Origin of the sequence: Pleomorphomonas sp. PLEO, from assembly GCF_041320595.1 — a bacterium.
Classification (GTDB): Bacteria; Pseudomonadota; Alphaproteobacteria; order Rhizobiales; family Pleomorphomonadaceae; genus Pleomorphomonas.
Genome location: NZ_CP166625.1, coordinates 722,501 through 779,014, shown reverse-complemented (window position 1 = coordinate 779,014; position 56,514 = coordinate 722,501). Strand labels below are relative to the sequence as shown.

At 63.2% G+C, this 56,514-nt stretch carries 48 protein-coding genes, 3 tRNA genes, 2 rRNA genes and 2 pseudogenes (1 of these 55 running past the window's edge); 21 read left to right on the top strand and 34 right to left on the bottom strand.

All coding sequences use genetic code 11. The features are described from left to right. Nucleotides 1-103: the beginning of a substrate-binding domain-containing protein gene (locus AB6N07_RS03390; RefSeq protein WP_370676402.1), read on the bottom strand. Its footprint begins 830 nt before the window's first position; the window shows 103 of its 933 coding nt (coding positions 1-103); its start codon is at nt 101-103; its stop codon lies beyond the left edge, outside the window. Nucleotides 104-363: 260 nt separating this feature from the next. On the opposite strand from AB6N07_RS03390, the gene AB6N07_RS03385 reads away from it, so the two are divergent. Then, nucleotides 364-1,080, top strand: a complete 717-nt coding sequence (locus tag AB6N07_RS03385; protein WP_370676401.1) for an FGGY-family carbohydrate kinase — start codon at nt 364-366, stop codon at nt 1,078-1,080. Then, nucleotides 1,059-1,835, top strand: a complete 777-nt coding sequence (locus AB6N07_RS03380) for an FGGY-family carbohydrate kinase (protein ID WP_370676400.1) — start codon at nt 1,059-1,061, stop codon at nt 1,833-1,835. The genes AB6N07_RS03385 and AB6N07_RS03380 overlap by 22 nt, the downstream gene beginning before the upstream one ends. Before the next feature lie 44 nt (nt 1,836-1,879). Here the strand turns inward: AB6N07_RS03380 and AB6N07_RS03375 are convergent, their stop codons facing one another. Further along, nucleotides 1,880-2,893, bottom strand: coding sequence for a carbohydrate kinase family protein (locus tag AB6N07_RS03375; RefSeq protein ID WP_370676399.1), 1,014 nt, complete (start codon nt 2,891-2,893; stop codon nt 1,880-1,882). 2 nt (nt 2,894-2,895) lie between these two features. Continuing rightward, the gene (locus tag AB6N07_RS03370; protein WP_370676398.1) at nt 2,896-3,924 is read right to left on the bottom strand and encodes a hypothetical protein; all 1,029 of its coding nucleotides are present in this window, start codon (nt 3,922-3,924) and stop codon (nt 2,896-2,898) included. Nucleotides 3,925-4,273: 349 nt separating this feature from the next. Between AB6N07_RS03370 and AB6N07_RS03365 the strand changes: the two genes are divergently transcribed. Further along, nucleotides 4,274-5,485: an NAD(P)/FAD-dependent oxidoreductase gene (locus AB6N07_RS03365; protein ID WP_370676397.1), complete on the top strand. Its 1,212-nt coding sequence runs from the start codon at nt 4,274-4,276 to the stop codon at nt 5,483-5,485. A 382-nt stretch (nt 5,486-5,867) separates the two neighbouring features. On the opposite strand, the gene AB6N07_RS03360 is transcribed toward AB6N07_RS03365, so the two are convergent. Both AB6N07_RS03360 and tsaD read right to left on the bottom strand, forming a co-directional pair. Then, the gene (locus AB6N07_RS03360) at nt 5,868-6,851 is read right to left on the bottom strand and encodes an NAD(P)H-dependent glycerol-3-phosphate dehydrogenase (protein ID WP_370676396.1); all 984 of its coding nucleotides are present in this window, start codon (nt 6,849-6,851) and stop codon (nt 5,868-5,870) included. Beyond that, complete coding sequence (gene tsaD / locus AB6N07_RS03355; protein WP_370678185.1) at nt 6,848-7,927, bottom strand: tRNA (adenosine(37)-N6)-threonylcarbamoyltransferase complex transferase subunit TsaD; 1,080 nt, start codon at nt 7,925-7,927, stop codon at nt 6,848-6,850. Before tsaD ends, AB6N07_RS03360 begins: the two co-directional genes overlap by 4 nt. Before the next feature lie 211 nt (nt 7,928-8,138). Here tsaD and hemC point away from each other — a divergent pair, with 211 nt between their 5' ends. The 4 genes from hemC to AB6N07_RS03335 all read left to right on the top strand — a co-directional run bounded on the left by hemC (nt 8,139) and on the right by AB6N07_RS03335 (nt 13,116). After that, the gene (hemC, locus tag AB6N07_RS03350) at nt 8,139-9,059 is read left to right on the top strand and encodes a hydroxymethylbilane synthase (protein ID WP_370676395.1); all 921 of its coding nucleotides are present in this window, start codon (nt 8,139-8,141) and stop codon (nt 9,057-9,059) included. 3 nt (nt 9,060-9,062) lie between these two features. Further along, nucleotides 9,063-11,237: a uroporphyrinogen-III synthase gene (locus tag AB6N07_RS03345; RefSeq protein WP_370676394.1), complete on the top strand. Its 2,175-nt coding sequence runs from the start codon at nt 9,063-9,065 to the stop codon at nt 11,235-11,237. Nucleotides 11,238-11,268: 31 nt separating this feature from the next. Next, entirely contained in the window at nt 11,269-12,939 is a 1,671-nt protein-coding gene (locus AB6N07_RS03340; RefSeq protein WP_370676393.1) for a heme biosynthesis HemY N-terminal domain-containing protein, read from the top strand. A 101-nt stretch (nt 12,940-13,040) separates the two neighbouring features. After that, nucleotides 13,041-13,116: transfer RNA gene (locus tag AB6N07_RS03335), tRNA-Thr, on the top strand. Nucleotides 13,117-13,930: 814 nt separating this feature from the next. On the opposite strand, the gene AB6N07_RS03330 is transcribed toward AB6N07_RS03335, so the two are convergent. The 6 genes and pseudogenes from AB6N07_RS03330 to AB6N07_RS03305 form a co-directional block, all read right to left on the bottom strand. After that, entirely contained in the window at nt 13,931-14,929 is a 999-nt protein-coding gene (locus AB6N07_RS03330; protein WP_370676392.1) for a toll/interleukin-1 receptor domain-containing protein, read from the bottom strand. A 408-nt stretch (nt 14,930-15,337) separates the two neighbouring features. Beyond that, on the bottom strand, nt 15,338-16,852 hold the full coding sequence (locus tag AB6N07_RS03325; RefSeq protein WP_370678184.1) for a YfjI family protein: 1,515 nt from the start codon (nt 16,850-16,852) through the stop codon (nt 15,338-15,340). A gap of 150 nt (nt 16,853-17,002) precedes the next feature. Beyond that, a pseudogene (locus AB6N07_RS03320) lies at nt 17,003-17,314 on the bottom strand (DUF6371 domain-containing protein); the annotation flags it as partial. Between the two features lie 187 nt (nt 17,315-17,501). Further along, nucleotides 17,502-17,825, bottom strand: a complete 324-nt coding sequence (locus AB6N07_RS03315; protein ID WP_370676391.1) for a hypothetical protein — start codon at nt 17,823-17,825, stop codon at nt 17,502-17,504. Nucleotides 17,826-17,832: 7 nt separating this feature from the next. After that, nucleotides 17,833-18,042: a helix-turn-helix transcriptional regulator gene (locus AB6N07_RS03310; protein WP_370676390.1), complete on the bottom strand. Its 210-nt coding sequence runs from the start codon at nt 18,040-18,042 to the stop codon at nt 17,833-17,835. A 184-nt stretch (nt 18,043-18,226) separates the two neighbouring features. Then, nucleotides 18,227-18,460: pseudogene (locus AB6N07_RS03305) on the bottom strand (hypothetical protein); the annotation flags it as partial. Between the two features lie 220 nt (nt 18,461-18,680). Here AB6N07_RS03305 and AB6N07_RS03300 point away from each other — a divergent pair. Next, a complete protein-coding gene (locus AB6N07_RS03300) occupies nt 18,681-19,328 on the top strand; it encodes a recombinase family protein (RefSeq protein ID WP_370676389.1) in 648 nt (215 codons plus the stop codon). 80 nt (nt 19,329-19,408) lie between these two features. On the opposite strand, the gene AB6N07_RS03295 is transcribed toward AB6N07_RS03300, so the two are convergent. The 9 genes from AB6N07_RS03295 to AB6N07_RS03255 form a co-directional block, all read right to left on the bottom strand. Beyond that, nucleotides 19,409-19,912, bottom strand: a complete 504-nt coding sequence (locus AB6N07_RS03295) for a rubrerythrin family protein (RefSeq protein ID WP_370676388.1) — start codon at nt 19,910-19,912, stop codon at nt 19,409-19,411. 180 nt (nt 19,913-20,092) lie between these two features. Then, a complete protein-coding gene (gene secD, locus AB6N07_RS03290; RefSeq protein ID WP_370676387.1) occupies nt 20,093-22,627 on the bottom strand; it encodes a protein translocase subunit SecD in 2,535 nt (844 codons plus the stop codon). Nucleotides 22,628-22,706: 79 nt separating this feature from the next. After that, entirely contained in the window at nt 22,707-23,063 is a 357-nt protein-coding gene (locus tag AB6N07_RS03285; protein ID WP_370676386.1) for a hypothetical protein, read from the bottom strand. A gap of 38 nt (nt 23,064-23,101) precedes the next feature. Continuing rightward, nucleotides 23,102-24,940, bottom strand: a complete 1,839-nt coding sequence (ybaL, locus tag AB6N07_RS03280) for a YbaL family putative K(+) efflux transporter (RefSeq protein ID WP_370676385.1) — start codon at nt 24,938-24,940, stop codon at nt 23,102-23,104. A 134-nt stretch (nt 24,941-25,074) separates the two neighbouring features. Continuing rightward, the gene (locus AB6N07_RS03275) at nt 25,075-26,058 is read right to left on the bottom strand and encodes an ABC transporter permease (protein ID WP_370676384.1); all 984 of its coding nucleotides are present in this window, start codon (nt 26,056-26,058) and stop codon (nt 25,075-25,077) included. 102 nt (nt 26,059-26,160) lie between these two features. Continuing rightward, a complete protein-coding gene (locus tag AB6N07_RS03270) occupies nt 26,161-27,666 on the bottom strand; it encodes a sugar ABC transporter ATP-binding protein (RefSeq protein WP_370676383.1) in 1,506 nt (501 codons plus the stop codon). A 208-nt stretch (nt 27,667-27,874) separates the two neighbouring features. Continuing rightward, complete coding sequence (locus AB6N07_RS03265) at nt 27,875-28,825, bottom strand: substrate-binding domain-containing protein (protein ID WP_370676382.1); 951 nt, start codon at nt 28,823-28,825, stop codon at nt 27,875-27,877. A 239-nt stretch (nt 28,826-29,064) separates the two neighbouring features. Continuing rightward, a complete protein-coding gene (locus tag AB6N07_RS03260; RefSeq protein ID WP_370676381.1) occupies nt 29,065-30,147 on the bottom strand; it encodes a LacI family DNA-binding transcriptional regulator in 1,083 nt (360 codons plus the stop codon). A 310-nt stretch (nt 30,148-30,457) separates the two neighbouring features. Then, nucleotides 30,458-31,108 carry a phosphoribosylanthranilate isomerase gene (locus AB6N07_RS03255; protein WP_370676380.1) on the bottom strand — a complete coding sequence of 217 codons (651 nt, stop codon included), beginning with the start codon at nt 31,106-31,108 and terminating at the stop codon, nt 30,458-30,460. Nucleotides 31,109-31,254: 146 nt separating this feature from the next. Between AB6N07_RS03255 and AB6N07_RS03250 the strand changes: the two genes are divergently transcribed. After that, nucleotides 31,255-32,007 (top strand): GntR family transcriptional regulator, encoded by a 753-nt coding sequence (locus AB6N07_RS03250; protein ID WP_370676379.1) that lies wholly within the window; start codon nt 31,255-31,257, stop codon nt 32,005-32,007. Next, nucleotides 32,004-32,927 carry a carbohydrate kinase family protein gene (locus tag AB6N07_RS03245; RefSeq protein WP_370676378.1) on the top strand — a complete coding sequence of 308 codons (924 nt, stop codon included), beginning with the start codon at nt 32,004-32,006 and terminating at the stop codon, nt 32,925-32,927. The genes AB6N07_RS03250 and AB6N07_RS03245 overlap by 4 nt, the downstream gene beginning before the upstream one ends. A 3-nt stretch (nt 32,928-32,930) precedes the next feature. On the opposite strand, the gene AB6N07_RS03240 is transcribed toward AB6N07_RS03245, so the two are convergent. Genes AB6N07_RS03240 through AB6N07_RS03225 form a run of 4 tightly spaced genes read right to left on the bottom strand, consistent with a single transcriptional unit; the run spans nt 32,931 to nt 37,583 of the window. Beyond that, a complete protein-coding gene (locus AB6N07_RS03240; RefSeq protein WP_370676377.1) occupies nt 32,931-34,799 on the bottom strand; it encodes an adenine deaminase in 1,869 nt (622 codons plus the stop codon). Further along, complete coding sequence (locus tag AB6N07_RS03235; RefSeq protein WP_370676376.1) at nt 34,796-35,848, bottom strand: LacI family DNA-binding transcriptional regulator; 1,053 nt, start codon at nt 35,846-35,848, stop codon at nt 34,796-34,798. The genes AB6N07_RS03240 and AB6N07_RS03235 overlap by 4 nt, the downstream gene beginning before the upstream one ends. Before the next feature lie 38 nt (nt 35,849-35,886). Further along, complete coding sequence (locus tag AB6N07_RS03230; RefSeq protein WP_370676375.1) at nt 35,887-36,624, bottom strand: creatininase family protein; 738 nt, start codon at nt 36,622-36,624, stop codon at nt 35,887-35,889. Then, nucleotides 36,624-37,583, bottom strand: a complete 960-nt coding sequence (locus AB6N07_RS03225) for a hypothetical protein (RefSeq protein WP_370676374.1) — start codon at nt 37,581-37,583, stop codon at nt 36,624-36,626. The genes AB6N07_RS03230 and AB6N07_RS03225 overlap by 1 nt, the downstream gene beginning before the upstream one ends. 160 nt (nt 37,584-37,743) lie before the next feature. Here AB6N07_RS03225 and AB6N07_RS03220 point away from each other — a divergent pair, with 160 nt between their 5' ends. Genes AB6N07_RS03220 through guaD form a run of 7 tightly spaced genes read left to right on the top strand, consistent with a single transcriptional unit; the run spans nt 37,744 to nt 46,146 of the window. Further along, nucleotides 37,744-39,087, top strand: a complete 1,344-nt coding sequence (locus tag AB6N07_RS03220) for an amidohydrolase family protein (protein WP_370676373.1) — start codon at nt 37,744-37,746, stop codon at nt 39,085-39,087. 5 nt (nt 39,088-39,092) lie between these two features. Beyond that, complete coding sequence (locus AB6N07_RS03215) at nt 39,093-40,040, top strand: nucleoside hydrolase (protein ID WP_370676372.1); 948 nt, start codon at nt 39,093-39,095, stop codon at nt 40,038-40,040. A gap of 30 nt (nt 40,041-40,070) precedes the next feature. Further along, entirely contained in the window at nt 40,071-41,123 is a 1,053-nt protein-coding gene (locus AB6N07_RS03210) for a BMP family protein (RefSeq protein ID WP_370676371.1), read from the top strand. A gap of 60 nt (nt 41,124-41,183) precedes the next feature. Continuing rightward, nucleotides 41,184-42,728: an ABC transporter ATP-binding protein gene (locus AB6N07_RS03205; RefSeq protein ID WP_370676370.1), complete on the top strand. Its 1,545-nt coding sequence runs from the start codon at nt 41,184-41,186 to the stop codon at nt 42,726-42,728. Then, nucleotides 42,725-43,819 (top strand): ABC transporter permease, encoded by a 1,095-nt coding sequence (locus AB6N07_RS03200; RefSeq protein ID WP_370676369.1) that lies wholly within the window; start codon nt 42,725-42,727, stop codon nt 43,817-43,819. Before AB6N07_RS03205 ends, AB6N07_RS03200 begins: the two co-directional genes overlap by 4 nt. Further along, nucleotides 43,816-44,775, top strand: a complete 960-nt coding sequence (locus AB6N07_RS03195; protein WP_370676368.1) for an ABC transporter permease — start codon at nt 43,816-43,818, stop codon at nt 44,773-44,775. Before AB6N07_RS03200 ends, AB6N07_RS03195 begins: the two co-directional genes overlap by 4 nt. A gap of 12 nt (nt 44,776-44,787) precedes the next feature. Then, complete coding sequence (guaD, locus tag AB6N07_RS03190; RefSeq protein ID WP_370676367.1) at nt 44,788-46,146, top strand: guanine deaminase; 1,359 nt, start codon at nt 44,788-44,790, stop codon at nt 46,144-46,146. A 153-nt stretch (nt 46,147-46,299) separates the two neighbouring features. On the opposite strand, the gene AB6N07_RS03185 is transcribed toward guaD, so the two are convergent. Continuing rightward, nucleotides 46,300-46,375, bottom strand: a tRNA-Ala gene (locus AB6N07_RS03185). A gap of 310 nt (nt 46,376-46,685) precedes the next feature. Here AB6N07_RS03185 and AB6N07_RS03180 point away from each other — a divergent pair. After that, nucleotides 46,686-46,976, top strand: coding sequence for a YggT family protein (locus AB6N07_RS03180; protein ID WP_370676366.1), 291 nt, complete (start codon nt 46,686-46,688; stop codon nt 46,974-46,976). A gap of 4 nt (nt 46,977-46,980) precedes the next feature. Next, entirely contained in the window at nt 46,981-47,304 is a 324-nt protein-coding gene (locus AB6N07_RS03175; RefSeq protein WP_370676365.1) for a DUF167 family protein, read from the top strand. Nucleotides 47,305-47,328: 24 nt separating this feature from the next. Here AB6N07_RS03175 and AB6N07_RS03170 read toward each other — a convergent pair whose 3' ends face one another. The 4 genes from AB6N07_RS03170 to AB6N07_RS03155 form a co-directional block, all read right to left on the bottom strand. Then, nucleotides 47,329-47,535 (bottom strand): Trm112 family protein, encoded by a 207-nt coding sequence (locus tag AB6N07_RS03170; protein WP_101290374.1) that lies wholly within the window; start codon nt 47,533-47,535, stop codon nt 47,329-47,331. Nucleotides 47,536-47,545: 10 nt separating this feature from the next. After that, nucleotides 47,546-48,223 (bottom strand): LON peptidase substrate-binding domain-containing protein, encoded by a 678-nt coding sequence (locus AB6N07_RS03165; RefSeq protein WP_370676364.1) that lies wholly within the window; start codon nt 48,221-48,223, stop codon nt 47,546-47,548. An 18-nt stretch (nt 48,224-48,241) separates the two neighbouring features. Beyond that, on the bottom strand, nt 48,242-49,177 hold the full coding sequence (gene trxA / locus AB6N07_RS03160) for a thioredoxin (RefSeq protein WP_370676363.1): 936 nt from the start codon (nt 49,175-49,177) through the stop codon (nt 48,242-48,244). 108 nt (nt 49,178-49,285) lie between these two features. Continuing rightward, complete coding sequence (locus AB6N07_RS03155; RefSeq protein ID WP_370676362.1) at nt 49,286-49,789, bottom strand: prolyl-tRNA synthetase associated domain-containing protein; 504 nt, start codon at nt 49,787-49,789, stop codon at nt 49,286-49,288. On the opposite strand from AB6N07_RS03155, the gene AB6N07_RS03150 reads away from it, so the two are divergent. Both AB6N07_RS03150 and AB6N07_RS03145 read left to right on the top strand, forming a co-directional pair. Beyond that, the gene (locus tag AB6N07_RS03150; protein ID WP_370676361.1) at nt 49,788-50,015 is read left to right on the top strand and encodes a hypothetical protein; all 228 of its coding nucleotides are present in this window, start codon (nt 49,788-49,790) and stop codon (nt 50,013-50,015) included. The genes AB6N07_RS03155 and AB6N07_RS03150 overlap by 2 nt on opposite strands. Nucleotides 50,016-50,025: 10 nt before the next feature. Continuing rightward, nucleotides 50,026-50,100: transfer RNA gene (locus tag AB6N07_RS03145), tRNA-Gly, on the top strand. Nucleotides 50,101-50,214: 114 nt separating this feature from the next. Here AB6N07_RS03145 and AB6N07_RS03140 read toward each other — a convergent pair. The 5 genes from AB6N07_RS03140 to AB6N07_RS03120 all read right to left on the bottom strand — a co-directional run bounded on the left by AB6N07_RS03140 (nt 50,215) and on the right by AB6N07_RS03120 (nt 56,098). After that, nucleotides 50,215-50,682 carry a TspO/MBR family protein gene (locus AB6N07_RS03140; protein WP_370676360.1) on the bottom strand — a complete coding sequence of 156 codons (468 nt, stop codon included), beginning with the start codon at nt 50,680-50,682 and terminating at the stop codon, nt 50,215-50,217. 84 nt (nt 50,683-50,766) lie between these two features. Further along, the gene (gene amyA, locus AB6N07_RS03135; protein WP_370676359.1) at nt 50,767-52,254 is read right to left on the bottom strand and encodes an alpha-amylase; all 1,488 of its coding nucleotides are present in this window, start codon (nt 52,252-52,254) and stop codon (nt 50,767-50,769) included. Between the two features lie 109 nt (nt 52,255-52,363). Beyond that, nucleotides 52,364-52,555, bottom strand: a complete 192-nt coding sequence (locus AB6N07_RS03130; RefSeq protein WP_370676358.1) for a CsbD family protein — start codon at nt 52,553-52,555, stop codon at nt 52,364-52,366. A 457-nt stretch (nt 52,556-53,012) separates the two neighbouring features. Further along, nucleotides 53,013-53,128, bottom strand: a 5S ribosomal RNA gene (gene rrf, locus AB6N07_RS03125). 142 nt (nt 53,129-53,270) lie between these two features. Further along, a 23S ribosomal RNA gene (locus AB6N07_RS03120) occupies nt 53,271-56,098 on the bottom strand. Between the last annotated feature and the right edge of the window lie 416 nt (nt 56,099-56,514).

Sequence of the window (56,514 nt, the reverse complement as noted above, 5' to 3'; positions counted from 1 at the left end):
TGATCACCGCGATCTTGCCGGCTGCCACGGCGGTGCCGGCCGCCAACACGGCGGAAAGAAACAGCGCGGCGGCCGGAAGCCGCGTGCGGAGCGAAACTGTCATGTGTGCGTTCCCCATTTTCTCTGAGGCCGGTCGTCGTAGGCGCGCGCCCTCGTTCGTCTCGCCGGCCTGAAAACAGTTAGCAGTCAGAAGAGCCGCGTTCAACACGAAGCCGGATCATCGCAGCCGGTTCGCGAACGTGCCGGCGCGGCCAAGCACCTCTCCAGGTGGAGTTTTTTGCTCGACGGAAGACAAACCGCGATGGACAGATAGGACCCGGCGTGATGATCTCGGCAGCGCATTTCCGCCTCTCGGATTCCTCGATGAACACGCCCCTTCTCGTCGGCATCGACGTCGGCACCACCTCGGTCAAAGCCACCCTGTTCGACGAACGCGGCAAGGCACTGCGAACCTTTGCCGATCATCATCCGACGGCGCGACCGGCATCCGGGTTCGCCGAACAGAACCCTGACGACTGGACGAGCCGCGTCATCGCAGCCCTCGCCCACCTGTCCGACGGCTTGCCGAATGGCGCCGTCGCCGGGATCGGCTTGACCAGTCAGGTCAATACCCATGTCTTCCTGGACGGCGGCGGGGCGCCGCTGTTACAGGCGATCACCTGGCAGGACGGCCGCGCCGGCGCGGAAGCGGCCGAACTCGATGCGCGGATCTCCACCGAGGAACGCATCGGCTGGTGGGGTGCCCCGCTTCCCATCGACGCCAGCCATCCGCTCGCCCGCGCTCTCTGGCTACAGCGTCACCGCCCCGACCTCTGGGCACGGACGCGCTGGCTGATGGCGCCCAAGGACTATTGCATCTTCAAGCTGACCGGCGAGGCCACCGCCGACCCGATGACCGCCTTCGGTCTTATCGACCAGTCGCTCGCTTACGTTCCCCGCCTCGTCGACCTCGTCCCAGGGGTCGCCGATCGGCTGCCCCCCTCAGGGGCTTCACGCAAGCAGCCGGCACGATCCGGCCGGGACTGCCGCTCGCCGGCACGCCGATGGTCACCGGCGCCATGGATGCCTGGGCCGGGCTGATCGGGACCGGCGCCCTTGCCGACGGAGACTGCATGTATCTCTCCGGCACGTCGGAAATCGTCGGCCTGGTATCGAGCACGCGCCATCCCGCCGCCGGCGTCGTCGCCTTTCCAACCTGCGAGGGCATCACGCTGCATGCCGGACCGACGCAGGCCGGTGGCGCCTCGCTCGCCTGGCTGTCGAACCTCACGGGACGCGCGCCCTCCGAGCTATCCGCCCTCGTCGTCGCTGGCGATCCCCACCGCCCCACGCCCTTGTTCCTGCCGCATCTTCAGGGCGAGCGGGCACCGATCTGGGACATCGGCGCACGCGGCGCCTTCGTCGGCCTCGATGGCTCGATGGGACCAGCCGATCTGACGCGCGCCGTCTTCGAGGGCGTGGCATCATCGGTACGTTGGCTGCTGGAAGCGCTGGAATCATCGGCCGGACTGGCGGCAACGGGCTTTTCGATGGCCGGTGGCGGCGCCGCCTCGGATCCCTGGTGCCAGATTCGCGCCGACATGCTGGGTCGGCCGATCCGTCGGCTCAAGACGCTCGACGCTGGCGTTCTCGGAGCGGCAATCCTCGCCGGTGTTGGTGCCGGTTGCTTTTCGTCGATCGGCGAGGCGGCCGGCCGTCTGGTGGTCACCGATCGCCTGTTCGAGCCCGACCCGTCGCGGCGCCAGCGGATGGATTTCCTTTATGGCGAATATCGCACCCTCTACGCGGCGCTGAAACCGTTCAACGCGGCACGGGCAGCTTTTTCCGCTTGGTAGCCAATGCTCCCCCGGCAGATCACTCTGCCGAGGGTAGCCCTGTTTCAGGTCCGCCAACCCCACTGGTCGGCGAGCGCCAGCGTCTCTTGCCAGCCGACCACCGAGCCGGACGTCGTCACCGAACGCAGCGAACAGGCCGCCGTGGCGTGCGCGAGAGCCAGCGATTTTTCGAGCGGCCAACTCTCATGGATGCCGTAGATCATGCCAGCGGCGAAGGCGTCGCCGGCCCCGTTGGCACCGACCACCAGATCCGGCGGAATGGCCACCGATGCCTTAGTGGCAAGGGTGCCGTCGCGGGTGACGGCGATGGCGAGCTTGGGCCAGTGCACCACCACCAGCTCCATGGCGCCATCCTCAAGCACCTTGCGCGCCGCCGCTTCGCAGAGGCCCGCGTCGGTCACGCCATGGGAGACGGTGGGAAGACCGGCCAGCGCGCCGATCTCGGAATCGTTGACCACGACATAATCGAGGTGGCCGAGGCAGGGCATCACCGTGTCGGTGAGGACGCGTGACTCAAGGCTGGCCAACTCGATGTTGGTCTTGAGACCGAGGGCGCGCGCCTTCTTCAACACGCTCACCCAGCCGTTGTCACCATCCGCCCAGACGCCGTCGAGCTGCTTGTGAAAGCCCGGCAGCCCGAGATGCAGGATGCGTCCGGTCGTCGCCGAGAAGTCGAAGTGATCAGGCGTAAGCGCCGCCGCCACCGCCTTGGCGAACAGATGGGTACGACGGTGCGTGGTCGCTGAGGCGTAGGCGTCGGTGAACTGCGTCGACAGCGAACCGTCGACGTGCATCTGCCGATGATCGATGCCCGCCTCCTCGGCGATGTCGCGGAGGAAGCGTCCGCCCTCGTCGTCGCCGACGATAGCTATGGTCTCGACCGGCATCGCCGGATCGAGATGACGGATGTCGACGGCGAGATTACAGCCGGAACCACCGCCGGCTCGCTCCTGGGAGAGGATTTCGACAATGCCGTCCTCCTCCGGCCAGAAGCTGACCAAGCGATTGTTGTCGACGCACCAGGTGCCGCCGGTGATGATGCCGTGTCTTGCCGGCATGATCAGGCAAGCCCGGCCTTGAGCGGCTTCTCGGTCACCTCAAGGTCGGCGGTCAGCTCGCGGCTCGGCTTGATGCCGGCCTTGCCAAGATCGCCGTGATAGGACTTCACCGCTTCGGAAGGCGACAAATCGCCGCTCGCCACCGCCCGCATGTGCTTGACCATGCTGAGCGGGTCTTCGGCGAGATTGATCTTGCGGCCGAACAACGCGACGCGGGCACCGTATTTCTCGGACTGGAAGATCAATTCGTAGCAGTCGCGCGTCGTGCCGGCGCCACCGCCGAGTACGCCAACGATGACGCTCGGATCGTAGGACGCCAGCTCTTCCATGGCCTTCGGGCCATTATAGGCGATCTTCAGGAACTCCGGCCGGTCGGCACGGGTCACGCCGGCGAGGCAGCGGGCGATGCAATCGTTGACGTAATGCGGCACAAGATCGGCATCGATGCCGGTGTCGACGTTGGGATTGAACACCTCAAGAAAATACTTGAAGCCGTTCAGCGCCGCCTCATAGCGGAACTCGGCAAACGCTTCGAGCGAGGCGTAGTCGTGCTCGAGATCGTTGTTGAAGGTCATCGAATAGAGACCAAGGTCGGTACCGACCAGCGGCGCGCCGGGGGCGGCATCGAGGGTGCCGGTGGCGACCCGGGACAGCGACGCCGTGCGGAACGGCCGCGATGGCTTCTTGGGATAGATGCCGCCGCGCACGAACCAGATATCGGTGGTGTCGTTGGCGCGAATGGCCGGTTTGACCTTCGAATTCTTGTAGACGCCCTGCTCGTTGAGCAGTTCGAAACTGGAAGCCGACGTCAGCATGATGTCGACGACGTCCTGCTCAACGATGGCGCGAACGTTGTTGAGAAACTCCGGACGCGTCTGATAGCGACCGAGCGTTCCGTCCTTGGCTCTGAGCGGGCCGGCGCCGGGGATCGATGGTCCCATATCGGGATCCTTGGCATCGGCGATGATGAAATCGGCGCGCGTGTAGGCACCCGCCCGAATGCGGGCAAGCTTTTCGTCAAGACGGAACATCGGGTCACTCCAATCCGCCGGTGCCGGGCCCTCCCCGGCCGCGCGGCTCCACGTTTCCTCCGGTCATCCCACTTCGCAAGGCGGCAGGACGGCCCATTTTCTTATCTTCGGGTCGCGGCCACGATCGCGGACCGTACACCCACGCTTTGCATGTTGTGACGGTTCAAAGCAGGTAGCAAGCCCCGACCTTGCGGGAAAATGGTTTTGGAGCAGAGCTGTCCGGTCGATGCGACCAAAGACGGAAGACGGGGAGCGCGCGGCCGATGGCCACCGCTTCCGCGTGCCCTCCGATCCCGATATAGCTTGACCCCCGAGCCAGCCTGTAGGCCCGTCGAAGCGAGAGAAATCAATGAGCGATCCTATTGTCATCATTGGCGCCGGCCAGGCGGCCGCCGCCTTCGCCGGCAAGCTCCGCGCACTCGGCTCGGACCGGCCCGTGACGATCGTTGGCGACGAGCCGGTGCTGCCCTACCAGCGTCCGCCTCTTTCAAAGAAATACCTCGTCGGCGAGGCGACCTTCGACCGGCTGCTCCTGAAACCACCGGCCTGGTACGAGGCCAACGCCGTCACCGTTCTGACCGGCCGCCGCGCCCTCAAGATCGACAGGGCGAGGCGGATCGTCGGCCTTGAAGGCGGCGAAGAGCTTGCTTACGCCACGCTGGTACTGGCCACCGGCGCAACGCCCCGCCGCTTGCCGGCTGTGATCGGCGGCGATCTCCAGGGCGTCTTCACGCTGCGCGACAAAGCCGACGCCGACGCGTTGATGGCTGACTTCCAGCCCGGACGCCGTCTGGTGGTGATCGGTGGCGGCTACGTCGGCCTGGAGACGGCGGCCGTCGCCAAAACGCGTGGCCTCGACGTCACGGTCGTCGAACTGGCCGATCGCATTCTGAAGCGCGTCGCCGCGCCGGCAACGGCCGACCTCGTCCGCGACCTCCACCAAAGCCATGGTGTCGACATTCTGGAGAGCTCCGCCATCGTCCGCCTTGTCGGCGAAGATGGTCGTCTCACCGGCGCCGACCTGATGGACGGCAGGACGATTGCCGCCGATCTCGCCGTCGTCGGCATCGGTGTGGCGCCCAATGCCGGCTTGGCCGAGGCGGCGGGGCTTTCCGTCAACGATGGGATCTTAGTCGACCAGTTTGCCCGTAGCTCGGATCCCGACATCCTCGCCATCGGCGACTGTGCCCGCTTCCCCTATGACGATCGCCTGATTCGCCTTGAGTCGGTGCAAAATGCCTTCGACCAAGGTGAAGCCGCGGCGGCGGCTCTCATCGGCGAAGGCGGCGCTTACCTGCCGCAACCGTGGTTCTGGTCCGATCAATATGACGCCAAGCTGCAGATTGCCGGCCTGCACCACGGCTATGACGACACGCTGGCAACCGACGGGCCGCGCCCTGGCAGTCACGCCGTATGGTATTTCGCGAGAGGGACGATGATCGCCGTCGATGCCCTCAACTTCCCGGCCGCCTTCGTCACCGCCAAGAAGGTGTTGGAGGCCGGCAAGAACGTCTCCCGTCTCGATATCGAGACGAAGCCGCTCAAGGAACTCCTGGGATAATCAATATACCAATTCGCGAAGATGCTGACGCATCCGCTCATTGAGGCCATTGCTGATTTCTCTTTTGCATCAGCGGCATAAGAAATCAGCAAGTAGAATACCAAGAGTCATTTTCAATGCATCTTGGTATAAGATGGAGCTCGGGTCGCCCTAGACGCAAGAACAATACAAGGGCAGACCCGGTGTCCATTCGGACCGGCCGGCTACGCACGACCTGATGCCGACACTCAGCAGTTTCGTCGATCATGGTTGCGATTCGGTTTCCGGCCGTAATTTTGACAGCTTCAAAATATGGGGCTTAGCGCGGCTACGACACACTATATGTTGATCGCCTCGGCAGCACTCCCCAGCCGCCGTTGCAAAATGCAACAGTCACATGGCTTCAGATGACATTTTCCCGTTTGAGCGGACGCGCCATCAGACGGTCGACGGCGTCGTCGACGGAAAGATGACCGGCCAACACCTCGGCGACCGCCGTCATGATCGGCACCTCGACCCAAAACTCCGATGCCTTCTGAACGGCGATACCAACGGTGGCCGCCCCTTCGGCCAGCTTGCCGAAGCGCGCCGGCTGTTCTCCGCGACCGATGCCCAGGCCGAGAGAATAGTTGCGCGACTGGATGGATGAGCAGGTCAACATCAGGTCACCAAAGCCGGAGAGGCCCATCAGGGTCTCCGCTTCGGCGCCAAAGGCGGCGGCGAGCCGTCGCATCTCGACAAAGCCACGCGTGATGACGGCCGCCTGCGCCGAGGCGCCAAGCGCCCGTCCGGCGACGATGCCGGCGGCGATCGCCAACACGTTCTTCAGTGCGCCGCCCAGTTCGACGCCGGCGACGTCGGTGGCGGCATAGGGCCGGAAGGTGGGGCCGGCAAGCCGGCGAGCGATGGTGTCGGCGAGCGATGCATCTTGCGCGGCGATGGTCACCGCCGTCGGCAGGCCGCGCGCCACGTCGTCGGCAAATCCCGGACCTGACAAGACGCCGACGCGCCGGCCCGGCAGCGCCTCCGCGATCGCCACGGAGGGACGCGCTCCGGTCGACTGTTCGATGCCCTTGGCACAGGAAACGATCACCGTTTCCGGTCCGGTGATGCCGGAAAGCGCGGCCGCCGCTGACCGGCAGGCCTGGGCGGGTACGGCGAGCAGCAATAGGTCGACACCAGCAAGGGTCTTGGGGTCGGCGTGCGCCGTCACCATCGGCGGGAAAATGACGTTCTGAAGATGCGGGCTCCGCCGCGTGGCGTTGAGACTTTCCGCCTCCTCGGCCTTGCGGCCACACAGGATCACCTCGGCGCCGGCGCGCGCCGCGGTCAGGGCCAGCGCCGAGCCCCAGGCGCCGGCGCCATAGACACCGATGGTGTTGCTCATACCTTAGCTCCCAAACGGCCGTGGCCGATGAGCGGCGCGGCAACGTCATCGAGTGGCCAACGGGGACGCGCCGCCACGTCGAACCCGTCGGTATGCCCCAGCGCAAACCGCTCGGCACCAGCCCAGGCGATCATGGCGCCGTTGTCGGTACACAGGTTGCCGGGAGGCACGACGAGGCGGCCATTGAGATTGGTCATCACGGCATCGAGCCGGCTACGGATGGCCTTGTTGGCGGCAACGCCACCGGCCACCACCAGCACCGGCGGACGACCGTCGGCGAGCGTGCTGGCGAAACGCCTTACGGCAATACCGACGCGATCGGCCACCACATCGGACACCGCCGCCTGGAAAGATGCGCAGATGTCGGCCACGTCCTGCCGAGATAGCGGCGCCAAAGCCTCCGCTTCGTGGCGCACCGCCGTCTTGAGGCCGGAAAAGGAGAAATTCGGCTCGTCACGACCGATGAGCGGCCGGGGCAGCGCGACGCGGCGAGGATTGCCCTCAGCCGCCATTTTTTCCACGGCCGGCCCGCCGGGATAGCCGAGTTGCAACAGCTTGGCCGTCTTGTCGAAAGCCTCGCCGAGCGCGTCGTCGATCGTGGTGCCGATGCGCTGGTAGTGGCCGACGCCGTCGACCCTCAGGATCTGGCTATGCCCGCCGGAGACCAGCAGCAGCAGATAAGGGAATTCGACGCCATGGGTGAGCCGGGCGGTGAGCGCGTGCCCTTCGAGATGGTTGACGGCGACCAGCGGCTTCCTCGCCGCGTAGGCCAAGGCCTTGGCGGTGGTAAGGCCGATCAGCACGCCACCGATCAGGCCAGGTCCCGCCGTTGCCGCCACCGCGTCGACATCGGCGAGCGAAAGCCCGGCCTCGGCCAGCGCCGCCACGACAAGACCATCCATAACCTCGACGTGGGCGCGGGCGGCAATCTCCGGCACCACGCCACCGAAAGCCGCGTGTTCCTCGATCTGCGAGAAGACGACGTTGGAGAGAATCTCGCCCGATCCGTCGGCGCGTCGCCGCACCAGCGCGGCGGCGGTCTCGTCGCAGGAACTTTCGAGGCCGAGAACGACGATATCCCTGAGGTCGTCCATCCTGGTCAATCCATCTTTGCCGGGGGTCGGCCCGCCTGGAAAGGCCAGACCCAAGAACACGTTGCCTCGCGGCGCTCCATGGTCCAAGTGTTGCCATGGCAAGGCGAGACATTAGGGACGATTCGCCGCTGTTTCCGACCGTCGGCCGGCCGACGTCTTCGTTTCACGGCTCTATCACACGGGGAGCGAACCGGTGCAACCAAAACCCATCCGTCTCGGCACGCGCGGCAGTCCGCTCGCCCTTGCCCAGGCCCACGAGGTGCGCGACCGCTTGGTCGCCGCCTGGGGTGCGCGTGCGCCGGAGGTCGAGATCGTCCCGATCAGCACCGCCGGCGACCGCATTCAGGATCGGCCGTTGTCCGAGGTGGGCGGCAAGGGCCTGTTTACAGAGGAAATCGAGGCCGGCCTGCTGAGTGGCGCGCTCGATATCGCCGTTCATTCCTCCAAGGACATGCCGACGGCGCTGCCCGAAGGCTTGGTGCTCGGCCATTTTCTGGAACGCGAAGACGCCCGCGACGCCTTCGTCTCACTGAAATACCGCTCGCTGGCCGAACTGCCTGAAGGCGCCGTGGTCGGCACCGCCTCGCTGCGGCGCGCCGCGATCGTCCGCCGCCTCCGGCCCGACGTTGTCGTCGTGCCCTATCGCGGCAACGTCCAGACGCGGCTGCGCAAACTCGGTGAGGGCATCGCCGACGCGACGCTGCTCGCCGTCGCCGGTCTGAAGCGTCTCGGCATGCTCGAGGTCGCCACCGAGATCCTCGATATCGAATCCTTTCCCCCAGCCGTCGGCCAGGGCGCGATCTGCATCGAAAGCCGGGTGGACGACGCGCGGGTCGCCGATGTTCTGGCGCCCATTCATCATGGCCCGACCGCCGTCGCACTGGCTTGCGAGCGGGCCTATCTCGCCCGGCTCGACGGCTCCTGCCGCACGCCGATCGCCGGCTATGCCGTGGCAAGCGAAGGCGGGGTGGACCTCCACGGCCTGATCCTGACGCCGGACGGCCGCGTGGCCCACGAGGGACGGGAAAACGGCTCTGACCCCGAAGGCGTCGGCGATCGCCTCGGTGCCCGCCTCGCCGCGCTGGCCGGGCCCGGTTTCTTCAGCGGGAGCTAGGCGATGGTTCTCCTCGTCCTTCGTCCCGAACCGCAGGCGAGCGACATGGTGGCGGCCCTCGTCGCCCGCGGCGTCGCGGCGCTCGCCGAACCGATGCTGACCATCGAGCCGGCGGATGACCCGGCGGGCCTTGTGCGGGCAGCCGATCCCAACACCGAAGCGCTCATCCTCACCTCGCGCCAAACCGTCGCCATCTTGAAAGGCGCCGGTGGGCTCGATGCTCTCACCGGCTTGCCGGTGATCGCCGTTGGCGCCGGCACCGCCCACGACGCCCGCGCCGCCGGCTTTGCTGACGTCCGTTCGGCCGACGGCAACGCCGACGACCTCGTCGATCTCGTCGCCCGAAGCGGCTTTCATCGCCTCGTCCATGCCGGCGGCCGCGACAAGGCCGGCGACATCGCCGGCCGGCTGGCCGGGCTCGGCGTTACGGTGGCCGAGGCCGAACTCTATCGCGCCGAACCGCGACAGACCCTCGCCCCCGAGGTCACCGCCGCCTTCGCCGAGGGGCGCATCGATGGGCTGGTCGTCGCATCGAGGCGCTCCGCGCAAGCTTTCGTTGATTTGATGGACATAATGGACTGGGCGCCGCGTCTGTCTCGCCTCGGAGCGGCGGCGTTGTCACAGGCGGCGGCGGCGCCGCTGACCGGCCGGGTTGCCGAACTGATCGTCGCAGCGGAACCGACCGGTCCGGCACTGGTTGAAGCCAGCGTTGCGCTTGCTGTCCGGCTGCGCGAAACTGCCGGCGGCGAGCATGAAGCGGAGGGACTTGAAACCATGGTATCCGAAGACCACCGCAACGACGCAGCCAACCGGCGCAATCGCCCGAAAGCTCCCGTCATTGATCTCGATGCGACCGAGGTACAGGCTGCCCAGCCGCCAAAGCCGCCTCAGGAACCACCACGCGAACCGCCTGTTCCCGAACCGCCGGTTCCCACGCCGCCAGCTCCCACGCCCCCGGGACCGGGACCGGGAAAACCGGTGACCGAGCCGCCGGGACCGGATGTGCCGCCGATCCGGCCGCCGGAAGAACAGCCGCCGTTCGGCGACCCGCCGGCACCAGACATACCCCCGAACACACCGCCGGACGAACAACCGCCGTTTGGGGATCCACCGCTGGACAACCCCATGCTGGGGGCGGGAAAAGCTGAAACCGCCAAGGCGGAAGCCGCGACGGCGCCACGCACCGATCGTCCCAGCCAGATAAAAGCCTTCCTGCCCCTTCTGGGGGCAGGCGTTGCTGGCGGCTGTATTGCCGCCGTTGTCATCTTGGCCTTGATGCCACGCGCCAGCGAGCGTCCCGAGGCCGGCAGCATCGACCCGGCCATGTTGGAGGCGCGCCTTGGCGAAGTCGGCGACCGCTTGGCCGCCGGGCAAACCACGACCGAGACGCTCGCCGATCGGATTGCTTCGCTGGAGGGTAAAGAAATCCCCGCCATCGATCTCGCGCCGCTCGGCGCCCGCGTCGACGACCTTGCCGCCCGCCTGGACGCCGCCGAGAAAGCCGCCGCCGCCCAGCCGGTCATCGATCCCGCCGAGATAAGCGCCCTCCAAGGCCGGGCTGCCGAACTGGCCTCGACAACGGATGCGCTGAAAGCGGAGAACGCCAGCGCGGTGGCCCGGCTTGCCGCCATCGATGAGCGCCTCGCCAACGCACCCAAGGGTGGCGAAATCGCCGCCTTGTCTCTCGCCCTCACCTCGATGTCGGGCAAGATCGACGCCGGCCTGCCGTTTACGACCGATCTCGCCATGATTGCCGCCGTCGCTCCCGATCTTCCCGGCCTCGATAGCCTCAAAGCGTTTGCCGACAAGGGAGTGCCCACCCGCGATCGCCTGCTGGCGAGCCTGCCGGTCGACGCCATGCTGGCCCGACGCCCAGTGGAAGCTGGCAAAGGCTGGGTGGACGGCTTCTTTGACAGCGCCAAGTCCCTGGTCAATTATCGGGAAACCGGCCCGGCGACCACAGATCCGGCATCAGCGGCCGTTGAAGCAATCCGCGAGGCGCTGAAGCGCGGCGATTCCGCCGCTGCCACGGCCGCCAGCGAAACCCTGCCAGTTTGGGCGCGCCCTCCAGCGGAGACTTGGCTCGCCGATCTCGACGCCCGCGCGCGCGTCGACGCTGGCGTGAAGGCCCTCTCCGCTCGTATCGTCGACCGCCTGTCGGTCCCCGCCACCAACTGACACCCGCCTACCGCTTCGGAAAGGCCCCGAGATGATCCGCATTCTCCTGTCGGTCGCCGCGCTATTCCTCGCCGTCCTCGCCTTCGACTGGCTGGGTGGCGTGCCGATCGCCGTCTCGGTCAGCTGGCCGGGTGGCGCAGCGGCGCCACCGCTCCGCGTCGTCATCGTCGCGCTGCTGGTTTCCGCCGTCGTCCTGCTCGTCGTCTGGAAGCTCGTTTCCGGCCTTTGGCGGGCGCCGAGCGGCCTGCGCAGCTATTTTGCCGGCCGCCGTCGCGATCGCGGTTACAGCGCGCTGTCTCGCGGCATGATCGCTGTCGGCTCGGGCGACTATCGTCTCGCCCAGCGCGAAGCCGCTGAGGCCAAACGCTTTCTTGAAGGTGAGCCACTGGTGTTGCTGCTGGCGGCCCAATCGGCCCAGCTGGAGGGACGCAGCGACGCCGCCCGCCAAGCCTTCACCCGCATGCTGAAAGCGCCGGAAACGCGCCTCCTCGGGCTGCGCGGCCTCTACATCGAGGCAACGCGCGCCGGCGAGGCCGCCGCTGCCCGCCAGTTCGCCGCCGAGGCACAGAAGGAAAACCCCGCCCTGCCGTGGGCTGGCGCCGCGATGATGGACTACCTCTCCGCCGACCGGAACTGGGGCGAGGCGCTGTCGGTGCTCGACCAGAACGTCGCGGGACGGCTGGTCGGCAAGGGCGACGCCAACCGCCTCCGGGCGGTCCTGCTCACCGCCCGCGCCCTTGAAGTCGAAGATGGCGAGCCGGACAAAGCCCGCGCCTTCGCCCTTGAGGCCCACAAGATTGCCCCGGATTTCGTGCCGGCCGCCACCATCGGCGCCCGCACGCTGGCCCGCCAGCTCGATACGCGCCGGGCGGCGAAAGTGCTGGAAACCACCTGGAAGCTCACCCCGCATCCCGACCTTGCCACCGCCTACCTTCATCTCAGGTCCGGCGATTCGGCGCGCGATCGCCTGAAGCGGGCCCAGATGTTGGAGAACCTGAAGCCGGTCCATCCCGAGGGCGCGGTCACCGTTGCCCGCGCCGCTATCGATGCCCGCGAATTCGCGCTGGCCCGCGAGGCGCTGACCAAGGCGCTGCGGCAGACGCCAACCGAGCGTGTCTGCCTGATGATGGCCGAACTCGAAGAGAGCGAGAGCAATGACATCGGCCGCGTCCGCGAATGGCTCGGCCGTGCCGTGCGGGCACCACGCGATGCCGCCTGGACCGCCGATGGCCTGGTGCTCGATGCCTGGCAGCCTCTTTCCCCGCTATCCGGCCGGCTCGATGCCGTGGAATGGCGCGTGCCCGCAGAGCGCGAGGTCGGGGAAGCGATCGATGGCAATGACCTTGCCGTCATCGCGGCCAAGCCAAATCCGCCCGCCCCGCAACAGGCACTCTCCAGCGGTGAGCCGGAAGAATTGTCGACCGCCGAGCCTCACGTCATCGAACCGGAGACGGTGCCCCAGGCGCCGGTTGTCACCCCCAAGCAGGAGGCGGTTCCAGCTCCGCCAAAAGTCGAGACGATCAAGGCTCCCGTCAGCGATGGCGCGCCCATCAGGCCGGCCGCCAAGGTTGAGCCGCCGCTCGCGGCGAGCGGCCCCAGCATCGATCCGCTGGCTGTACTGCCTCCCCCGCCCGACGATCCGGGGCCGGCCAACGGCAAGGGACTTGCCCATAGCCTGGCACCACAGTCGCCCTTCTCTTGAGACGATCGGCGCCGGCTTCATTTTCTTCCGAAGCGGTGCTTGAAATTAGCCAGCGATGCCGGTATCAACGCCCCGTCCCGTGGGGGTAACTCCGCGCAGGCGCCGCACTAGCTCAGTTGGTAGAGCACGTCATTCGTAATGATGGGGTCGGCGGTTCGAATCCGTCGTGCGGCACCACTCTTCCTGATAAACATAATGCCTGAAACCGCGCCGCCGCCTCACGTGTCGGCCCGCATAGCGCCATGCTCCGCTGTCAGGCCCCCAAAAAAATTCGTGTTTTGCTCGGAAGCGGAAGTGCCAAAAGGACTTCCAGCGGAGTTTTGGCACTTTCGGCACCCCGTCTCCGGCCCGGTTTCATGTTTTTTTAGGGCCGCGATCCATCGGTTCACCGGGCAGGCTCTCCGAGCGCCGGGTTCCATTGGTAGATGGCCGTCGGCCGGCCCATGAGCGCTTCAGTTCGCTTGGTCTCACGGCAATGGTTGGTCTTGATGAGCAGCTCGAGGGCATCGGCCGGCCGATGTCAAACCCGTCGCCGCCGATCAATTCGAACAGAGGGCGAGACTGGTAGCTTGCTCGAGATGTCGGCGGCTAAAGCGATCTGGCCGGCACTTTCGGCCCGTGTGGCGAGGGCAATCAGCCGTTCGGCCGGATTGACGCCGGCACCGTCTAGAAACGCTCGCACGGAAGCCGGCCGGTTAGGGATGCCCTTCCGCCGTTCGGCCCGCCGCTTGCCTGGAGCCGATCCCCTTGGCATGTGCCGCCCTCATTCACCAACGATCGCTGGTTTGGTGAACGGAGATTTTGGGGATGTCGCCGACTGTTATCGGTCCTATGGCATAGATGGTACACAAGCGCTTCCGAGCCTTCGGTAAAGAACCGGGAGGCTACAGCTTGGTAGAGAATTGTGAGCTCTCGGCCCTCCAATATGAAGTGAGAGGCCGAGAACTAACTGTTTCAAGATGCAAAACTACACCGAGAAAAACCTTGAGCTTTAGCTAGCCCCCGACATCTCACCATCGGTTCTGAGTTCGACGGCCAATTTTCGACTTTCGAACCAATAAATCATAGCTCGGTCGATCAGATGAGGCATCTCCTTCAAAAGAATATTGTCATACTTGTTGCGAATAAACGCCTTCTCCGCATAAGGCCCGCGCAGAATAGTCCTCATGAGACGACCAAGCCGTCGACCGATCTCGTTAGCTTCTTGAAAGCTTGCTACTTTAAGCTCCCTGTGTGTTTCTAACAAAATCTCCGCCAACCAGGGCATCCGATCTCGGATGAATCCTGCAATTAACAAAAATGCTACGTCGCCATCGCTGGGGTCTATTCCAGAATGCATAATATCAAGTAATACGCGTGGATCGAATTCAAACTTTTTCTGATTAGCATAGTTGAAATCACGCTCAACCGTTTCCGGGTCAACCTCCCGTACCCGTGCACTGAGGCCCCGAACCTGAGTCACTAATTCCTCTAGTATCTCAGCCTGCGGCCGCATGTGCTTTTCATCCTCATCATTACTCGGGATGCCATCAAGCTTATCCTGGAACTGCGGCCACAGTGCAGGAACCAACTTGTTTATTGTTTCGTCGGCAGCTTTATTTTCAGATACTGAATTGATGGCCTTAATTACTTCCATCATGCCTTGCTGGTCGACCTTAAGAGCTTGGAACTGCGATAAAGGGCCGCTTAAATCGCTAAGTTCAAGGCCGAAAAGAAGCGGTATCACCTTTGCGTCAAGCATTGACTTGGATAAGGCGCCAGCTTCGAATAATATCCATTCCGATGTCAGGTTTTCTGGAGTTACACATAATATCCCGAAATTTGACGCCTCAAGTTCTCCAGCGATCGCCTTGGCCCAACGTTCTCCGGCGGAGATATCCTTATCGGAGACCCAGGGCTTAGCATATTGAAGTATAAGCGGAATCCACTCTTTGAGGGCTACCGCCAATGCCTTGCTGCGTTTACCACTCCAACTGATAAAGACCTTCATCTTCCCCCCCCCCAAAAAAGCCCCCAGCGGTCAAACTTCCACCGCGCGATTTTGCCAAAGCAAGCGCAAGCTTTGATGGAAAAGTGAGCAACCTTCAATTGCCTTGAACACGTAAAGGTAGCTTGCCGCCATACACTTCGCGCGACGCCTGCGCCTCAGCCTTCCCTCGGGCTAGGCCGCCATCAAATTGCATGATGGCCGCCCGTTCTTCGAAGAGATCGCCCCGGCCTTCCTCGGTCCAGTCGGCATATCCTCCCGCGCTGTCGTCTCGCGGCTCCGAAAAATCCGCGTTTTGCCCAGAGGCGGCAGTGCCAGAAGTGCCGAAAGTCCTCCAAGGAGCGTTTTGGCACTTTTGGCCCCCCGTCTCAGGCCCGATCTCGCGTTTATTCAGGGCCGCGATCCATCGGTTCATTGCGCAGGCTCTCCGAGCGCCGGGTTCCATTGGTAGACCGCCGTCGGCCGGCCCATCTGTGTTTCAGTCCGCTTGGTCTCACGGCAATGGTTGGTCTTGATCAGGAGGTCGATGGCATTGGCCACCGTCTCGCCGTCGCCTAGGCCGGCCCAGTGCTTGCGGTAGACATCCCGCGCCGAGAACTCGTCGGGGAGCTGGCCGCGCCGCTCAACGATCAGCCGGGCGCCGTCCTCGACCATCGTTCCTCCGGAGGCGTAGAGCCGGCGGGCGTGGCTGCGGAGGTAGTCGGCCCAGGCGAGCGCCCTGAGCGTCGCCGGTCGGCCGATGTCGAACTTGCCGCCGTCGATCAATTCGAACAGCAAGGCGAGGCTGGCGATGGTCTTCGGCATCTTGAGGAAATGCGCTTCCAGAACGGGCGACACGTTGCCGGCTCTTGCCTCGGTCTGGATCTCCTCCATCCAGGCTCGGAACAGGTCTTGCCCATCGGGCGAGAAGCGCAGCACCAACGGCTGATCGGGGCGCCCGAGCGGGAAGTCGTGGAGATCGCGAAACACCTTTTCGAAAGCGTCGCGGGCGTCCTTGTCGGGATGACGATCCACCCACCGCCACGAGGACCGGACATCCGGCCAGACGGCGAGCTGAAGGCGCTGGATGAGGCCATCGTTAGACGTGCCGGTGACGGCGCCGCGCACAATCGGAGCAATGCGAGACGGCTGCACACCGCCGATGAGGCTCAGAGTGCAGTTGGCAATGTGAACCGTGCCGCGCCCGATGCGATCATAGGTGAAGCGCCCGGCCCCATTGAAGGCTTCGAGGTAGAAGGCGCGCTCGCTGGCGTATTCCTCGCTCTCCATTTTCGCCAGAAAGCCCGGCAGTTCGTCGCGGATCAGCAGCAGGCCGCGCGGGTTCTCGTTGAGCAATTCGCCGAGCTTTTCGACCGTCGCGTCGTTGACAACGATGCGCGGACAGGGTGGCTCGTCTTCGTCATCCTTCTGAAGATCGGCGAGGATCGACCGGGCTGCGTCCCGATCGCCATCCTTGATCGCCTTGGCCGCCCGCTTCTTGGCTTCCTTTTCGTCGATGCTCGACAGCACATCGTCTATGTCGCCGGCCTCAATGCTGGCCTGCCACGCTTGCCGCATCTCATCTTGAAGGGCGTAGACCGGACCTAGCGCCGACTGCATGGCCGGCGACTTCATCGCCGACGGCGGGCCGATGATGGCGCCCCACAAGTTGGGGACTTCGATCCAATCATCGTTTTGCTTCGGCCCCACTCGAACCCGGTTGCCAATCATCGCCGCGAGGCCACACAGCGCGGCGACGGCGACGAAGTCGGGCACCGATTGCTGGCGATCGGCCACATCGAAGACATAGCCGCGCAGGGCTTCCGGCAGCATTTCCGGCTCGAATGGATCGACCGGCGGCAGGCTCGATGTGATCGCGACGGGAGCCGCCCAGGCGGCGGGCGCGCCCGCCGCTTCCAGCATGCGAGCAAGGTCGGCCTCGGTCATGCTGACAGGCAGTTCGTCGGCCAGATCCCAACCTTTCGGAAGCCCTTCCGGCAGAGTGACAATCGACACCGATACGGCACCGGCCGCGCGAGCAAGGTCGGCAACGTCGGCGGCATAGGCGGCACCTGGCGCGTCGGCATCCGGCCAGATGATCACGCAGCGCCCCTTGAGCGGCGACCAGTCGGCCTTGCGGGCCGCTTTCGATCCACCCGGCGAGGTGGTGACGACGAAATCCCCGAAGCGCCTTCCGGCCGCCGTGGCGGTCTTCTCACCTTCCACGATGATCACCGGGGCATCGGGCCGGCTCGTTAAAGCGTCCAGGCCGAACAATGGGCGCGGTGTCGGGAAGCCCTTGGCGCGCCACTCGCGCCGGCCGCCGGTGCCGTGGCAATAGGTGATCGGCAGCACCTGCTTTGCCGGCGCGTCGCCGCCTCGATCGAAGCGGGCGATGGCGCCCAGCATGCGGCCTTGAGCGTCGACATACTTCCAGGCGCCGACGCGTTGGAACCCACGCGGCGCGAACTGGTCGAGCAAGCTGCCCGTCAGCGGTGGGGCGGTTTCCGGCACCGGCAGTACCGGGCGCCACTCTTCGGAGACTGCGGCGTCGAGCGGTATGCCGCCGATCTCCTCAGTGCTGAGGGGCGACAGATCAATGTTCATAGATGTCGACCCCTACGATACTGGCCAGCGTGCAGGCCGCGTCTGCCTGGCTGTCGCCGGTGAGATACGCCAGCAGCGAGACGACATCGCCGCCCTTGTCCTTGGTTGCGAAGTCCGCCCATTTCCCTGTTTTGAGATTGATGCGGAAGCTGCCGGCGCGCTGATCCGCCCGCTGGGGATTGCGGGCGGTCCACTCTTGACCGATGCGCCGGCCATCGGGCAGCCAGCGCGCCAGAAGAGCCGGGAGACAGCGCAACGCTGCCCGGTTGATGCCGTCGAAGTCGATTTTAGATGTGCTGTTCCGAGATTGCATAAAGCCCTCAGTGCCGCTTGGCTTTGAGGTCTTCCAACGCCTGGAAGATTTCCGACTGCGGCCAGCGAACCAATCCGCCGAGACGAACGGGTTTGGGGAAACGCCCATCTATTACGCCGCGTCTGAAGGTTGATTTGCTGATGCCAACGAGCGCGGCGGCTTCTACGTCGGAAAGCCACGGATCTGAAGGAGCCGTATTGACGATGACCTGATTCATCTTCACCTCATCGGGTTGGTTTGGTCCGATGTGGCAAAGCTTGCATCAGGTGGTTTGCGTCGTGGCCTTGTAATGGTCTGACTGGTTAGGCGGGTGGGAAATAGACCAGATTCCGGGATTTCTGAACCGGCATCCGGCGAGGGGTTCCGGCCCGCCGCCGGCCGATCTTGTCGGCTCCCGCGAATCAGGCCGCATCGGCAAGGCAATTCGCGGCAACAGTCTTCCCTGTCACGACCAACGCCCACCGCTCCATGATGGCGCGCCGCCGCGCAAGGAAGTCGGTTCGGCGGTAGGCACGCTCCACAGCCCCGCCAACGCTGTGGCCAAGCATGGTCTCTGCGATTTCGCGCGGTGTATTGGTCGCTTCCGCCATCCAGTCGCGCAAAGAGGAACGCAAGCCGCGCGGTCGCGCTTGAATGCCACGACGTTCCATCAAGCGAATAGGGAATTCATTGCCGGCCTGGGGGCACCAACGATCTCCTTAGAGATCAATAAGATAGCAGGGCACTCCCGTAGTGACAGGCGAAAAGCTCTGAGCCTTTTCGTCATTAAGGGTTGTCATTATAGATGACGTGTCATTAGAAACGAGATACCCATAATGACAGTCTTGAGCGTCATCGAGCCTATCCGAGGACACCATGAGAAAGAGCCGGCGAGCCTTCTACGGACGGACCAGCACCGAGGGGCAGACCGCAGCCTATCAGGAGATCATGGCAGAGGCAGAGGGCTTTGAGTTCGACCAAGCCTTCATTGATGCTGGCGTCTCTGGTGTGAAGGTTCCGTTCCAAGAGCGGCCTCGGGCTCGCCGTCTCTTCGACTACCTCGGAGAGGGTGACGAGCTAATCATCCGTGCCATTGACCGCTTAGGCCGCGATGCCGCGGACGTTGGCGACACCATGCGGGCCTTCCTCGCAAAGGGCATCACCATCAAGACGGTGATCGGCAAGCTGGTGTTCAAGGCTGGTTCCGACATCAGCACCATGGAGCGCATGCAGAACGAGCTATTCATCGTCCTGCTCTCTCACTTCGCCCAGATCGAGGTTGAGGCCCGTTCGGCAGCTCAAGCTGCCGGCATCAAGTGGACCAAAGAGAACCAGCCCCAGAAGTACCGTGGCAAGGCACCGTCCTTTGACGCTGAGAAGCTCGCAGAGGTCCGCCGAATGATCGCTGAGGAGCTGCCTATGGCTCACATAGCGAAGGCTACGGGGCTACAGCGGGGCACTGTGTACCGGATTAAGGATGAGCCTGAGTGGGCTGACGGGCTGGTGAGGAAGTGGCGAGGGTGAAAGTCGCAGCCATCGACTCTTGTGAGTGTCTCAATCATTGAGGCCAGCGCCGCCGCCCGTCGCGACGGCGCCGGGGTCAATCACTCGACAATCTTGTAGTGCTCGCCAGCGCAGGCGCAGACCGGGCAGGCTTCCGGCGCGTCGCCGATGACGGTGTGACCGCAGTTCGGGCAGATGCGGATGACGACGTCGCCGAGATCATTGCCGGCCTTCACCGCTTCGAGCGCGTCGCCGAACAACTCGTAATGGATCTTCTCGACTTCCATCGCCTCGGTCATCGAGCGGATGGCACGCTTATGGCCCTCCGCCTTGGCGGTGGCCACCATCGGCGGATACATCGAGGTGAACTCGTGGCTCTCGCCAGCCATGGCATCGGCGAGGTTGTCGGCCGTGCCCTTGATGGCACCGAGCGCCCGAAGGTGAGCGTGGGCGTGGATGGTCTCGGCGGCGGCAACGGCGCGGAACAGCTTGGCGACGCCCGGCTTACCTTCGCGGATGGCCGCGTCGGCATAGGCCAGATACTTGCGGTTGGCTTGGCTTTCGCCGGAGAAGGCTTCCTTGAGGTTGTCCGTTGTGGTGGGCATGGTACTTGCCTTTTTATGGTTGAACGACAGAGGGGACGTCGCGGGTCCCCTCAACCCCACAAGACTAGCCTCACGCCCCAACCGCGAGTATCGGGACAACCCCGTGAAATGACCTACTAACTTGAGATTTTTTCTAAGGAGAGGCGAGGAAGCCAGGACCGTCCGGCTTCCTCTTTTTCGTCAGGCTTCGGACGGCACGACGACGGTCGATTTCGCATGGTCGCGCCGCCGCCGCATCCGCCAATCGCCAAGAAACAACAGGATTGGCGCGGCGATGAACACCGACGACGACGCGGCAATGACGATGCCGAAGATCATCGGAATGGCGAAGCTTTCCACCGCGCTACCGCCCCAGATCGCCATCGGCAACAGCGACAGGAAGGCCGTTATCGAGGTGTAGAGGCTGCGCGCCAGCGTCTCGTTGATCGACTTGTCGATCAGCTCGCGCAGCGGCATCTGTTTGTAGAGCCGCATGTTTTCACGCATCCGGTCATAGACCACCACCTTGTCGTTGACCGAATAGCCGACCAGCGTGAGCAGCGCGGCAATGGCCGTCAGGTTGAAGTCGAGCCCCGTCAGCGCGAAGAAGCCGACGGTTTTGGTCACGTCGAGCACCAGCGTGGCGATGGCGCCGACGGCAAAGGGCCACTCAAAGCGCACCCAGATGTAGACCAGCATGGCCAGGCTGGCGAAAATCACCGCGAGGACGCCGGCTGTGGCCAGTTCACCCGATACCTTGGGGCCAACCACCTCCGTGCCGATCACCTTTGCCGAGGCATCGATCTTCGCCACCTCCTGGCGCAGCTGCTCGACGGCCACCGTCTGCGCCTCCTCGCCGCCAGCCTGCCGCTCGACGCGGACGAGCAGGTGATTGGCGTCGCCAAAGGCCTGCAGCGCCACTTCGCCGAGGCCCAGACCGTCGAGACCGGAGCGGAAGGCGGCGAGGTCGGCCGGCCCCGCCGTTTCCACCCGCAGCTGGATGCCGCCACGGAAATCGACGCCATAGTTGAGGCCGGGATAGATGAACAGGCCGATCGAGGCCAGCGACAGGAAGGCCGAGAAGCCGATACCGAAGAACCTCGCCCGCATGAAGGGAATGGCGGTGCCGTCCGGGATCAGCTTGATCGGCAACAGCGGCCGGATGTTCATCGTCTTGAGCTTCTTGCGCCGGACGATCGCCAGCATCAGCACGCGCACCACCGACACGGCGGTGAACATGGAGATGGCGAGCCCGATACCCATGGTCACGGCAAAGCCGCGCACCGGGCCGGAGCCGAACCAGAACAGCAGCACCGAGGCGATCAGCGCCGTGACGTTGCCGTCGACGATGGTCGAGTAGGCACGCTTGAAGCCGGCGTCCAGCGCGGCGATGGCGCTGAGGCCCTTGCGCGACTCCTCTCGGATACGCTCGTTGATCAGCACGTTGGCATCGACGGCGAGGCCGATGCCCAGCACGATGCCGGCGATGCCCGGCAGCGTCAGTGTCGCCCCGAGCAGCGTCAGGCCGGCGAAGGTCAGGATGACGTTGAGGGCAAGCGCCAGATTGGCGAGCAGCCCCCAGGCGCCGTAGAGCACCAGCATGAAGCCGAACACCAGGGCAAAGCCGACAAGGCCGGTGACGACGCCCATCTTGATGGCATCGGCGCCGAGGTCGGCGCCAACCGTGCGTTCCTCGATCACCGTCAGCTTGGCCGGTAGCGCGCCGGCCCGCAGCATGGCCGAGAGGTCGGTGGCGCTCTGAACCGAGAAGCTGCCGGAAATCTGACCGGAGCCGGCGGTGATCGGCTCGCGGATCACCGGCGCGCTCAGCACCTTGTCGTCGAGCACGATGGCAAAGGGGCGGCCGACATTGGCCCGTGTGATGTCGGCGAAACGGGCGGCACCGGCCGAATCGAAGCGGAAGGAAACGATCGGCTCATTGGTCGTCTGGTCAAAACCGACACGCGAGTCGGTGAGCCGATCACCTGACAGCTCCACACGGTCCTCGACGGGATAGGCCCTGCCCTGGTCGTCGCGAAGCATGGTAACGCCCGGCGGCACGAAATCGGCTGTGGCCGTGCCGGACAGAAGGTGGAAGCTCATCTTGGCCGTCGAGCCGAGCAGTTCGCGGATGCGCGCCGGGTCCTGCACGCCGGGGAGTTGCACCAAGATACGGTCGGCGCCCACCCGCTGGATGGTCGGCTCGGCGACGCCCACCTGGTCGATGCGCTGGCGGATGATTTCCAGACTCTGCTCGACAGCGGCGGCCGTGCGATCGGTGAGGCCGGCCTCGGTGAGAGCCAGCGTCACGGTGCCGTTGCCTTGGCGAACATCGAGGTCGCTGGCGGTCATGCCGAGGCCGGGATTGCCGACCGACGACGCCAGCTTGCCGAGTTCTCCGGCGGCGCGCGCCGTCTCCGAGGGATCGTCAAGGCTGACCGCCACGGCATTGCCGGCGCGGCGGATCGAAGCCGTGCCGATCTTGGCCTCGCGCAACGCGCGGCGAGCATCCTGGGTCAGCGTCTGCAGCCGTTCCTTGACAAGGTCGGCGGCGTCCACTTCCAGAACCAGATGCGAGCCGCCTCGAAGGTCGAGGCCGAGCGACACCCGATCGCGCGGCAGCCAGGAGGGGAAATTGTCGAGGACGGATTGAGGCACCACGTTCGGAAGCGTGACGATGATGCCGAGGGCAATGATGGCCGAATAGAGCGCCACCAGCCAGCGGGAAGTCTTCATTGGATTGTCCATGCCGGGCGACATCGCCACGCCTCATCGGAGGCGAGCGGTCGCGAATCCTGATTTTGGGTTCAAAAAATCAGGCGGCGATGGGCGGTGCGCGGGGCCGATGGGCGGCGGAAGGACGGCGGGCAACAATGGCCCCGGCAACGGCGCGCCAACCGAGGAAAAGGCAGGGGCACGCCGCGACGACGGCAACGACGACAAGCGCCACCGGCGATTGTGGCGGCGGCGCCGAGGTCCGCTCGCCGTGCTCGGCGGCGACGACCGGCCTCAGTCCGTCGCGGACGAGGACGGAATGCCTGAGGACCGCGTGATCGCTGGCGCCCAGATTGGTCGACAGCGACGAACCAATGTCGGTGCCGAGCCCAAGGTGCAGGATAACAACGAAGAGAAGAGCCGACAGGAACGCGACAGCCGCCTTCGGCGCCGTCATGCGGCGCTCAGAAAAAGGGATTGTCACGGCTCCGGACGTCACGCGGCGGGGTTTCCTTCTTCAGTTTCGGTTGGCGTCGTCGCATCCGGCGACGCTCCATCGGCGGCGCGCGAGGATGTAGGCGGCAAACCATCCAGCATCTTCAGCATGCCAAGCGCGATCTCGCGTTCGCCCATGATGACCTTGCTGGCACCGTGGCGCAACAGGTGCTCCACCTCTTCGTCGGAATGAGCGCGAGCGACAATGAGAAGCCCCGGATTGATCCGACGCGCCTGCTCGACGCTCTGGCCTGCCTCAAAGCCATCGGGGATGGCAACCAGCAACGCTTCCGCCCGGTCGAGACCGGCAAGAGCCAATACGCGGCCGTCAGCGGCGTTGCCGACGATGGTCTCAATGCCCTTGTCGCGCGACCGCCGTACCCGATCTTCGGCGTCCTCGATCACCAGAAGGGGCTCGCCGCGGCTGACGAATTCGTCGGCAACAACGCTGCCGACCCGACCGTAGCCGATCACCACAAGATGGCCGGTGAGTGCCGTGGGCTCGATCGTCTCGTCGTCGCCCTCAGCACCGCCGGTAGCGGTCGTTGGCATCTCGGCCTCGACCGTCGCGAGCGGGACCTCGGCCTTGGAAGCGGGCTCCAACCAAGCCTCAAGAACCGGGCGCAGACGGTCACCAAGGTTGAACATCAGCGGATTGAGGATGATGGAAATCAGCGCGCCCGCCAGGATGAGGTCGCGCCCTTCTTCTGGCAGAATGCCGAGGCCAACGCCCATTTCGGCCAGGATGAAGGAGAACTCACCGATCTGGGCGAGGCTGGCCGAAATGGTCAGCGCCGTCTTCACGGGCCGGCGAGACACCAGCACGATGGCGAAGGCGGCCACCGTCTTGCCGACCAGGATGATCGCCAGCGTGGCAAGCAGAATAAGAGGTTCATTGATGAGAATATTAGGATCGAACAGCATGCCGACCGAAACGAAGAACAACACCGAAAAGGCGTCGCGCAGCGGCAGGCTTTCCTGGGCGGCCCGATGACTCAGCTCGCTTTCGGACAGCACCATGCCGGCGAAAAAGGCCCCTAGGGCCAGCGAGACGCCGAACAGTTCCGCCGCCCCGAAAGCAACGCCGAGCGCGATGGCCAGCACGCCCAGCCGGAACAACTCGCGCGAACCGGTATGAGCGATGCGGTGTAAAATAGCCGGAATGAGGCGTCGGCCAACCACCAGCATCAACGCAACGAAGATCGCCACTTTGATCAGCGTCGCCGCCACGATGCCACCGACCCCGAGGTCGATGCCAACCAATCGGCTGGCCACGGCGGCGAGCGGATCGGAATAGGCGCTGGCCCCGCCGGTCGACATGCTGGCCGCCGCCGGGATCAGTACCAGCACCAGCACCATCGCGAGATCTTCAACGATCAGCCAGCCGATGGCGATCCGGCCGCGCTCGCTGTCAACGAGCCGCCTGTCCTGCATTGCTTTGAGGAGCACAACCGTCGAGGCGGTAGAAAGCGCGACACCGAAGATCAGGCTGCTGCCGAAGGACCAGCCCATGACTTCGCCAAGCCCCCAGCCGAGGAGCGTGGCGATGGCGATCTGACCGATGGCGCCGGGCACGGCAATGAAGCGGACCGACAGGAGATCCTTCAGCGCGAAATGCAGACCCACGCCGAACATCAGCAAGATGACGCCAAGCTCGGCCAGCTGCGGTGCCAGTTGCTGATCGGCGACAAAGCCCGGCGTATGCGGCCCGACCAGCATGCCAGCGACGAGATAGCCAACCAGCGGCGGCAACCGAAAGCGATGGGCGATGGTACCGAAAATGAAAGCCAGAACCAGACCGCCGACGATCGTCGAAATGAGGGACGTGTCGTGCGGCATGAAAGGCTCCATCAGGGCTCGATTTTCGGGGGGATGACTCACCTCTCGGGTAGGCCAGGTCGATAGACCTCAGACGAATATGGACGATTTCTGTGACGGATCAAGGGCAGACAGCCCCAAGCTTGTGCGCGCCGTCAGCGGGTGGCTCTCGACACGGCTTGCAACTGGTAGATCAGAACGGCGCCGAGGATCAGCAGGGCGCGGGCGACGTACTGCCAATACTCGTCGATATTGAGCAGGGTCATGCCGTTGAGGATGATCTCCAGAAACAGGACGCCGACGAACGTGCCCCAGATGCGCCCCTTGCCGCCCATCAGGCTGACACCGCCGATGACGCAGGCGGAAATCACCGTGAATTCCCAGGAAACGCCAACGGTCGGGTTGCCGGCCTGAATCTGGCTCGACACCATGATGCCGGCGACGACGGCGAGCACCGTTGTCAGGGCCATCACGGCCATGCGCACCTTGGCAACGTTGATCCCGGAGAGGCGCGCCGCCTCGGCGTTGCCGCCGATGGCGTAAACCGACTTTCCGAACACCGTGTATTTCGAGATGAACCAGGTCACCACGAAAACGATCAGGAACACGACCGCCTGGAACGGGATGCCGCCAATGAAGCCGGCGCCGAAGAAGAAGAACCAGTCCGGATAGGGCGTGATCGGAAACGAACCGGTCAGAAGATAAGCGCCGCCACGGAACGCCGCCATCCAGGCCAGCGTGGTGATGAAGGTCGGCACCGCCAGTCGGTGGCGGATCCAGCCGGTGAACATGCCGGCGCATATCGCCACTGCGAGACAGGCGAGCGTTCCCAAGGCAATGGCGAGCTCAACGGAATAGCCGGCGTCACTCATGGATTGGGTGATCAGCGCCAATAGGCAGCCGAAGAATGCCACAGCCGAACCAACGGACAGGTCGATCTCGCCGAGAATGATGACGAATGTCATGCCGAAGGCGATGACGCCCGTCGTTGCCGCGCTTCGCAGGATGTTCATGAAATTATCCCACGAGGCGAAGCCTGGCGCCGAGAAGGCCAGCAACACGACGATGACAAGCAGGATGATTTCGAGAACGAAATCGGAGATGCGAAGATTGGAGCGGCGCGTTGCCAGGGTGGACATGACGGAAACCCTTATAAACGAGCGAATAGGTGTTATCGGATGGTCTAGAGATTTTCCGCAATTTCGGACGCAAAACCGGTACCCACTTTTGCTGAAATTGCTCTAGCGGGCGCTTTCGCCCATGCACATGGCGTAGAGATCTTCGATTCCCGTCGTCTCGGGCGAAGTGACCTCGCCGACGATGCGGCCGGCCTCCATGATCAGGATCCGGTGGCAAACCTCGAGCAGCTCTTCGAGTTCGGATGAAACGAAGACGACGCTGAGTCCCTTGCGGGAAAGATCCCACATGATCTGGAAGATCTGCTGCTTGGCGACGATGTCGATGCCGCGCGTCGGCTCGTCGAAGAACACCACCTTGGGATCGGTGTTGAGCCAGTTTCCGACGACGACCTTCTGCTGGTTGCCGCCGGACAGCGACTGAACCTCGTAGGACGGATCCGACACCTTGATATGCAGCTGCCTCACCCATTTTTCGGCGACGGGCGCTTGCAGGAAGTGGCTGATCAGCCCGCGATGCGAAATCTCCTGGAGGCTGGCAAGGCAGAGGTTATCCTCGACCGACATGATCTGGATGAGCCCCTCCTCCTTGCGGTTCTCCATGGTCATGGCGAGGCCGAGCTTCTTCATCAGCGGAATGGTCGGCTTGCGAACCTCCGTTCCGTTGATGGTCACCAAACCGCTGTCGATCCGATCGGCACCGAAAATGCCGCGCAACAATTCGCTGCGACCGGCGCCGAGCATACCGGCGATGCCGACGATCTCACCGGCGCGAACGTCAAAGCTGACATCCTCGAACTTGTCGCGTCGCGTCAGCCCGGCAACTTTGAGCCTGACTTTCTCGCCGACGCCGAGGTCATCGGGGCGCGACCGCAGCACCGTTTCGCCGAACATCATGTCGACGATCACCTTGGGGGTGGCGACGCCGATCGGCACAGAGCCGACATGCCGGCTGTCGCGCAGGACGGTCACATAGTCGGCGATGCCACGAATTTCATTGAGCTTGTGAGTGATGAAGATGATGACGACGCCCTGATCCCTAAGCGCTCGCACCACGTCCATCAGGCTATTGATCTCATGGCGTGCCAATGCCGAGGTCGGCTCGTCGAGCAGCAGAACGCGCGGATGGAGCGACATGGCCTTGGCGATCTCGATGACCTGGCGCTGACCGACCGACAGCTCCGACACCTTGCGCGTCACCGGGATATCGATCCTGAGCTCTTCCAGGATTTTTTGGGAGGCGCTGTTGGTCTGTGTCCAGTTGATCTTGAGATTGCCCGGCCCGCCGGTTGCAAAGCGGCCAAGCATGATGTTCTCGGCGACCGTGAAATCGAGGATCAGGCTGAGTTCCTGATAGACCACGGCGATGCCGGCGGCGTTGGCATCGGCCGGCCCGTTGAAGGTGATCGTCTGGCCGTCAATGAGGATCTCGCCGGACGTCGGCGTGACCGCGCCCGACAGGCATTTGACGAAGGTGCTCTTGCCCGATCCGTTCTTGCCCAGAAGGGCGTAAACCTTACCCCCTTCGAAGCTGGCCGAGAAATCATCGAGGGCGACAACGCCGGGGTAAGCCTTGGTCAGATTTCGGATTTCGAGCTTTGCCGATCCCATTCATCCGATCCTTGCGTTTCGAATTGGCTATCCTTGGCGAAACCCGATCGACAACCGGTGCGCAAAGACCCGCCAGACTTGCTTGAGATTTCTGCCTGAGGCCTCGAGAGGCCGGGTTTGCAACAGCGCCGATCGTCACCGACCGGCGCGTCTTGGCTGAACAAAACACGGAGTTCGCGAACAGCGAACCCCGTGCCTGATGCCAGCTTTACTTGACGGTCTTGGCATACTCGGCGATGGCCGCCGGATCGGTACGGGTCAGCGTCAGGCCCGGAACGATGATCTTCTTCTCGACCGGCTCATTCTTGAGCGCCTTGACGGCGTTTTCCATGGCAAGAGCGCCGATCTTGACCGGGTCCTGAGCCGTGGAGGCCTGCAGGATGTCGTCCTTCGACTTCAGGAAGCCGACCATCTGCTTGTCGAGGTCGATGCCGAACACCGGGATCTTCTTGCCGGAATTCTTGACCGCCAAAACCGCGCCAATCGTGCCGCCGTTGTTGCAGGCAAAGAACATGTCGATATCGGGATTGGCGGTGATGATGTCGGCCGCCTTCTTGATGGCTTCCTCAGCCACCGGCGAAGACGCCTCGGCAACCAGCTTCACGCCGGGAATATCCTTGATCTCGCCCCAGAATCCATCCTGGCGCGCATTGCTCTCCGGCGGCAGCTGGGCCTTGTAGTTGATGATGCCGACCTTGATTTCCTTCTTGTCGGCATAGTGCGCCTTGATGTACTCGGCGGCGGCCTTGCCCGAACCGGCACCCAGCAGGCTGTTGTCGGACTGGATGGTGGAAACCGGGAAGTCGGCGGCCAAGGTGTTGTTGAAGGAAATGATCTTGATGCCCTTATCCGCCGCGGCCTTCACAGCGGGGATGGAAGCGGCGGCCGGATCGAGATAGGTGATGACGATCGCGTCGACACCACGGGCGGTATAGGTGTTGACGACCTGAACTTCCTTGGAAATCTGGTTCGACGTGTTGGACGTCAGAAGGTTGACGCCTTCCTTGTCGGCGACCTGCTTCATGCCGAGCAGCGTCGACTTCATGAACTGGTCTTCCTGGAAGACGATGCCGGCAATGGTGAACTTCTTGTCGGCGGCATGGGCGAACGAGGCGCTCAAGCACAGCGCTGCGACGCAGACGGTTACAAACTTCTTCATATCGATCCTCCCGAACGATGAATGCGGCGCGAACACCGCCGCAAACGCGGCAGTCCTCCAATGCGACCGGTGACGGGCACCTCCATGCACCGCACAACCCTAACTACGCCGTGGCACAGTTTTCGTCAAGAAAATATTTCAAATCGGACGAGCAACTACAAATATAATTATAGTACAAAGTCGAAAATCGCCTAGATTCTCATCTAGACGACAACGTTATAGAAAATTTGTATTGTCTGTTAAGGGTCGATACGCGCCACAGAGGCCCTGTTGACTAAAGTTGAAGGCAGGATAATGGAGCCGGATCTACGATTTCCCCCAACCTTCGATAATAATAACGACACCGCCTGACGCCCAAGTTCATAGGTCGGTCGCTGAACGACCGACAGCGACGGTCGAAACACCGCCAGCCAAGGCGCATCGTCAAAGCCGATCAGCGACAGATCCTGACCAATGGTGAGATCGATCTCTTCAGCGGCCGCCAAAGCGCCCAGCAGCATTTCCTCATTGCCGGCCAGAATGGCGGTCGGACGGGGGGACTGAGCCAGCAGGTGGCGGGCGGCGGCCAGCGCGGTGGGCGCAACGGAGCCGGCGTAGCGAACCCAAGCCGAGTTCATTGCAAGACCGGCGTCGGCAAATCCGGCCATGGCGCCCCGCGCGCGCTCACGCACCGCCGAAACGGTATCCGGCGGTTCGCTGGCCTGGTGACCATGATGCGCAGCCGTTCCCAACAACAGCCCGATGCGCCGATGTCCATGGTCGGCGAACAGGTTGATAGCGGCGCGCGAGGCTTCGAAGTCAGCCGTGATCACCGAATCAAGCGGCGGATCATCGATGAACCGGTCGAACAGCACGACCGGCGCCCCATGACCACGCCCACCGGCCAAATGATCCACATCCAGGCGGGATGCCGGCACGACCAGTAGGCCATCGACGCGTTTCTCGCGCAGAACCCTTACGGCGTCCTTTTCCCGCTGCACATCGCCATCGGTGTTGAGAACAAGGCTCTGGTAGCCTGCGCTCGCCGAGGCGTCGATGATGCCTCGGATTGAGTTCAGCGTGAACGAGTTGGAAATGTCGGCCACGACAACGCCGATGGTCAGCGTCTTGCCTGAGCGCATCGATCGCGCCAGATCGTTGACGCGATAATCCAGCGCTTGCGCGGCCTCGGCCACCTTGCGCTGCGTGTCCTGCGTCACAATGCCGTAGCCACCCAAGGCGCGAGCCGCGGTTGCGCGCGACACATTGGCAAGGCGAGCGACATCAATGAGGCGCGCCGCCTTCCTTGCCTTGCCATCCCTGACGCTGTCTGCCTCGCCCATTGTCTCCTCCGATCGGCCGTCCCTCCAGACAGCCGACATGACATGGCGTGCTATGGGTTCAATCTCACCTCAATGAGATCGATCTCTTTCCCGTTTATCAGGTTCGCCGGAGCCGGTAAATTCGCCGGTCGCTAGCAATTGGTCGCGGAAGTCGGCGGTCAGGCGAAGATTAGGCGGAGACGGGCGCGTCAGGCGTCGCATGACTTATTGATGAGCGCGGCTGGTGATATCGGTTTTCACGTTCCCAGAACGATATCGAAGAGACGGTGACTTCTTCAAGCGACCGTTCCACGGTCAAAGCTCTACTCTTTCAACCGAAAACCGCCTTGCAGACGGATTCGCATTTATCGAGGTCGAGCCAGCCGTCGGTCCGCACCCCGGATTCCATGTCGATCCAGTAAAGGGCCCCCGCTTCCGCATCAATGGACGCCAGGACATCGGTGATATTCGACGGATTGATACCGCCGGCGAAGCCACAGAAGGGACCATCGGCGGGCAAGTTGGGCCAGCCTACCGGCGCGGCACCGCGACCGAACGACGTATCAAACAACCAGTCCAGGCGGCTGTCGGCGGGAAAGGCGCCCTTGCACTGAAGCATGGCGCGCAGGCCGCGACCGCGACCGAAGCGGACGGTGTTATCCACCTGCGCCGGGCTGCTGCCTTCGAAGGAATGGTTGACTTGAAGGCGCGAGAAACCGGCGAGATCAAAGCTCGCCGTATCAGGAGCGTTGGCGATCCGCCTTGCCTCCTCGCCGCAGACATGCGCGGCGAAGCGCAACTCGCCGGCCGTCAGAAGCGCCTGCCGCGTTACGGCGTCCGGAAAGAGCGGCAGGGCTTCCTGTGCCGCGTCGATGAGAATGCCCCATTCGATTGGAAAGCGAGCCGACAAGGCTCGGAGATCATCGATGATTGTCGCCAGGTCGACGCCGGTAAACGCGATGAAGGCGGGCCGCTGCGGCATGATGCACTCCTGTGTTGCCGCGATCAAAGGTCAACCGGTACGTACCAGTCAATGGAGTTTCGAACCTGGATCGCCTATTTTATGCGCACGTTGACAGAAAGGTCCGTACCACTGACATTGCCGAATAGCGAATGGAGGCGCCACGCATGAACCGCCTTGCGGATAATGGCGAAAATGACGGCGAAGCGCTCTACCGACGGGTAGCGGCGCGGCTGCGCCAGGAGATCGAAAGCGGCGCCTTTGAAGCTAACAGCATGTTGGCATCGGAACGCGACCTTTCGCTCAAGCTGGGCGCGAGCCGGGAGACGGTGCGGAAGGCATTGCGGCTGCTCGACAGGGAAGGCGCCGTCTACAGCGAGCAGGGGCGTGGTACCTTTGTGGCGCCGCCGGCCGTACGTGCGATGGCCCGCGTGCTCGACGGCTTTTCCAGCGATGCCAAGCGGCGCGGCGACAAGCCGGGCCAGATCATTCTCACGGTGGAAGTCGTGCCGGCCAGCATCGCCATCTCAGGAGTTCTGGAGATCGAGCCGCGCCGTCCGGTGACGAGGGTGAAACGCATCCGCACGCTCAACGGCCAGCACATCGGCACGCAGGAGAGCTTTCTCGCCCTGCCGGGTCAGTTTTCCGCGGGAGATCTGCAAGCCGCCGGCTCGCTTTATGGATTGATTGCCGATCGGTTTTCCATCTTCGCCACCGAGGGACTCGAAAGCGTCGGCTCGGTCGCCGCCAATGCCGATGACGCAGCTTTGCTGAGCATACCGATCGGGGCGCCGGTTCTTTTGTGCGAGCGGGTAACATTGTCCGGGCGCCGCCAGCCCTTCGAATATTGCGAGATGCGCTACATCTCGTCCTACCGCTACACGGCGCGCATCAACCGCTCGGAACAGGCAAGGTCATGACCACCCCTCCGGCCGATGACGGGCGAACGTTCGATCTGCTCGCCTACGGCGATCCCAACGTTGACTACCTCTTCGAGGCGGCCGTCATTCCCGGACCGGACCAGAAGGTGCTCGGCCGCAATCTCGGCATCTTTGCCGGCGGGACCGTTGCCAACGTCGCCTGCGCGGCAAGTCGGCTCGGTGCCAACGTGGCAAGCTACGGTCGCGTCGGTTCCGACGCTGGCGGAAAGGTGCTGCGGCGGGACTATGACCTCTTTGGCGTCTCCAGCCAGTATGTGAAGACCGTCGATTACCCGTCGGCGGCGGCGATGATCATGATCGACGCCTCAGGTGAAAAGGCGCTGATCTACGCGCCGATGCCGGCCGATCCGCTCGATGAGGCGCGGTTTGCAGAGGCAGCGCGCCGAAGCCGCCTCGTCTACGCCATGCCCTATGATCTCGAAGAATTTCGGCGCGTTGCCGCCATCGCCCACGACAATGGCGCCGACGTTGCCATCGACATCGAGGCGGCGGTAGCGCCGGACACCAAACGGCTCGACGCGCTGCTGTCGCTCAGCGACATCGTATTCATGAACGAGGGCGGCTTTCGAGCGACGCAAACCGGCGACATCAGCGAGGTGACGGTGCGGCCACTCGTCGAGCGCGGACCGCGCATGGTTGTCGTCACGATGGCGGAAAAAGGCGCGCTGGCGGTCACACGGGACAAAGCTTGGCGACAGGCCGCCTTTCCGGCGCGGCTGGTCGACGCCACCGGCGCCGGCGACTGCTTCAACGGTGCGTTCCTGGCGGCCACGCTCGCCGGACGATCGGTCGCCGATAGCCTCGCCTTCGCCTGCGCCGCCGCGAGCCTTGCCGTGTCGGCGGTCGGTGCACGCGGCGGCATGCCGGATCGTTCGGTCGTCGAGGCTATGCTCGGTTGAGCCTCACCACACCACCTTGTGCGTCTTGCCGTTGGAGACGTTGACGAAACCATCCGGCGCCAAAGGCGAAGGAGCGACCAGCACCCACCGCCACGGGGCACAGGTCAATGTCGCGAAGGCAAGCCGCTCGGGAAATCCCGCCCACCAGCGGGGCGAATAGGTCGGCTCGTACATCCAGTCGATCTTGGCACCGGCGGCGTAAAGGGCCTGCATCTCGACATCGAGTTCCTCGGCCGGGCGGCAGGTCATGAGGCCGCCGATCTCATAGCGGACGGTGGCAACCACCTCGCCGGCATGCACCAGCGCCCATCCGCCCTGATTGGCGCGGATGGCATTGACGGCTTTGGCCATCGCCGCGTCGGATGAGCCGACCACCCAGATATTGTGCTTGTCATGCCCCATGGAGCAGGCGAGCGCCGTATCGGCTGTGCTCGGGCCGGTGCCGAGCCAGAACATCCTCGATGTCCGCCCCTCGCCGGAAAAGCGGTCGACGATGGCGAACTTGGTGACATGGCGGCTTTCATCGCGCCGCACCTCACCACCCTCGACCGGCAGTTCCATGGTGATGAAATCATCGGCCCAATGGAAAGGCCTGAGGATGGCGGCATTCATGCTGGCGCGACCGGGATCGGCGGCAATGGCGAAGTCGGCGGCGGTCATGTCGCGACCGATGTTGACGGTCCGCCGCGCCCAGACCGGCCAGTCGATGGCCGGCACCGGCTTGAGATAGCGCTCGCCCTCGGAAACCTTCTCGCCGTCGGCCCAGACCTCGGCAATCGACAATGTGGAAACATCGTCGAGAAGCACCAGATCGGCATAGCGCCCGGGCGACACCGAGCCCACCCAGGGCGTCAGGCGCATATGCCGGGCCGGGTTGATGGTCACCAGTTGGATGGCGATTTCCGGAGGCAACCCAGCCTCGATGGCAAGGCGGACGTTCCGATCGGTACCGCCGAGACGCAGCGTGTCCGAGCAGGAGCGATCGTCCGTGCAGAGGGCAAACTGCGACCAGTCGGAAAGCCCGCCGCTGATCAAATCCCTCAAGATCTCCAGTAGCGAATGGGGACGAAGCTCGACGAACAGGCCGCGCCGAAGCCGCTCGCGGACCTCGTCCGCCGTCCAGGCCTCATGGTCGGAAGCCATGCCGGCGGCGGCGAAGGCGTTCAGGTCGTCAATGGCTTTCATGCCGGCGGCGTGACCTTCGACGACGCCACGCTGCTCGAAGGTGGCACGGATCATCCCCCAAAGGCGGTCGTGCGACGGATTTTCCGGATTCCAGACGGCCGGCCAGTCCATCACCTCGTCGAGGCCGACAGCGTTGAGGTGCCCTTTCAGGAAGGCTCGCTGCTCGTCGTAGCCATAGTGACCTCCGCCCCATTCGTAGGCGGTCGGCGGCACGGCCGACCCGGGCAACGGAAAGATCTTGGCTGGCATGCCGGCCCGACGGGCCGCCAGCCAGAATTCGATATTGTTGACGCCATCGACGTTGGAGAATTCGTGGCTGGCCTCGCAGGTCCAGGTACAGCCACGCGGCAGGGTCAGCGCAGCCTCCCACTCCGGCGTCAAATGGCTCGATTCGATGTGCTTGTGCACCTCGCCGAAGCCGGGAACGGCGGCAAGGTGCGAATTGTCGACGCGCTCGGCCACCTCGCCGGGATAGGCGCCCGCCGGCCCCACCCAGGCAACGCGGCGGCCGGAGATGACGATTTCCTGGTCATCGAGCCATTGCCGCCCGCAGACGTCGAGCAGTCGGCCGACGCGAACCGCCCGGTCGGCCGGTCGTTTGCCAAGGGCAACCAGCGTCAGATGCTGACGGATCGCCACCTCGTCGGCTGCGTCAATCACCAGATCGGCGGGCAGAGTCTCGGTCATATCGGCTGGCCTTCTTTGATAAGGGCGGGTGGTTTGGCTTTCACCGTCCCGCCCGTGATGTCGGCGACCGACTTCCGTACGATCAGCTCCACAGGAAGGCGGGTAAGAGCAGGCACCTCGGCGCCGTCGATGGATGCCAGCAGCCATTCGAGCGCCAGCCGCCCCATTTCGGCGATCGGCTGGCGAATGGTGGTGAGCGGCGGGTCGAATAGCTCGGCCAGCGGCATGTCGTCAAAGCCGACCAGAGAAATATCGTCGGGCACGCTGAGACCGAGATGATGGAGGGCGCGCAGCACGCCGACCGAAAGATAGTCGCTGCAGGTCAGGATGGCTGTCGGGCGGGGCGACATGCGCGCCACCGCGAGTGCCGCCTGATAGCCGAAATCGCTCGTGAACGAACCATGCATCAGCCTTCGCTCGTCGACGGGAAGGCTGTGGGCGATCATGGCGCCGACAAAGCCTTCAATCCGCTCGGCAACGCTGCCAAGCCCATCCGGACCGGCGATGACCGCGATATCGCGGTGCCCCATGGCAATCAGGTGCTCGGTTGCCATCCGCGTACCGGCGGCGTTTTCGACAAAGACGCGCGGCGCCTGTGCTCCGAGAACGTCTTCGTCGAGCAGGACGATGTGGTTCTGCCGGCTGATGAGAGCACCGAGCGTACCGTCGTCCGGCTGGGCGGCAATCAGGATCAGTCCGTCGAAATAGCGGTCTGCCAAATGGTTGACCGCTTCGATCTCGCGCTCCCGATCGCCGCGCGTGGAGAAAAGGCTGATGCCATAGCCACGCTCGGCCGCCGCGGCTTCGATGACGGAGACCAGTTCCGCGAAGAAAGGATTGGAGATATCCGGCGCGGCGAGACCGATGGCCTCAGCCTTGCCTTTCGATAATCTTTTGGCCAAGGCGTTCGGTCGATAGCCGAGGCGGGCGACGGCGGCGTCGATGCGGTCGGCCGTCACCTTGGGCAGGGCGATCGACCTGTTGAGGTGGCGCGAAACAGCGGTGGGGGACACCCCGGCCGCGCGCGCCACATCATTCAACGTGACCATGTCCGCCCTCCTCGCATCACGCCTGCCCCAAGCATTCGCTAGAGCCGATGTCGGATCCTGTACGCCTCGATCTGGGCGAGACAGGCCGCGACGATGCCGTCGATCAGCCGCCGCCCCTTGTCCGCCGTCGACGGACAGGGATCGCCGAACACGCCGCTCTGGTTGAACTCGCTGAGCTGCATCGGCTCGATGCCGAAGGTCGGCGGAAAGGTCGGATACTCCGCCACCGCCTTCTCCATGCGAACGCTGTCGGGCCGCAGCGCCAGCATCATCGAGGTCTCCACCTCGTCGGCATGGAAGAAACCCGGTCCGGCTGGCTGACTGTCGCAAATCTTGGCGGCCAAGGCCTCGAGCCCGGGATAGTCGAGATGAATCACCTTCAGCCCTTCGCTTTCGAGAGCGCGGGCGGCAAGGCTGATCGGCTCCTTGTTGCCGAAATGGCCGTTCAGCGTCACCAGCACCGGCACGCCCATGCGCTTCAGCTCGCGGCCGATATCGAGCACGATCGCTCTCAGCGTATCGGGCTTCAGCGAAATGGTGCCGAGGAAGCCGGAGTTATTCCAGGCGTCGCCATAGGCGATGGCCGGCAGCAGCAAGGCGCCGAGTGCGTCGGCGATGCCGCGCGCCACGCCGGTGGCAAGGTCGGTGTCGACGGTGAGCGGCAGGTGATACCCGTGCTGCTCCAGTGCGCCGACCGGCAGGACTGCCCAAGCCCCTCGCGTGATCGCCTCGCCGGCGTCGCGCCAACTCGCATTGGCAAGCTCAATCGCAGCCATCACGGTCTCCAGTCGATAATGTCGAGGGCGACGCCGGGCGCTATGGCGCCCAGCAACTCGCGTGTGTTGAGAGAATAGTCGACGGCGCCTTTGGCCACCGTTCCGAGCGTTGCCCGAACAACATCATCGAAGCGGTAGCCATGCGCAATCAGATCGACGAGCGCGGCTTGCAAAGGCCCCATGGTGGGATTGAAGGCGACGCTCTCGATCGACGCCCCGGCGATGATCTTGCCATCGGCCAACTCCAGGACGACGGCGCCGGGACAACCGCTGTAGGGCGCATGGGCACGACGACCGGCGGCCAGAAGCGCGTTGATCGCTGGGCTCGGCGCGGCACTCACGGTCGGTGCGAGAGCGGGAAAGTTGACGGCGCCAGGCATGGCGCCCGGCTGGCCGAGATAGCGGCTGTCGAACGGCCAGGGATAGAGATCACCCAGCGTCAGCTGGTGCCCCAGCGGATCGATCAGCTCAAGGTCGGGGCCGAGCGCAAATTCGGATAGATATTGTCGGCAATGGGCGCACGGATGGGCCTCGCCGAGCGCAATGCGGCGGATCGAGGTACCACGGCTAAAGGCGCGGGTGAAAACGAAGGTCTCACCATGAAGCGTATAGCCGAGATGGGTCCGGGGAAACTCGACATTGCCGCCCAGCACCAGGTTGCCGGTTTCGGCCTCCAGGCCGATAGCGCCGACATGGAAGCCCGAGATCGGCGGTCGAGCGATCGTCTGCGCCACGCCGAGGCCGAGCAGCATGACGTCATCGATCCGCGTGAGGCGGAAACGGTCGATGATTCTCGCGGCGTCGTCGGCCGGCAGAATGCCACCGAGGTTGGCGGCCAACCGGCCGGGCGCAAGACAAGCGGCGGCGATCTCGGCGCGAACGGCCGCCCCAACCGATTCCTCGAAAGCCTCGATCCTGCTCTTTATCGTCGAATCCGACCCGTAAGGGTTTATGCTCATTTTCCGTCTCTAGCCCAGGTACCGAAATAATGACCGCCTATAGCTTATGCAAATTTCAACACCGCATATTGATTGTGCATAGTGCGTGTGTTTGCATTTGACAGGTCGGCGGAAATGTCGATAGCTCCGGCAATAAACCGCTTTACTTGAGGCAGGTCAAATGGCTTCCGTGCTCCTCCGCAACGCCACGGTGCTGAGTGTCGATGATCGCAACCGGGTGTTTGCGCCGGGTTGGGTTGCCTTTTCCGAAGGCATGATTACCGGCATCGGCCCAATGCAGGATGCGCCTTCATCAGCCACCTTCGACGAGGTGGTCGACCTTTCCGGGCATCTGGTGATGCCGGGCCTCGTCAACGCTCATACCCACGCGCCGATGGTTCTGTTTCGCGGCTGCTCGGAGGGGCACAGCCTGCTCACCATGGACGGCTGGTACAACTCGATCCGCGAGCCGGAGCTGTCGCTGGTCGCGTCCGACATCGGCCCCGCCGTGGCTTTGTCCTGCGCCGAGATGCTGCTGTCGGGGACGACGACCTACTGCGACCAGTATTTCTTCGCCGATGAAGTCGCCAAGGCAGCTGGCCGTTCGGGCATCCGCGCCGTGATCGCCTATGGCATTGTCCAACTGGGCGATCCCGAGCGCGCTGTCAGCGAACTGAAAAATGCCGCCAACTTCATCGAACAACAGCGTTCGGCCGATGGGCGCATCATCCCTTGGTTCGGGCCCCACGCGCCCTATGTCGACAACACCGAGGAATTGATCCGGGCCGAGGTGGAACTGGCCATCAAGCACGGCTGTGGCCTGCACCTGCACATGGCTTGCGGCCCCGAGGACAACGAAGAGACGCTACGCCGCTACGGCCTCACCGCCGCCGTGGCGCTCGACCGCGATGGGTTCTTCGCCGGTCGCGTCCACGCTGCCCACTGCCTCGATTTGTCGCCGGACGACATCGCCGTCTTCGCCAAGGCACCGGCTGCCTCGGTCGCCCATTGCGCCACCGCTGGTCTCAGGTCCGGCCGGGAAGGCATCTGCCCGGTGGTCGATCTCAGGGCGGCCGGCGTTACGGTGGCACTCGGTACCGACAATGTCGCGGCCAACAATTCCTATGACATGATCGCCGAAATGAGGGTCGCGGGGCTCGTCGCCTCGCATCGCCAGGGCACCGCTCAGCCGATATCGGCGAAAGAGCTCCTGCGCATGGCAACCATTGACGGCGCCAAGGCGCTTGGCCTCGACCACCGCGCCGGTTCGCTGGAACCGGGCAAGGCCGCCGACATCATCGCCATCGATCTCAACGGTCCGGGTTATTCGAAGTCACCGGATCTCGAAGCATTGCTGATCTATTCCGGCAGTGGCCGCGACGTGCGGCACGTCTGGGTGGATGGCGAACCACTGGTCCGAGATCGGCAGTTGATTCGGCAGGACTTTGCCGACATCCGCTCGACCTATGATCGAACCTACATTGATTTCTGGGCGCGGGTCCGCGCAGCACGCGAGGTGGCATGAGCCGGATGAACAAGCTCATTTTGGATACCGATGGCGGAATTGACGACGCGCAGGCGCTGCTGTTGCTGATCGCCGCCGGACGAGCGCCTCATGCCGTGACCACCGTCTTCGGCAACGTCGGGCTTGATGCCGCGACTGCCAATATCCTGGCGACCTTGGCCGTCGTCGGTGCCGACATCCCCGTCCACATGGGGGCGGAGAAGGCGATCGCCCAACCGTTGATCGACGCCAAGCACGTTCATGGCGAGGATGGACTCGGCGGTGCACCGCGTCCGACCCGCACGGCCGAACCGGCTGGCGACGATGCCGTCGGCTTTCTCATCCAAACCCTGCGTGAAGCCGCGTTAAAAGACGAGAAGGTCGATCTCTTGATGATCGGCCCCCTGACCAACTTGGCCCTGGCGCTCGGCGCCGATCCGGCGATCACCCAGGGTATTGGCCGGCTGACCATCATGGGCGGTACGGTCAACGGGCGCGGCAACGTGACGCCGGCGGCCGAGTTCAACATCTACGCTGATCCCGAGGCGGCCAAGATCGTCTTCTCCGCCGACATCGACACGGTTCTCGTGCCCTGGGAGCCCTGCGTCGAACATTATCTCTCCGGTGCCGAGGTGGATGCGCTGTTCGCCGCCCTTCCGGATTCGCCGGTGAAGCGCTTTTCCATGGCACTGGCCAGCCACGCCCGTCAGCAGGTGGCCGGCTTCGGCGGTGGCGACGCTTTCCGCTTCGTCGATCCCTTCGCGGCGGCGGTTGCCGTCGATCCCTCCATCGTCACGCGGTCCATCCGCGCGTCCGTCGACGTGGCGCTGGCGCCCGACATCACCCGCGGCATGACCGTGGTCGACCCCAGTCGTCGTCTCGGCACGCCGATGGTGACGCTGGTCGAAGAAGCGAGGATCGAACGGCTGACCGAGCTTTATGCCGCCTCGTTGGCCTTTGAAGTGCATCCATAAAAAGAAGACCGTCCAGACAGGAGAACAATGATGACGACCTACATGCTCAGCCGGCGGACTTTCGCCGGACTCGCGCTCGCGGCGGGGCTTGCGCTGCCGTTTGCCGGTTCTTCGGCCTTTGCCGCCGATTACAGCAAGGACAAGCCGCTCAAGGTGGCGCTGGTGGTGCACGGCAACCTCGGCGACAAGAGCTTCTTCGACAGCGCCGCCGCCGGCCTCAAGAAGGCAGATGCCGAACTGCCGGTGAAAACCACCGTCATCGAGGCGGGTCTCGATCGCGGCCGCTGGCAGCCGGCGCTCGCCGACGCGGCCGACGGCGACTATGACGTCATCATCGCCGGCACGTGGGAAATGAATGCCTTCATGGCCGAACTGGCCCCCGAGTACCCCGACAAGAAATTCATCCTGTTCGATGACGCGCCGGACTTCGCCAAAGCCGATCTCAAGAACATGATGGCGATCCAGTATCGCACGTCGACGGCCGCCTATCTGGCCGGCTACGCCGCTGCCAAGGTCTCCAAGACCGGCAAGCTCGGCGAGATCCTTGGTGTCGAAGGCGCGACGGTGGTCGAATTCGCCGTCGGTTTCGAGCAGGGCGCCAAGGCCGCCAATCCGAATGTCGAGGTGACGCGCGCCGTCGCCGGCTCGTTCACCGACCCGGCCAAGGGTAAGGAGCTGGCGCTGGCCCAGTTCTCGCAGGGCGTCGACGTGGTGTTCCCCATCGCCGGCGGTACCGGCATCGGCGCGCTGCAGGCGGCCCGCGACGGCGGCAAGCTCGCCGTTGGCGTCGACAGCGACCAGGCCCTCATTTTCGAGGCGTCCGATCCCGCCCAGGCCGACGTGATCTTCACCTCGGTTGAAAAGAAGGTCGGCCAGTCGCTCTATGACACGCTGAAGAAGACGATCGACGGCACCGCCACCTATGGCCAGATCGTGCTGCTCGGCCTGCAGGACGGCGCCGTCGCCATCGCCAAGAACAAGTATTACGACAAGGCAGTCCCCGCCGACGTGCGCGCCGCCGTCGACGAACAGGAAAAGAAGATCATCGCCGGTGAAATCAAGGTCGACACGGTGATGAAGTAAGGCTCGGCGGCCCCGCCTCTCACCAGGGAGCGGGGCCGCTTCCATTCGGGGACGGACGACATGGTGCCTCTCATCCAGGCGAAATCAATTTCCAAGACCTATCCGGGCGGCACCCTGGCCAACAACGGCGTCGATCTCACCGTCATGCCCGGCGAGGTCCATGCGGTGATCGGCGAGAACGGGGCCGGTAAATCGACGTTGATGAAGATCCTGTTCGGCGTCGAACAGCCTGATACGGGTGAACTGCTCTTCGACGGTAAGCCGGTCAACTTCGCCAAGCCGCGCGAGGCCATCGACGCCGGCATCGGCATGGTGTTCCAGCATTTCTCGCTGGTGCCCTCCTTCTCCGTCTACGAAAACGTGGTGCTCGGCGCCGAGCCCCGCGCCGGCATCCGCTTCGATCGTGACAAGGCGATCGCCGAAGTGCGCGCGCTGTCGGAGAAATATCGGCTGAAGGTCGATCCGCTGCCGCCGGTGGGGCGTATTCCGGTCGGTCAGCAGCAGCGCGTTGAAATTCTGAAGGCGCTTTATCGCAATGCCCGTGTGCTGATCCTCGACGAGCCGACGGCCGTCCTGGCGCCGCAGGAGGTGGAGGAGCTGTTTGTCGCCGTCCGCTCGCTGGTGGCACAAGGCAAGACGGTTATTTTCATCGCTCACAAGCTGCCGGAAGTCTTGGAGATTTCCGACCGCATCACTGTGATGCGCGGCGGCCGCACTGTCGGCGAAGTGCTGTCCAGGGACGTTGACGAACACAGCCTTGCCACCATGATGGTGGGCCGGGAAGTGACGTTGCGCGTCGACCGCGCCAAGGATGAGGGCCCCGTCAGCCTCGAGGTGAAGGGCCTGCACATCCATGGCGAAACCGGTGCGCCCATCTGCCAGGATCTCAATCTCAAGGTTCGCAAGGGTGAGATTGTCGGCCTTGTCGGTGTCGAGGGCAACGGCCAGTCCGAGCTGATCGAGGCCGTGGCGGGCCTTCGCTCGGTTGCCGACGGGGCGATCTACGTTGATGGCGAAGATCTTCTGCCGCTCGATGTCAAGGAGCGGCGTCATCTTGGCCTTGCCAGCATCCCCGAGGACCGCATCGCCCGTGGCCTTGCCGTCGGGGCGAGCGTCGCCGAGAACATGGTGGCGACGCGGCTCGAGGATGAGCGCTTCGTCCGGCACGGCCTTCTCGACCTCAAGGCCATCCGCGCCCAAGCCGAACAGCTGATTGGCCGTTTTTCGATCAAGGTCGGCGGCCCTGCCTCGGCGGTCGGCACCCTGTCGGGCGGCAACATGCAGAAGGTCGTCGTGGCGCGCGAATTGGCCGAGCAGCCGAAACTCTTGCTGGTCAACCAGCCGACGCGCGGCGTCGACCTCGGCGCCACCGAATTCATCTGGAAGTCGATCACCGGCGCCCGCGACGGCGGCGCGGCCGTGCTTCTCTGTTCGGCCGATCTTGGCGAACTGCTGGCGCTATCGGATCGCCTCGTCGTCTTCTATCGCGGTCGCATCGTCGCCGCTTTCGTCAACTCGGACGAGCTGACGCCGGAAACTCTCGGCCGCTACATGCTCGGCATCGAGACCCAGTCGCCCGAAACCGTGAGAGCCGCCCTCAAATGAGCCTTCTGACCGACCCTCGCACCAAGGCGGCGCGCAATGAAATCGGCCGAGCCCTCGCGGCGCTGGCGATCGCCCTTCTGGTGACGTTCGTGGTGGTGCTGTTCACCTCGCAGGACCCGGTGAAGGCCTATGGCACGCTGCTGACCGCGCCCTTCTCGTCAATGCGCACAACCGGCCTCTGGGTCGACGAAGTGGCCAAGCTGACGCTGACTGGCCTTGCCTTCGCGATGGTGTTCCAGGCGCGGCAGTTCTCGATGGGCGTGCAGGGACAGGTCTATGTCGGCGCGCTGTTTGCGACGTTCATTGCCCTGTCGCCACTCGGTGCGACCTTCCTGGCACTGCCGCTCGGCATCCTGGTCGCCATGCTGGCCGGCGCGGCCTACGGCTTCATCCCCGGCTACGCCAAGGCCCGCTTCGGCGCCAACGAGATCGTCTCGTCGCTGATGCTGAACTATCTCGCCATCAAGATCGTCAACTATCTGATCCGCGCCCATCTGGCGCCGACAGGCACCGGCCAGCTGATGACCGAGAAATTTCCGGCTCAATCGATCTTCCCGGCCATCCTGCCCAATACGCGCTTCGACCTCGGCATCGTCATCGCCGCCGTATCGGTGGCGGTGGTGTGGTTTCTGCTCTACCGCACGCGCTGGGGCCTGAAGCTGCGCCTCGTCGGGCACAACCCCCGCTTCGCCGAATATGCCGGCATCCGCTCGTCGCTGACCATGATCTCGGCGATGACGGCGGCCGGAGCGATCGGTGGTCTGCTCGGCGCCGTCTACGTGCATGGCCGCGCCTTCGGCCGGCTGGCCATCGATTTCGACGGCAACCTGGCCTTCGAGGGCATCCTGGTGGCGATCGTCGCCCGTGACCGGCCGCTGGTGGTGCCGATCGTGGCGCTGTTCTACGGCTATCTCCGCCAAGGCGCGCAACTGATGGCCATCCGATCCGATGTGCCGTCGGAGGTGATCTCCATCGTGCAGGCCACCATCATCCTGCTGGTCGCCTCCTCCTTCACGCTCCCCGGCAAGACGTTCTGGGCGCGGCTGTTCCGCTTCGGCGCCGCCCCCGCCACGGAGGCTGCCGGCAAATGACCGAACTCCTGATCACCGTCTTCTCCGCCACCTTCTTCGTCACGGTCATCCGGACCTCGACACCCCTGCTGTTTGCGACGCTCGGCGGCCTCATCTCCGATCTGTCCGGCGCGCTCAACGTAGCACTCGAGGGCATGATGCTGATCTCGGCGCTGACCGCCGTCATCGTGTCGGTGCATGCGCCCTGGTATGTGGCGGTACTGGCCGGTCTTGCCGCCGGGGGTGCACTCGGTGCTTTGATGGGCTTCTTCCACCTTCGCCTGAAGGCCGACATCATCCTCGTTGGCTTTGCCGTCAACATTCTGGCGGCCGGCGGTACGGTGTTCGCGCTGTCGCTGGCCACCGGCGGTGACAAGGGAACGTCGATCAACCTCATCTCCAAGGCGATTCCGGCCGTCGACCTGCCGTTTCTCGCTTCAATTCCCGGCGTCGGCCCGCTGCTGCACAGCTTGCTGTCCGGCCATTCGGCGCTGAGCTGGCTCGCCATCCTCAGCGTGTTCGGCATCTGGTACTTCCTCTACCGTACGCCACCCGGCCTGTGGCTGCGCGCCGTCGGCGAGTATCCCGCGGCGCCGGAAGCGGCCGGTATCCCGGTCGCCAAGGTACGTTTCTGGAGTCTCGTCGCCTCGGGTCTGCTGGCCGGCCTCGGCGGTGCCCAGCTCGCCATGTTCAACTACGTCGGCTTTACCCGCGACATGACCGCCGGCCGTGGCTTCATCGCCCTCGGCGCCGTGCTGCTCGGCGCCCGTCACCCGATCGGAGCCATGTGGGCGGCCTTGTTGTTCGGCGTCTTCGACGCGCTGTCGATCATCATGCCCAACCTGTTCAGCTGGATCCCGGCCGAACTCGTCCAGAGCATCCCATTCCTGGTGACGATCATCGCGCTGATCCTGTTCTCTCTGCGTGCCCAGCGGGCGCGGCGGGTGGCGGCGCCTCTGCGCTCGGCCGAAGCCTGACGGAGGAGACCGATGAAAAGCCTCACCGGCCGAGCAATCCTCGGCACCTTCTTCCAGGCGCCCAGCCCGGATCGGCTCGATGTCCTCCGCGATGCGCTGATCGAGGTGGACGAAGCCGGCACCATCGCAGCGGTGACGCTGCCCGGCGACGCCGGTTACACTGACCGTATCGCTGTGCTCGGCGAGGCGATCGTCCGCCTGCCGGCCGGCAGCTACGGCATACCCGGTTTCGTCGACTGCCATGTGCACGCGCCGCAATATCCGCAGCTCGGGCAGGCGCTGGACGTGCCTCTGGAGGTCTGGCTCGGCAAGTACACCTTCCCGCTCGAAGCTCGCTATGCCGACCTCGATTTCGCCCGGAGCCGCTATACGGCCCTGATCGACGATCTCCTCGCCATCGGCACGACGACGGCGCTCTATTTCGGCACCGTCCACCTCGAAGCGACCAAGCTGCTCGCCGATCTCTGCATCGACAAAGGACAGCGGGCTCTGGTTGGCAAGGTGGTGATGGATCACCCGGACAGTTGCCCGCACTATTACCGGGATGCCGACGCGGCGACGGGCGCAGCCGAGACGCGGGCGCTGATCGAATATGTGCGGTCGCACCCGCGCAACACGGCGGGCCGTGTCCTACCGGTGATCACACCGCGCTTCATCCCGTCCTGCACGGATGCCGCACTGACGGCGCTCGGCGAACTTGCCGGGGAAACCGGCGCCCACGTCCAGACCCACTGTTCGGAGAGCGACTGGGCGCATTCTCACGTCTTCGCCCGCTACGGCCACACGGATGCCGAGGCGCTCGACCGCTTCGGCTTGCTCACGCGGCGAACCATGCTCGCCCACTCCAATTTCCTGACCGACGACGACATGACGCGCGTGGCGCGGCGTGGAGCGGCCGTCGCCCACTGCGCGCTCTCCAACATCTATTTCGCCAACTCGGTGTTTCCGCTGCGCGCCGCGTTGTCCCGACACATGCATGTCGGCCTCGGCACCGATATTTCCGGCGGTCCCAGCGCTTCGATGTTCGAGGCCTGCCGGGCGACGGTGCAATCCTCGCGCCTGCTTGAGGACGGTGTCGACCCGGCGCTGCCGGCAGCCCAACGGGGGCGGCCGAATTCGCGCGTCGATCTCGTGACGGCCTTCCATGTGGCGACGGCCGGCGGCGGCACCGCGCTCGACCTGCCCATCGGCTGCTTCGCGCCTGGCTTTCATTTCGACGCGGTCGCCATCGACACGACGATCCGCGACGGCGGTATCCGGCTCTTCGGCGACGAGAATCTCGAAGGCGTATTCGAAAAGCTGATTTACGGCGCCACAAGGGTCAATGTCGCCCATGTCTGGGTTGCCGGCGAGGACCGCCGACCAACTTGATGGAGATGGAGCCAGCCATCCCTGTGCCCGATCAAATGGCAAGGGCCGGGTACTTTCTTTCTAACCGCGCGTAGACCGCATCGACGATCAGGAAGAGATTATAAGCGACTGATCAGATTGATCTAATTTCACACCAGTACCTTGAGAAGGTATTGGTGGAGCTGAGGGGAATCGAACCCCTGACCTCTGCAGTGCGATTGCAGCGCTCTCCCATCTGAGCTACAGCCCCATCCGGCACGGCTTTTCAGCCGAGAACCCGGCGTCGGGTGAGCCGCTTTTAGGGGGAGGGACCGGGGCTGTCAAGCCTTTCGCGGCTCTTCGCAGCGAAAGCAAAATCAAGGAGAGGCACCGCCAACAGCGACCGAACCATGACGCCCCGGCTCGGATCGCCGGAGTCGCTTATCTCATCTGAAACCCTGGCGAGCCTCTGGTTTTTACCAAGCCGAGCGATCTGCACGTGGCGGCCCTATAAAGCGGCCTTGCGGCTCCATCGCGCCATGGCTACATCTCGGAAAACTCGTAATGCGAAAGACCCATTCATGAAGGCCGTTCTCGACGTTCTCTTCCAGATCCTCAATCTCTATATGTACATCCTGATCGCCTCGGCGATCATGTCCTGGCTCGTCGCCTTCAACGTCGTCAACCTGCGCAACCAGGTGGTGACGGCCATCGCGTCCTTCCTCTACACCATGACCGAGCCGGTGCTGCGCCCTATCCGGCGCTTCATGCCCAACACCGGCGGACTCGACCTGTCCTTCCTGGTGCTGTGGTTTGGCATCATCCTCCTGCAGCAGATCATCATCCACTACATCTATCCTTACGTCTTCTGACCCGATGGCCGAAGCTCCGATCCGACGGGATGGCGCCAACCTCCTCGTGGAGGTGCGCCTGACGCCGCGCGGTGGCAGCGACCGCATCGACGGCACGAAAGCCCTGTCCGACGGTCGCACGGTGGTCGCGGCGCGGGTGAAGGTGGTGCCGGAGGATGGCAAGGCCAACGCTGCCGTGGCGGCGCTTATGGCTGCTGCCGCCGGTCTGCCCAAATCGGCGGGAACGGTGGTTTCCGGCTCCACAGCGCGTCTCAAGACCATCCGTCTGACGGGCGCCGACGCCGAGGCGGAGGCGCGTCTCAGGGCAGCCTGCGGCCTTCATTCATGACAATGTCTGATAAGCGCCGGCCGTTCACTCGTCGGGGTCGAGCGCCCGCGCCTCATCGGGCAGCATGATCGGCACGCCATCGCGGACCGGATAGGCAAGGCGGGCGGGCCGCGACACCAGCTCGCGCCGTTCGGGGTACCATTCCAGCGTCGCCTTGGTGAGCGGGCAGACGAGGATCTCCAGGAGTTTGGGATCGACCTCGCCGGTTCGCCGGCCGTCGTTCTCCTGCATGATGGTTTCCTCAGTTGATACTGGTTGGCGTGTCATTGCCGGCGCGTGCCAGCGTAATCTCGGTAATGGCGATCAAGGTCTCGGCCCGCGTCTTGAGATCGGGCGCTTCGAGCAGCGCTTGCTTCTCCGCCGCGCCATAGGGGCTCATCATCGACAGCGTGTTGATCAGCGCCTCGGTCGATGCCTTCTCGACGGCGTCCCAGTCGGCCTCCATCTCGTTGGCGTCGAGATAGGCTTCGAAAACGGCGAGGAAGGCCGCACGATCCACCTCGTCCTCGCCAACCCGAAGTTCGAAATCGGCTGGGAAGTCGCAAGCGATCCTGCCAATGCGATAAGGCAGATCAGCCGGCGCTTCGCCCATAAGGCGGAAGCGACAGATGCCGGTCAGCGTCACCTGGTAGCGCCCGTCACCGGTTTCGGCGATCGCCGTGATACGACCGACAGTTCCCACTTCGCATAGCGGCGCCGACCCCTCCTCGATCCCCTCCTCGGTGTCAAAACGCGGCTGGATGATGCCGATTAGCCGGTTGCCGGCAAGTGCCGCGTCCACCATTTCAAGGTAGCGCGGTTCGAACACGATGAGCGGCAGCAGGCCGCGCGGCAACAAAAGCACGCCCCTCAACGGAAAGAGCGGCAGTTCGCCGGGGAGATCGGCGGGACCAACGTAGCTTGCGTTGCCGACTTGCATCGATTGCCTTTCGTGGGATCAGGAGAACAGGACTGAGGACAGCTTGCGCCGTCCGTAGAGCGTCATCGGGTCGGTCATGCCCCAGGCTTCGAAGAACTTGACCAACTGCTTGCGGGCCGCATCCTCGTTCCAACCACGTTCGCGCCGGACGATCTCGATAAGCTGGTCGACGGCGGCCTGACGGTCGCCCTGGGCCGCCAGCGCCTCGGCCAGCTCGAACCGAGCCTGATGATCCAGGGGGTTGGCAGCGACGGTGGCCGCGAGCGCGTCAGTATCGCCAACACTGGCGGCCCGCTCGGCCAATTCAAGCTCGGCACGGGCGCCGGCGATGGCCGCATCGCCCGCCTTCAGGTCCGGCACACGAGCCAGCACGGTCCGCGCATCCTCAAGCTGCCCGGCCGCCGTCAGCGCCCGCACCAGGCCGGCCGTAGCGACAAGCGATTCGGGCTCCATGTCGAGCACGGCGAGGAAGGCCTCAGCGGCGGCCTGCGAGTCACCAGCGGCGAGTGCCTCCTGGCCGGCGGCGATGAGCTTTTCCTGATCCGTCGGCCCCATGGGCCCGGCGACGCGCTCGATGAACTGCCGCACCTGACTTTCCGGCTGCGCGCCCATGAAGCCATCGACGGCACGCCCCTTGGAGAAGGCGATCACCGCCGGAATTGACTGGATTCCCAGCTGGCCGGCCACCTCGGGATGGTTGTCGATGTTCATCTTGACGAGGCGAACTTTGCCCTTGGTATCGCGGACAACCTTCTCGATGATCGGCGTCAGCTGCTTACAGGGACCACACCATTCCGCCCAAAAATCGACCAGTACCACCTTGTCCTTGGAGGTATCGAGCACGTCGCGGGCAAAATCGCGGGTCGTTGTCTCGATCACATCGTCGGCCGCTGGGGCCGGAGCGGCACCAGGCGTGGCAAAGCCGTTGCCAAAGGTGAAGGTCGGGCTGCTCATCTTCTCACTCGACTGCTGGGCGCCGGTCTCCCCCAACGGGAGGCGGCGGTGGGGTAATTCGTCCGCCCTATATAGGGCGGCTCGACCAAGTTTAACAGCCGCCCCCTTTCATGTGACAAGCGGCAGATCGACGACGAGCGGCTCGTGGCCGGTCGCCCTCAAAAAGGCGAGCAACCCCGCTGCCGACACCGCCGTCGTGGCGGTATTTTCGAGCGGATGCACATGGACCGGATCGAGTTCCAGCAACGCCTTTTCCAAAACCACGGTCACCGCGCCGGCGGTGTCGTTGAGAACGCCGAACGGGGTTACCGAACCGGGCAAGATGCCCAAATGTTCCATCAGTTGGTCGGCTGTGCAAAATGAGACGCGTCCCGAAGCGCCGATCGCTGCCTGAACATGTTTGAGATCGAGCGCCGAATCTTTTCTGAGCGTGATCAGGAAGAGCCGGCTCTTCTTGTCCTTGACGAACAGGTTCTTGGCAAAGCCGCCTGTCATGCCCCCCCAAATGGCCATCGCTGCCTCGACGGTCGGCAGCGGCGGATGCTCGATCGTCCGGTGGGCGATATTGAGACGATCGAGAAAGGCGAACAGATCGGCGCGAGTCGCGGCCATGATAAACCTCGTGGGCAGGCGGGCATGCGCCCTGCAATGGGCCGATATTTCAGGGAACCGCCAGATCGTGCAAGCCAAAACCGCTGAAAAATCCGAGCCTTGGCAGGATCCGTGGGTCATTTTCCCGGCAAAAAAATGCCGGTCACGAAAAAAGTCGAAAAAGCCTGTTGCATTCGCCGCCGACATGGGCGATATACCGCCTCGCTCCGGCGACGGAGCACGCTGAAAAGCGGAGCGCGGGTGTAGCTCAGGGGTAGAGCATAACCTTGCCAAGGTTAGGGTCGTGGGTTCGAATCCCATCGCCCGCTCCATTTTCAGAAGAGAAGTCAAAGACTTGCAAAGCGGCCACCTTCGGGTGGCCTTTTTGTTTTTAGGCTATATCGCAAGCTTATCGCCTTTGACCGAAGCTATCCCAGCCCGAAACCTCAGTTCAGCCACCAGATCGAGACGTTGAGAAGCGCGGCGAAGGCAACCCAGCCGAGATAGGGAATAAGAACCCCGCCGGCGATTCGATCGACGGCTAGGAAGGCATGGACCGTCGCGGCGAGAGCCGTCACGAGCATCACAATCACGACAAGGCCAGTTCCAGGTGAGTGGAAGCCGAAAAAGGCAACAGACCAAGCGGCGTTGAGCGTTATCTGGACAAGAAAAAGCAGAATGGCGTGGCCGCGCGCAGCACCCCTTGGGCTTCTCAGAACTCGAAAGAAAGCCCAAGCCATCAGAATGTAGAGGACCGTCCAGACGGGGCCGAACACGCTGTTGGGTGGATTGAACGGCGGTTTGACGAGGCTTTCGTACCACGGCGTTATATTGGGCAACGTGGCGGCATTGCCGATGATAGCGGCGGCAGCGACCGGTGCAACAGCGGCGAGCGCCGCGGCAATCCTTCCCATGGGGCTCGGCGAGAGCGTTTCAGAAGTCAATTTGATGTCCCTTCTGTCGATCAGCCTGTCGAGGTACCGCAGGCGTCGCCCGACTTAGCTTAAGACGTCCGCTCGCACCCAGACACTGACACTACCACCGTTCACAGGGAAGCTTGCGCGCCCCGCCTCATCTGTGGTGACTTCGTCCTGCCGATGCCCCAGGAAATCACGGAAGACAACGCCGCCCACTTCGGGACCGAGATCGGCAACCTTGGCGGTCTCACCGGCGTTAGCCATCACAACGACACAGCCGGGGGCCTCTGAAGTGCCGTGGCGAACGAACGCGATACAGTTGGGCTCATCAAAAAGATCCGTCTGCGGGCCATAGGCGAACCTCTGCCGCGCCTCAATAAGCCGCGGCAGGCAGCTGATCGCCGGCATTTCGACGGTGTGATCCTCGCCGTCGCCACCCTTGTCGGTATAGGTCGCACCATAAAGGTCGGGATGGAACACGCACGGAACGCCCTGTTCCCTAAGCAAAATGAGAGCGTAGGCGAGTGGCTTGAACCAGGGTTCGACTGGCGCCTCCAGCGATTGTAGCGGCTGGGTATCGTGATTGGCCACCAGCGTCACGGCGTGCTCCGGCATGACGCCAACCAGCGTATCATTGAACAGAGCGCGCAGATCATAATCGGCTCCACCTTTCGAGGCGTCGTAGAAATTGTAATGCAACGCCACATCGAACAGCATGAGCTGACCATCGACGAGGTCGAGGTAGCCGCGGAGCACATCAAGATCCGGATGCCAATATTCGGCAACCACGAACAGGTCCTTGCCGGCGGTCTCGCGCACATGACTGAGCCAGTCACGGAAGAACCAGGCCGGGATGTGCTTGACGGCATCGAGGCGGAAGCCCGCGCAGGGCAATTCGCCCGTGAGCCAGCGCCCCCAGTACTTCAGCTCCTCATAGACAGCCTTGTTGCGAAACTCGATATCGGAGCCCATCAGGTAGTCAAAATTGCCGAATTCCGAGCCGACCTCGACGCCCCAGCCGTCATCATAGTCGTTGACCAGCTTGAAGACGCCATTCTCGTCGGGATCCTCGATATGGTCGACGCCGGTGAAGCATTTAGCGTCCCAGACGAACTCCGAGTAGCGCCCCTGCCGACCGGGAAAGGTGAAGCGTGTGTGCACCGTGGCCTCGAAGGTCTCTGGATCGATCTCTTCGCGATTGTCGGGATTGACGCGATGGACCCGGACACGCTCGGTCTCGTCGGCCCCCATCTTGTGATTGAGCACCACGTCATAGATCACGCCAACGCCGTTTGCCTCAAGGGCGTGCGTGGCCCGCTCAAGCGCCGCCCGGTCGCCATACTTGGTGGCGACGCTACCCTTCTGATCGAACTCGCCGAGATCGAACAGGTCGTAGACGTCATAGCCAACCGAATGACCGCCCGCGCTTCCCTTGTAAGCTGGAGGCAGCCACACGTCGGTGATGCCCATTTCGGCCAGGGAGACCGCCTTCTCCTCAATATCCCGCCAGAGACGTCCTTCGCCGGGATAGTACCAATGGAAAGCCTGCAGCAGCGTTCTCTGGGTCATTTGGATCCTCTGACAGGAGCACCGCCGCGCCGTGCGCAGCCTCAGATCAACAGAAAACGCCGCCGGTCCGAGAGGACCGACAGCGCCTTGAATGCCCAAGCGTTGCCGCTCAAAGCTTATCGATGGTGTCCTTCAGGGCTTCCTTGCCCTTGCCGACGGCCTTCTGGGCATCGCCCTTGGCTTCCTGGACGTCACCCTCGACTTCCAGGTCCTTATCGCCGAGCGCCTTGCCGGTCGCCTGCTTGACCTTACCGACGGCTTCGTTGGTATGGCCCTTGATCTTGTCTGTGGTCGAACTCATGGCAATCTCCCTTCACGTCTCATGAAAGTTTCGGTTCGGGGAACCGTAAATGAAACGCAGGACGGGCCAGCTGGTTCCGCAAAAGCGTCGCCCGACTTGCTTCGCCTTCGGGTGAAGGGACACGCTGGCCCGGCGCATTTCTCCGGAACGGAGTGTCATTTCAATTGGTTACGGGAACATAATTCCCGCGACCCGTTGAGGTCGGATCGCTTGGCGGGAAATCTCGACGCCGGACAGGACCAACGGTGATATCGGCTCAGGCACTATCGTGGTTCTTGGGTATCAGGTGGCTTTGGGCTTGGTCTGTCGGGAGTGTCGCGCTTTGCGTTGGCGTGTCCCGAGGCGGCAGACACAACAAAGCCCTCGGCGATTTCTCGTCGAGGGCTTTGTGTTGGTTCGGGTTTCATGAAGAGCTATTATCGTGTGATGTTGATTTTGTTTGTCTTGCCCTTTGCAGGCCTGGCAGCGACCTACTCTCCCGCGTCTTAAGACGGAGTACCATTGGCGCTGGGGAGTTTCACGGCCGAGTTCGGGATGGGATCGGGTGCATTTCTCCCCGCCATGACCACCAGGCCGGCGAAGGGCAAGAGCTCATGGCTAGCTTTGAGGGCTGGTCATGAGCGAATGTTATGGTCTTTGGCGGCTTATGAGGGCCGGATCGTGTTTTGTTTTTGTGTCCTTGTTTCATCCTTGAGGATGGACAGGGATAATGAGAGCGATAAAGCCGATCGAGCTATTAGTACCGGTAAGCTTCACGCATTGCTGCGCTTCCACACCCGGCCTATCAACGTGGTGGTCTACCACGGCTCTGATAGGGAGCACTAGTTTTGAGGTTCGTTTCCCGCTTAGATGCTTTCAGCGGTTATCGAGTCCACACTTAGCTACCCTGCAATGCGGCTGGCGCCACAACAGGTCCACCAGAGGTATGTCCATCCCGGTCCTCTCGTACTAGGGACAGATCCTCTCAATACTCCTACACCCACGGCAGATAGGGACCGAACTGTCTCACGACGTTCTGAACCCAACTCACGTACCACTTTAATCGGCGAACAGCCGAACCCTTGGGACCTTCTCCAGCCCCAGGATGTGATGAGTCGACATCGAGGTGCCAAACGATGCCGTCGATATGGACTCTTGGGCATCATCAGCCTGTTATCCCCGGCGTACCTTTTATCCGTTGAGCGATGGCCCGTCCACGAGGGACCACCGGATCACTATGGCCGTCTTTCGACTCTGCTCGACGTGTCAGTCTCGCAGTCAGGCAGGCTTATGCCATTGCACTCGTCGACCGATTTCCGACCGGTCTGAGCCTACCTTCGCGCGCCTCCGTTACTCTTTGGGAGGCGACCGCCCCAGTCAAACTACCCACCACACACTGTCCCGGACCCGGATGACGGGCCGCGGTTAGACAGTCATGACGATAAGGGTGGTATTTCAAGGATGGCTCCATCTGAGCTAGCGCCCAAACTTCATAGCCTACCACCTATCCTACACATGCCGACACGAATGCCAGTGTGAAGCTATAGTAAAGGTGCACGGGGTCTTTCCGTCTGACCGCAGGAACCCCGCATCTTCACGGGGAATTCAATTTCACTGAGCCTGTGCTGGAGACAGCGGGGAAGTCGTTACGCCATTCGTGCAGGTCGGAACTTACCCGACAAGGAATTTCGCTACCTTAGGACCGTTATAGTTACGGCCGCCGTTTACCGGGGCTTCAATTCGGAGCTTGCACCCCTCCTCTTAACCTTCCGGCACCGGGCAGGCGTCAGACCCTATACGTCGCCTTATGGCTTCGCAGAGCCCTGTGTTTTTGTTAAACAGTCGCCACCCCCTAGTCTGTGCCCCCCGATTATGGTTGCCCACAACCGGGGCCTCCTTCTCCCGAAGTTACGGAGGCAATTTGCCGAGTTCCTTCAGCACAATTCGCTCAACGCCTTGGTATACTCTACCAGTCCACCTGTGTCGGTTTGGGGTACGGTCTGATGCAGGGGCTATTTCCTGGAACGCTGAGACAGCAAAGCCAATCCGATAAGGCCTTACGATCCTTCACATCCGTCACCACCTGCTGGCTGAGGAATATTTACCTCATTCCCATCGACTACGCCTTTCGGCCTCGCCTTAGGGACCGGCTAACCCTGCGAAGACTAGCTTTACGCAGGAACCCTTGGACTTTCGGCGAGGGTGATTCTCACACCCTTAGCGTTACTCATGTCAGCATTCTCACTTCCGATACCTCCAGAGGTCCTCACAGATCCTCCTTCACAGGCCTACGGAACGCTCCGCTACCGCTTGCACAAGTGCAAACCCATAGTTTCGGTGCACGGCTTGAGCCCCGTTACATTGTCCGCGCAGGAACCCTTGACTAGACCAGTGAGCTGTTACGCTTTCTTTAAATGATGGCTGCTTCTAAGCCAACATCCTGGTTGTTTTGGGATTCCCACATCGTTTCACACTTAGCCGTGACTTCGGGACCTTAACTGATGGTCAGGGTTGTTTCCCTTTTCACGACGGACGTTAGCACCCGCCGTGTGTCTGCCGGATAGTACTCTCGGGTATTCGGAGTTTGCTTAAGATCGGTAAGTCTGTAGGACCCCCTTGCCTATGCAGTGCTCTACCCCCCGAGGTATTCGTCCGACGCTCTACCTAAATAGATTTCGCGGAGAACCAGCTATTTCGAGGTTTGATTGGCCTTTCACCCCTAGTCACAAGTCATCCCCGACTTTTTCAACAGGCGTGGGTTCGGTCCTCCAGTGCGTGTTACCGCACCTTCAACCTGCTCATGACTAGATCACCTCGTTTCGGGTCTAATCCGTCGAACTGAACGCCCTGTTCAGACTCGCTTTCGCTGCGCCTACACCTAACGGCTTAAGCTCGCTCGACAGACTAAGTCGCTGACCCATTATACAAAAGGTACGCCGTCAGCATTGCAGCCTCCGACTGTTTGTAGGCATCCGGTTTCAGGAACTGTTTCACTCCCCTTGTCGGGGTGCTTTTCACCTTTCCCTCACGGTACTGGTTCACTATCGGTCGCTGAGGAGTACTTAGGCTTGGAGGGTGGGCCCCCCACGTTCAGACAGGATTGCACGTGTCCCGCCTTACTCAAGGATCAATTGGATATCTGTGCATACGGGGCTGTCACCCATAATGCCGGCCATTCCAAACCGTTCTGCTTTAAACCAATTGACCACTGGCCTGGTCCGCGTTCGCTCGCCACTACTTGCGGAGTCTCGGTTGATGTCCTTTCCTGCAGGTACTTAGATGTTTCACTTCCCTGCGTTCGCCTCTAATCCCCTATGTATTCAGGGATAAGATATCTTCATAATTGCAAACAGTAACCGGATGGCAGTTTTGCCGAGCCGCTTTCCCTGCCGGGCGCGCTTTCGACTGCCAACTGATCACTGTTCGCTGAAGATGGGTTCCCCCATTCGGAAATCCACGGATCAAAGCTTGTTCGCAGCTCCCCATGGCTTATCGCAGCGTACCACGTCCTTCATCGCCTCTCAGCGCCAAGGCATCCACCAGATGCCCTTACGTCACTTGATCGCTCTCATTACCCATGCCCATCCCTTGCAATGACTTTGCAAGACCCAATCACCTCCGAAGAAGCAATCGACACGGAACGGTACCTAAAACACGCTCCATGAACACGAGAACACGATCTACACGATTGAGCCAACTCGGCTGACCCAATCGCGTCCAAAGACCATTCAAAATCACACGAGACATGCCACCAACACCCCTGCGGTCAAGCGGGGCAGACCAGAACCTCTCGGCTCCGACCCGACATGACGACTTCCCAGCCCTTACGGGCCTTCCATCATCATGCCATCAGGCATGTCTTCTCTTCACGATAACAAGCGAACAGGACAACGGCGGCACTAGGCACGCACCGTTGCAATCTCTGTCTCTCATCTCAGAATGCTATCAAGGTAAGTTCTCTTCATTCCAACCAGTCTAAA

What these genes read in the sequence shown, in the direction of transcription:
- AB6N07_RS03385 (WP_370676401.1), top strand. Translation starts at nt 364, where the DNA reads ATGAACACGCCCCTTCTCGTCGGCATCGACGTCGGCACCACCTCGGTC.
- AB6N07_RS03380 (WP_370676400.1), top strand. Translation starts at nt 1,059, where the DNA reads ATGGATGCCTGGGCCGGGCTGATCGGGACCGGCGCCCTTGCCGACGGA.
- AB6N07_RS03375 (WP_370676399.1), bottom strand. Translation starts at nt 2,893, where the DNA reads ATGCCGGCAAGACACGGCATCATCACCGGCGGCACCTGGTGCGTCGAC.
- AB6N07_RS03370 (WP_370676398.1), bottom strand. Translation starts at nt 3,924, where the DNA reads ATGTTCCGTCTTGACGAAAAGCTTGCCCGCATTCGGGCGGGTGCCTAC.
- AB6N07_RS03365 (WP_370676397.1), top strand. Translation starts at nt 4,274, where the DNA reads ATGAGCGATCCTATTGTCATCATTGGCGCCGGCCAGGCGGCCGCCGCC.
- AB6N07_RS03360 (WP_370676396.1), bottom strand. Translation starts at nt 6,851, where the DNA reads ATGAGCAACACCATCGGTGTCTATGGCGCCGGCGCCTGGGGCTCGGCG.
- AB6N07_RS03345 (WP_370676394.1), top strand. Translation starts at nt 9,063, where the DNA reads ATGGTTCTCCTCGTCCTTCGTCCCGAACCGCAGGCGAGCGACATGGTG.
- AB6N07_RS03340 (WP_370676393.1), top strand. Translation starts at nt 11,269, where the DNA reads ATGATCCGCATTCTCCTGTCGGTCGCCGCGCTATTCCTCGCCGTCCTC.
- AB6N07_RS03330 (WP_370676392.1), bottom strand. Translation starts at nt 14,929, where the DNA reads ATGAAGGTCTTTATCAGTTGGAGTGGTAAACGCAGCAAGGCATTGGCG.
- AB6N07_RS03325 (WP_370678184.1), bottom strand. Translation starts at nt 16,852, where the DNA reads ATGACCGAGGCCGACCTTGCTCGCATGCTGGAAGCGGCGGGCGCGCCC.
- AB6N07_RS03315 (WP_370676391.1), bottom strand. Translation starts at nt 17,825, where the DNA reads ATGCAATCTCGGAACAGCACATCTAAAATCGACTTCGACGGCATCAAC.
- AB6N07_RS03310 (WP_370676390.1), bottom strand. Translation starts at nt 18,042, where the DNA reads ATGAATCAGGTCATCGTCAATACGGCTCCTTCAGATCCGTGGCTTTCC.
- AB6N07_RS03300 (WP_370676389.1), top strand. Translation starts at nt 18,681, where the DNA reads ATGAGAAAGAGCCGGCGAGCCTTCTACGGACGGACCAGCACCGAGGGG.
- AB6N07_RS03295 (WP_370676388.1), bottom strand. Translation starts at nt 19,912, where the DNA reads ATGCCCACCACAACGGACAACCTCAAGGAAGCCTTCTCCGGCGAAAGC.
- secD (WP_370676387.1), bottom strand. Translation starts at nt 22,627, where the DNA reads ATGAAGACTTCCCGCTGGCTGGTGGCGCTCTATTCGGCCATCATTGCC.
- AB6N07_RS03285 (WP_370676386.1), bottom strand. Translation starts at nt 23,063, where the DNA reads ATGACGGCGCCGAAGGCGGCTGTCGCGTTCCTGTCGGCTCTTCTCTTC.
- ybaL (WP_370676385.1), bottom strand. Translation starts at nt 24,940, where the DNA reads ATGCCGCACGACACGTCCCTCATTTCGACGATCGTCGGCGGTCTGGTT.
- AB6N07_RS03275 (WP_370676384.1), bottom strand. Translation starts at nt 26,058, where the DNA reads ATGTCCACCCTGGCAACGCGCCGCTCCAATCTTCGCATCTCCGATTTC.
- AB6N07_RS03270 (WP_370676383.1), bottom strand. Translation starts at nt 27,666, where the DNA reads ATGGGATCGGCAAAGCTCGAAATCCGAAATCTGACCAAGGCTTACCCC.
- AB6N07_RS03265 (WP_370676382.1), bottom strand. Translation starts at nt 28,825, where the DNA reads ATGAAGAAGTTTGTAACCGTCTGCGTCGCAGCGCTGTGCTTGAGCGCC.
- AB6N07_RS03260 (WP_370676381.1), bottom strand. Translation starts at nt 30,147, where the DNA reads ATGGGCGAGGCAGACAGCGTCAGGGATGGCAAGGCAAGGAAGGCGGCG.
- AB6N07_RS03255 (WP_370676380.1), bottom strand. Translation starts at nt 31,108, where the DNA reads ATGCCGCAGCGGCCCGCCTTCATCGCGTTTACCGGCGTCGACCTGGCG.
- AB6N07_RS03250 (WP_370676379.1), top strand. Translation starts at nt 31,255, where the DNA reads ATGAACCGCCTTGCGGATAATGGCGAAAATGACGGCGAAGCGCTCTAC.
- AB6N07_RS03245 (WP_370676378.1), top strand. Translation starts at nt 32,004, where the DNA reads ATGACCACCCCTCCGGCCGATGACGGGCGAACGTTCGATCTGCTCGCC.
- AB6N07_RS03240 (WP_370676377.1), bottom strand. Translation starts at nt 34,799, where the DNA reads ATGACCGAGACTCTGCCCGCCGATCTGGTGATTGACGCAGCCGACGAG.
- AB6N07_RS03235 (WP_370676376.1), bottom strand. Translation starts at nt 35,848, where the DNA reads ATGGTCACGTTGAATGATGTGGCGCGCGCGGCCGGGGTGTCCCCCACC.
- AB6N07_RS03230 (WP_370676375.1), bottom strand. Translation starts at nt 36,624, where the DNA reads ATGGCTGCGATTGAGCTTGCCAATGCGAGTTGGCGCGACGCCGGCGAG.
- AB6N07_RS03225 (WP_370676374.1), bottom strand. Translation starts at nt 37,583, where the DNA reads ATGAGCATAAACCCTTACGGGTCGGATTCGACGATAAAGAGCAGGATC.
- AB6N07_RS03220 (WP_370676373.1), top strand. Translation starts at nt 37,744, where the DNA reads ATGGCTTCCGTGCTCCTCCGCAACGCCACGGTGCTGAGTGTCGATGAT.
- AB6N07_RS03215 (WP_370676372.1), top strand. Translation starts at nt 39,093, where the DNA reads ATGAACAAGCTCATTTTGGATACCGATGGCGGAATTGACGACGCGCAG.
- AB6N07_RS03210 (WP_370676371.1), top strand. Translation starts at nt 40,071, where the DNA reads ATGACGACCTACATGCTCAGCCGGCGGACTTTCGCCGGACTCGCGCTC.
- AB6N07_RS03205 (WP_370676370.1), top strand. Translation starts at nt 41,184, where the DNA reads ATGGTGCCTCTCATCCAGGCGAAATCAATTTCCAAGACCTATCCGGGC.
- AB6N07_RS03200 (WP_370676369.1), top strand. Translation starts at nt 42,725, where the DNA reads ATGAGCCTTCTGACCGACCCTCGCACCAAGGCGGCGCGCAATGAAATC.
- AB6N07_RS03195 (WP_370676368.1), top strand. Translation starts at nt 43,816, where the DNA reads ATGACCGAACTCCTGATCACCGTCTTCTCCGCCACCTTCTTCGTCACG.
- guaD (WP_370676367.1), top strand. Translation starts at nt 44,788, where the DNA reads ATGAAAAGCCTCACCGGCCGAGCAATCCTCGGCACCTTCTTCCAGGCG.
- AB6N07_RS03180 (WP_370676366.1), top strand. Translation starts at nt 46,686, where the DNA reads ATGAAGGCCGTTCTCGACGTTCTCTTCCAGATCCTCAATCTCTATATG.
- AB6N07_RS03175 (WP_370676365.1), top strand. Translation starts at nt 46,981, where the DNA reads ATGGCCGAAGCTCCGATCCGACGGGATGGCGCCAACCTCCTCGTGGAG.
- AB6N07_RS03170 (WP_101290374.1), bottom strand. Translation starts at nt 47,535, where the DNA reads ATGCAGGAGAACGACGGCCGGCGAACCGGCGAGGTCGATCCCAAACTC.
- AB6N07_RS03165 (WP_370676364.1), bottom strand. Translation starts at nt 48,223, where the DNA reads ATGCAAGTCGGCAACGCAAGCTACGTTGGTCCCGCCGATCTCCCCGGC.
- trxA (WP_370676363.1), bottom strand. Translation starts at nt 49,177, where the DNA reads ATGAGCAGCCCGACCTTCACCTTTGGCAACGGCTTTGCCACGCCTGGT.
- AB6N07_RS03150 (WP_370676361.1), top strand. Translation starts at nt 49,788, where the DNA reads ATGATAAACCTCGTGGGCAGGCGGGCATGCGCCCTGCAATGGGCCGAT.
- AB6N07_RS03155 (WP_370676362.1), bottom strand. Translation starts at nt 49,789, where the DNA reads ATGGCCGCGACTCGCGCCGATCTGTTCGCCTTTCTCGATCGTCTCAAT.
- AB6N07_RS03140 (WP_370676360.1), bottom strand. Translation starts at nt 50,682, where the DNA reads ATGGGAAGGATTGCCGCGGCGCTCGCCGCTGTTGCACCGGTCGCTGCC.
- amyA (WP_370676359.1), bottom strand. Translation starts at nt 52,254, where the DNA reads ATGACCCAGAGAACGCTGCTGCAGGCTTTCCATTGGTACTATCCCGGC.
- AB6N07_RS03130 (WP_370676358.1), bottom strand. Translation starts at nt 52,555, where the DNA reads ATGAGTTCGACCACAGACAAGATCAAGGGCCATACCAACGAAGCCGTC.